This window comes from Caballeronia telluris (assembly GCF_001544495.1).
Taxonomy (GTDB): domain Bacteria; phylum Pseudomonadota; class Gammaproteobacteria; order Burkholderiales; family Burkholderiaceae; genus Caballeronia; species Caballeronia telluris.
Window position 1 is genome coordinate 53153 of sequence record NZ_FCNZ02000016.1, and the last position, 57671, is coordinate 110823.

48 protein-coding genes and 1 tRNA gene (2 of these 49 running past the window's edge) are annotated in these 57671 nt (G+C 64.7%); 37 read left to right on the plus strand and 12 right to left on the minus strand.

Annotated features, from left to right (window positions below; all coding sequences use genetic code 11):
• Both AWB66_RS20625 and AWB66_RS20630 read left to right on the plus strand, forming a co-directional pair.
• A protein-coding gene (locus AWB66_RS20625) for an aminotransferase-like domain-containing protein (RefSeq protein WP_087632117.1) crosses the window boundary here: on the plus strand, positions 1–774 show its 3' portion. 633 nt of this gene lie to the left of the window's left edge; 774 of the gene's 1407 nt are visible here — the last part of the coding sequence; its start codon lies off the left edge, out of view; the stop codon is at positions 772–774.
• A gap of 17 nt (positions 775–791) precedes the next feature.
• Entirely contained in the window at positions 792–1328 is a 537-nt protein-coding gene (locus AWB66_RS20630; protein ID WP_087632036.1) for a cysteine hydrolase family protein, read from the plus strand.
• A gap of 88 nt (positions 1329–1416) precedes the next feature.
• Here AWB66_RS20630 and AWB66_RS20635 read toward each other — a convergent pair whose 3' ends face one another.
• The 3 genes from AWB66_RS20635 to AWB66_RS20640 all read right to left on the minus strand — a co-directional run bounded on the left by AWB66_RS20635 (position 1417) and on the right by AWB66_RS20640 (position 2922).
• Positions 1417–1578 (minus strand): DUF1328 family protein, encoded by a 162-nt coding sequence (locus tag AWB66_RS20635; RefSeq protein WP_031363615.1) that lies wholly within the window; start codon positions 1576–1578, stop codon positions 1417–1419.
• A gap of 267 nt (positions 1579–1845) precedes the next feature.
• The gene (locus AWB66_RS33730; protein WP_159462923.1) at positions 1846–2013 is read right to left on the minus strand and encodes a hypothetical protein; all 168 of its coding nucleotides are present in this window, start codon (positions 2011–2013) and stop codon (positions 1846–1848) included.
• Positions 2014–2307: 294 nt separating this feature from the next.
• Positions 2308–2922, minus strand: coding sequence for a LysE family translocator (locus AWB66_RS20640; RefSeq protein ID WP_087632037.1), 615 nt, complete (start codon positions 2920–2922; stop codon positions 2308–2310).
• Between the two features lie 277 nt (positions 2923–3199).
• Here AWB66_RS20640 and AWB66_RS20645 point away from each other — a divergent pair, with 277 nt between their 5' ends.
• From AWB66_RS20645 to AWB66_RS20700, 12 genes are all read left to right on the plus strand, one after another.
• Entirely contained in the window at positions 3200–3580 is a 381-nt protein-coding gene (locus tag AWB66_RS20645; protein WP_087632038.1) for a response regulator transcription factor, read from the plus strand.
• Between the two features lie 174 nt (positions 3581–3754).
• A complete protein-coding gene (locus AWB66_RS20650) occupies positions 3755–4231 on the plus strand; it encodes a YMGG-like glycine zipper-containing protein (protein WP_087632039.1) in 477 nt (158 codons plus the stop codon).
• 59 nt (positions 4232–4290) lie between these two features.
• Positions 4291–4719, plus strand: coding sequence for a hypothetical protein (locus AWB66_RS20655; RefSeq protein WP_235021182.1), 429 nt, complete (start codon positions 4291–4293; stop codon positions 4717–4719).
• A gap of 73 nt (positions 4720–4792) precedes the next feature.
• On the plus strand, positions 4793–6010 hold the full coding sequence (locus AWB66_RS20660) for an efflux RND transporter periplasmic adaptor subunit (protein ID WP_087632119.1): 1218 nt from the start codon (positions 4793–4795) through the stop codon (positions 6008–6010).
• 38 nt (positions 6011–6048) lie between these two features.
• Entirely contained in the window at positions 6049–9228 is a 3180-nt protein-coding gene (locus AWB66_RS20665) for an efflux RND transporter permease subunit (RefSeq protein ID WP_087632040.1), read from the plus strand.
• 1 nt (position 9229) lies between these two features.
• Entirely contained in the window at positions 9230–10693 is a 1464-nt protein-coding gene (locus tag AWB66_RS20670; RefSeq protein WP_087632041.1) for an efflux transporter outer membrane subunit, read from the plus strand.
• Positions 10690–11934, plus strand: a complete 1245-nt coding sequence (locus AWB66_RS20675; protein WP_087632042.1) for a paraquat-inducible protein A — start codon at positions 10690–10692, stop codon at positions 11932–11934. The genes AWB66_RS20670 and AWB66_RS20675 overlap by 4 nt, the downstream gene beginning before the upstream one ends.
• On the plus strand, positions 11927–13546 hold the full coding sequence (locus tag AWB66_RS20680) for a PqiB family protein (RefSeq protein WP_087632043.1): 1620 nt from the start codon (positions 11927–11929) through the stop codon (positions 13544–13546). The genes AWB66_RS20675 and AWB66_RS20680 overlap by 8 nt, the downstream gene beginning before the upstream one ends.
• Positions 13546–14121, plus strand: a complete 576-nt coding sequence (locus AWB66_RS20685; RefSeq protein WP_087632044.1) for a PqiC family protein — start codon at positions 13546–13548, stop codon at positions 14119–14121. Before AWB66_RS20680 ends, AWB66_RS20685 begins: the two co-directional genes overlap by 1 nt.
• A gap of 89 nt (positions 14122–14210) precedes the next feature.
• Positions 14211–16577 carry a VTT domain-containing protein gene (locus AWB66_RS20690; protein WP_087632045.1) on the plus strand — a complete coding sequence of 789 codons (2367 nt, stop codon included), beginning with the start codon at positions 14211–14213 and terminating at the stop codon, positions 16575–16577.
• Positions 16574–17293, plus strand: a complete 720-nt coding sequence (locus AWB66_RS20695; RefSeq protein ID WP_087632046.1) for an endonuclease/exonuclease/phosphatase family protein — start codon at positions 16574–16576, stop codon at positions 17291–17293. Before AWB66_RS20690 ends, AWB66_RS20695 begins: the two co-directional genes overlap by 4 nt.
• Before the next feature lie 198 nt (positions 17294–17491).
• The gene (locus tag AWB66_RS20700) at positions 17492–17962 is read left to right on the plus strand and encodes an HU family DNA-binding protein (protein WP_087632047.1); all 471 of its coding nucleotides are present in this window, start codon (positions 17492–17494) and stop codon (positions 17960–17962) included.
• 70 nt (positions 17963–18032) lie between these two features.
• Here the strand turns inward: AWB66_RS20700 and AWB66_RS20705 are convergent, their stop codons facing one another.
• A complete protein-coding gene (locus AWB66_RS20705; RefSeq protein ID WP_087632048.1) occupies positions 18033–18929 on the minus strand; it encodes a LysR substrate-binding domain-containing protein in 897 nt (298 codons plus the stop codon).
• A 133-nt stretch (positions 18930–19062) separates the two neighbouring features.
• On the opposite strand from AWB66_RS20705, the gene AWB66_RS20710 reads away from it, so the two are divergent.
• The 7 genes from AWB66_RS20710 (at position 19063) to AWB66_RS20745 (ending at position 27607) form a co-directional block, all read left to right on the plus strand.
• Positions 19063–20244, plus strand: coding sequence for a M20 aminoacylase family protein (locus tag AWB66_RS20710; RefSeq protein ID WP_087632049.1), 1182 nt, complete (start codon positions 19063–19065; stop codon positions 20242–20244).
• Between the two features lie 47 nt (positions 20245–20291).
• Positions 20292–21623 (plus strand): MFS transporter, encoded by a 1332-nt coding sequence (locus AWB66_RS20715; RefSeq protein WP_087632050.1) that lies wholly within the window; start codon positions 20292–20294, stop codon positions 21621–21623.
• A gap of 109 nt (positions 21624–21732) precedes the next feature.
• Positions 21733–22476 carry an SDR family oxidoreductase gene (locus tag AWB66_RS20720; protein WP_087632051.1) on the plus strand — a complete coding sequence of 248 codons (744 nt, stop codon included), beginning with the start codon at positions 21733–21735 and terminating at the stop codon, positions 22474–22476.
• Between the two features lie 829 nt (positions 22477–23305).
• On the plus strand, positions 23306–24712 hold the full coding sequence (locus AWB66_RS20730; RefSeq protein ID WP_087632053.1) for a circularly permuted type 2 ATP-grasp protein: 1407 nt from the start codon (positions 23306–23308) through the stop codon (positions 24710–24712).
• 57 nt (positions 24713–24769) lie between these two features.
• Positions 24770–25723: an alpha-E domain-containing protein gene (locus tag AWB66_RS20735; RefSeq protein ID WP_087632120.1), complete on the plus strand. Its 954-nt coding sequence runs from the start codon at positions 24770–24772 to the stop codon at positions 25721–25723.
• Between the two features lie 52 nt (positions 25724–25775).
• The gene (locus AWB66_RS20740; RefSeq protein ID WP_087632054.1) at positions 25776–26573 is read left to right on the plus strand and encodes a transglutaminase family protein; all 798 of its coding nucleotides are present in this window, start codon (positions 25776–25778) and stop codon (positions 26571–26573) included.
• 176 nt (positions 26574–26749) lie between these two features.
• Entirely contained in the window at positions 26750–27607 is an 858-nt protein-coding gene (locus tag AWB66_RS20745; protein WP_087632055.1) for a proteasome-type protease, read from the plus strand.
• A gap of 123 nt (positions 27608–27730) precedes the next feature.
• On the opposite strand, the gene AWB66_RS20750 is transcribed toward AWB66_RS20745, so the two are convergent.
• Both AWB66_RS20750 and AWB66_RS20755 read right to left on the minus strand, forming a co-directional pair.
• Positions 27731–28909 (minus strand): porin, encoded by a 1179-nt coding sequence (locus AWB66_RS20750; RefSeq protein WP_087632056.1) that lies wholly within the window; start codon positions 28907–28909, stop codon positions 27731–27733.
• A gap of 302 nt (positions 28910–29211) precedes the next feature.
• A complete protein-coding gene (locus tag AWB66_RS20755) occupies positions 29212–30540 on the minus strand; it encodes a YihY/virulence factor BrkB family protein (RefSeq protein WP_087632057.1) in 1329 nt (442 codons plus the stop codon).
• Between AWB66_RS20755 and AWB66_RS33020 the strand changes: the two genes are divergently transcribed.
• From AWB66_RS33020 to AWB66_RS20795, 8 genes are all read left to right on the plus strand, one after another.
• Positions 30524–30727: a hypothetical protein gene (locus AWB66_RS33020; protein ID WP_125469761.1), complete on the plus strand. Its 204-nt coding sequence runs from the start codon at positions 30524–30526 to the stop codon at positions 30725–30727. The two genes, AWB66_RS20755 and AWB66_RS33020, sit on opposite strands and share 17 nt — an antisense overlap.
• Positions 30728–30827: 100 nt before the next feature.
• Positions 30828–33896, plus strand: a complete 3069-nt coding sequence (gene fdnG, locus AWB66_RS20765) for a formate dehydrogenase-N subunit alpha (protein ID WP_143328354.1) — start codon at positions 30828–30830, stop codon at positions 33894–33896.
• Between the two features lie 10 nt (positions 33897–33906).
• Complete coding sequence (gene fdxH / locus AWB66_RS20770) at positions 33907–34845, plus strand: formate dehydrogenase subunit beta (RefSeq protein WP_087632060.1); 939 nt, start codon at positions 33907–33909, stop codon at positions 34843–34845.
• Complete coding sequence (locus AWB66_RS20775) at positions 34832–35491, plus strand: formate dehydrogenase subunit gamma (protein ID WP_087632061.1); 660 nt, start codon at positions 34832–34834, stop codon at positions 35489–35491. Before fdxH ends, AWB66_RS20775 begins: the two co-directional genes overlap by 14 nt.
• A 205-nt stretch (positions 35492–35696) precedes the next feature.
• Complete coding sequence (gene fdhE, locus AWB66_RS20780; RefSeq protein ID WP_087632062.1) at positions 35697–36680, plus strand: formate dehydrogenase accessory protein FdhE; 984 nt, start codon at positions 35697–35699, stop codon at positions 36678–36680.
• A gap of 63 nt (positions 36681–36743) precedes the next feature.
• Positions 36744–38180 (plus strand): L-seryl-tRNA(Sec) selenium transferase, encoded by a 1437-nt coding sequence (selA, locus tag AWB66_RS20785; protein WP_087632063.1) that lies wholly within the window; start codon positions 36744–36746, stop codon positions 38178–38180.
• The gene (gene selB, locus AWB66_RS20790; RefSeq protein WP_087632064.1) at positions 38177–40087 is read left to right on the plus strand and encodes a selenocysteine-specific translation elongation factor; all 1911 of its coding nucleotides are present in this window, start codon (positions 38177–38179) and stop codon (positions 40085–40087) included. Before selA ends, selB begins: the two co-directional genes overlap by 4 nt.
• Positions 40088–40123: 36 nt before the next feature.
• A tRNA-Sec gene (locus AWB66_RS20795) sits at positions 40124–40219 on the plus strand.
• A gap of 36 nt (positions 40220–40255) precedes the next feature.
• On the opposite strand, the gene AWB66_RS20800 is transcribed toward AWB66_RS20795, so the two are convergent.
• Positions 40256–40726 carry a 3-hydroxyacyl-CoA dehydrogenase family protein gene (locus AWB66_RS20800; RefSeq protein ID WP_235021183.1) on the minus strand — a complete coding sequence of 157 codons (471 nt, stop codon included), beginning with the start codon at positions 40724–40726 and terminating at the stop codon, positions 40256–40258.
• Here AWB66_RS20800 and AWB66_RS20805 point away from each other — a divergent pair.
• The 5 genes from AWB66_RS20805 to AWB66_RS20825 all read left to right on the plus strand — a co-directional run bounded on the left by AWB66_RS20805 (position 40725) and on the right by AWB66_RS20825 (position 46356).
• Positions 40725–42638 carry an FAD-binding monooxygenase gene (locus AWB66_RS20805; RefSeq protein WP_087632065.1) on the plus strand — a complete coding sequence of 638 codons (1914 nt, stop codon included), beginning with the start codon at positions 40725–40727 and terminating at the stop codon, positions 42636–42638. The genes AWB66_RS20800 and AWB66_RS20805 overlap by 2 nt on opposite strands.
• 3 nt (positions 42639–42641) lie before the next feature.
• Positions 42642–43082, plus strand: coding sequence for a MarR family winged helix-turn-helix transcriptional regulator (locus AWB66_RS20810; RefSeq protein ID WP_087632066.1), 441 nt, complete (start codon positions 42642–42644; stop codon positions 43080–43082).
• Between the two features lie 47 nt (positions 43083–43129).
• Complete coding sequence (locus AWB66_RS20815) at positions 43130–43576, plus strand: VOC family protein (RefSeq protein ID WP_087632067.1); 447 nt, start codon at positions 43130–43132, stop codon at positions 43574–43576.
• A 205-nt stretch (positions 43577–43781) separates the two neighbouring features.
• The gene (locus AWB66_RS20820; RefSeq protein WP_087632121.1) at positions 43782–45467 is read left to right on the plus strand and encodes an arylsulfatase; all 1686 of its coding nucleotides are present in this window, start codon (positions 43782–43784) and stop codon (positions 45465–45467) included.
• 124 nt (positions 45468–45591) lie between these two features.
• Complete coding sequence (locus tag AWB66_RS20825) at positions 45592–46356, plus strand: bestrophin-like domain (protein ID WP_087632068.1); 765 nt, start codon at positions 45592–45594, stop codon at positions 46354–46356.
• Positions 46357–46408: 52 nt separating this feature from the next.
• On the opposite strand, the gene prpF is transcribed toward AWB66_RS20825, so the two are convergent.
• From prpF to prpB, 4 genes are all read right to left on the minus strand, one after another.
• Positions 46409–47590, minus strand: a complete 1182-nt coding sequence (gene prpF / locus AWB66_RS20830) for a 2-methylaconitate cis-trans isomerase PrpF (protein ID WP_087632122.1) — start codon at positions 47588–47590, stop codon at positions 46409–46411.
• A 62-nt stretch (positions 47591–47652) separates the two neighbouring features.
• Positions 47653–50250: a Fe/S-dependent 2-methylisocitrate dehydratase AcnD gene (gene acnD / locus AWB66_RS20835; RefSeq protein ID WP_087632069.1), complete on the minus strand. Its 2598-nt coding sequence runs from the start codon at positions 50248–50250 to the stop codon at positions 47653–47655.
• Positions 50251–50319: 69 nt separating this feature from the next.
• A complete protein-coding gene (prpC, locus tag AWB66_RS20840; RefSeq protein WP_087632123.1) occupies positions 50320–51486 on the minus strand; it encodes a bifunctional 2-methylcitrate synthase/citrate synthase in 1167 nt (388 codons plus the stop codon).
• Positions 51487–51511: 25 nt separating this feature from the next.
• Complete coding sequence (gene prpB / locus AWB66_RS20845) at positions 51512–52408, minus strand: methylisocitrate lyase (RefSeq protein WP_087632070.1); 897 nt, start codon at positions 52406–52408, stop codon at positions 51512–51514.
• Positions 52409–52603: 195 nt separating this feature from the next.
• On the opposite strand from prpB, the gene prpR reads away from it, so the two are divergent.
• Positions 52604–54559 (plus strand): propionate catabolism operon regulatory protein PrpR, encoded by a 1956-nt coding sequence (gene prpR, locus AWB66_RS20850; RefSeq protein ID WP_087632071.1) that lies wholly within the window; start codon positions 52604–52606, stop codon positions 54557–54559.
• A gap of 144 nt (positions 54560–54703) precedes the next feature.
• Positions 54704–56398 carry a methyl-accepting chemotaxis protein gene (locus AWB66_RS20855; RefSeq protein ID WP_087632072.1) on the plus strand — a complete coding sequence of 565 codons (1695 nt, stop codon included), beginning with the start codon at positions 54704–54706 and terminating at the stop codon, positions 56396–56398.
• 61 nt (positions 56399–56459) lie between these two features.
• Here the strand turns inward: AWB66_RS20855 and AWB66_RS20860 are convergent, their stop codons facing one another.
• Positions 56460–57209: a DUF899 domain-containing protein gene (locus AWB66_RS20860; protein WP_200819030.1), complete on the minus strand. Its 750-nt coding sequence runs from the start codon at positions 57207–57209 to the stop codon at positions 56460–56462.
• A 299-nt stretch (positions 57210–57508) separates the two neighbouring features.
• Between AWB66_RS20860 and AWB66_RS20865 the strand changes: the two genes are divergently transcribed.
• Positions 57509–57671, plus strand: the 5' portion of a protein-coding gene (locus AWB66_RS20865; RefSeq protein WP_125469762.1) for a hypothetical protein. 314 nt of this gene lie beyond the right edge of the window; 163 of the gene's 477 nt are visible here — the first part of the coding sequence; the start codon lies at positions 57509–57511; its stop codon lies off the right edge, out of view.

A 57671-nucleotide genomic window follows, 5' to 3' on the forward strand; every position in this document is an offset into this window, starting at 1 on the left:
TGCAATCTGCTGCAGATCCTGCAGCTTGCCGGGCTCACGGTGCTCGGCGTGCCGCGCACGGCGGCGGGCATCGACACCGACGTGTTCGAGCGGCTCGTCGTCGAGCATCGGCCGAAAGCCGTCTTCCTCAACACGACGCTGCAGAACCCGACGGGCGCGACGTTCGGCATGGCGTCGGCGTTCCGGCTGTTGCAGATCGCGGACCGGCACGGCTTGTGGGTCGTCGAGGACGACGTGAACCGCGAACTCGCGCCGCCCGGCGCGCCGTTGCTCGCGGCGATGGAAGGACTGAAGCGCGTGGTCTACGTCGGTGGCTTCGCGAAGACGATCACGCCGGCGCTGCGTTGCGGCTACGTCGTCGCCGAACGCGACGTGCTGCGCGAACTCGCGCGCACAAAGATGGCGGTGGGACTGACGTCGTCGGCGACGACCGAGCGCATCGTCGAGAAGGTGCTGACCGAGGGACGCTATGCGCGGCACGTCGAGTTCATCGGCGAGAAGCTGAAGGAAGCGCATGCGCTCGTCGAGGAGCGGATGGATTCGCTCGGGCTCGAACTGTTCCACCGGCCGCGCGCGGGACTGTTCGTGTGGGCGCGGCTCGCGATCGAACCTGAGCAGGCGGCTGAAATCGCGACGCGCGCGCTCGCCGACGGCATCTGGCTCGCGCCGGGTTCGTACTTTCGCCCCGGCGACGCCGCGAGCGCGTGGTTCAGGTTCAACGTGCCGTATTCGGGTGACGACGCGTTGTGGAAGTTCTTAACGAAGTGGATTTAACAAGGGAGTGCGATGGTATGAATGCAGCATTGTTGATCATTGATGTGCAACGCGGACTTTTCGACGCAACGCCGCGTCCGTTCGAAGCAGACGCGGTTGTCGAGCGGATCAATACGGTGACGCAGCGAGCGCGGGAAGCGCACGTGCCGGTCATTTTCGTCCAGCACGAGACGCCGGACAGCGCGCTCGCGTTCGGCGCGCCGGCGTGGCAACTGGATCCGCGGCTGGATGCCCGGGCGGACGATCATCGCGTTCGCAAGTCGACGCCAGATTCGTTCCTGCGCACGAATCTGGCCGACGTGCTCACGTCGCTCGATGTGCGCGCGCTGTTCATCTGTGGCTACGCATCCGAATTCTGCGTCGATACGACGACGCGGTCCGCGCTGGCAAAAGGTTTCGCGGTGACGCTCGTCGCCGACGCGCACACGACGGTCGACAAACCGCATGCAACCGGCGCGCAAATCCGCGCGCACGAAAACGCCACGGTCTGCAATCTGCGCAGCTTTGGCGTGCCGATACACGCGATCGACGCGGCGGAAATCGGTTTCCGATAATCGGGCGCACAAGAAAAAAGCGCGAGTTTGCTCGCGCTTTTTTCAACCCGATGGCAGCGCTTACCGCAAGCCGCCAACGCTCACATCGTCATCGCCTGAAGACGCCGAGCAGCAACGTCGCGAGGAAGATCACGATGAAGATGAAGAACAGGATCTTCGCGATTTCCGTCGCCCCCGACGCAATGCCGCCAAAGCCGAAGAATGCCGCGATGATCGCGATGATGAAGAAGATGACTGCGTATCGAAGCATGAAGCCCTCCACAGGATCGATTTGTCGGTGAGATTCGCGTGCGGGCTGACGGTGTCGCCGCATCGGTTTATCAGTTATGCCGCGCGCGAACCGGCGGCACGAAGCACTAAGCAACGTGTGTGCCTGGCTGGCTCCCTCACGAGCGTGCGCCGCTTATCCCGAAGCATGCCGAATAAAAACCCCGCAAAAAAGCCGCACGGCCTCGCGGCTCATGCGGCTATTCGCAGTGCGGAGCGGCGCGCCCCGGGGCGCGCATCCAGGCTCGGGCTAGCGGCCCGGCGTGCTATCGGAGTCGGATTCGTCGTCGAAATCGTCGTCGTCGACGTTATTCAGCGCATCCGGCAGGTTGTTCTCCAGTTCATCGCGTTCGATTTGATCGGCGAGATCCAGGGACTTCCGTGTTGCGGGACCGGACGGGCGATTGGCTCCAGACATGGCGTACTCCTTGAACAGATTTCAAAGCCGCGCCAGGACGGCGCGAATGAACGATGCAAGCAAGGGCTGTACACGCCGGCGGATGGGCCGCATCCAGCGGCATCGACGGATGATTGGAACGACAGAGAAAAATGCAGCCCCAATTTTGCAAACAGGACTGCATATTTTGCTTGGCCGACGCGCACGACCCAGTATGCACCGGTCCGACGCACCGATAAAGAGGCGTGTGACAGTTCGTCGTAGGGTTTGTTTTCGATGCGGCTTCCGAAGGCTTCGCCGTTGCGCAACGCGCCGTCAATCGAATGCGCGTTGCACGATCGGATAAAGCGAAAACACGAGAAGCGCCGCCATCGTGAGATTGAACATGCGCAGCCAGCGCGGCCGGCTGAGAAAACGGCGCATGGACATGCCGAACGCAGCCCACATCGTGATGCACGGCAAACCAACTACGATGAACACGAGCGCCATCAGCGCGGCGTTGAGCGAAAGGCTCGCGTGCAGGTGGATGGTCGTGGCGGCGGTGAGCACCATCATCCAGGCCTTCGGGTTGATCCACTGGAATGCGACAGCCTCGTAAAAGCGCATCGGACGGCGCTCGCCGTCGCGCATCTGCACCGACGTCGACGTGCCGATCTTCCACGCGAGATACAGCAGATACACGACGCTCAGGGTTTCGAGCACCGTGTAGAGCCACGCGAAGCGCGCAAAGGCCTCGGCGAGCCCGAGACCGACCGCGAGCATCAGGAACGCGACGCCCGCGCTGATTCCGAGCAGATGCGGCACCGTGCGCTTCAGGCCGAAGTTGACGCCCGAGGCGAGCAGCATCGTGTTGTTCGGGCCGGGCGTGATCGTCGTCACCAGTGCGAAGAGCACGGCGGCGGGGAGGGCGCTCAACAGTTCGGCGGGCATGGCGGTGGCACTCCTTGGCTCGGAATGGAGTCGAGAACCGAACTCCTCGGCCAAGTGTAGCGATTGTCATCTGTACAGTACCGGTACAAATGTTCGGGCGATTTCCGGTACGGCTTCCAATGCCGCGTCAGACATCCGCGCGCGGATCGCCGACAAGAGGTCCGCCGCTTCGCTTGGACCAAAGTCCAATATCTCGCGGCGGCGCGCTGTCATAGGCTTGCAACAAGCGTCGAAGCGCGTTTGCGTAATGTGTTCGCCTGTGCGGGGAATATTCGCCATGACCGAAGCCAAACCGTTCGTCGCAGTCGTGGACGATGACGAATCGGTGAGTCGCGCCATCAAGCGGTTGCTGCGCTCCATCGGGCTGGCGTCGGAAACGTACAAGTCCGGTGAGGATTTCCTCGATGCCCGCGACGCCGCGCCCCTGCGCCGCCCGGACTGCATCGTGCTCGACATCCAGATGCCGGGCATCGGCGGACTGGACGTGCAGCAGCGCCTCGCGGGCAGCGGCATCCCGGTGATCTTCATCACCGCGCACGACGAGCCCGGCATCCGCGAACAGGCGCTCGCAGCGGGCGCCGCCGCGTACATCACCAAGCCCTTCAACGACGCGACCCTCATCGACGCAGTGCGCGCGGCCATCGGCGCGACGCCCTGAGGCGAGCGCGCGCCGGCTCGTTCTATTGGACCAAAGGCCAATTGTTTTAGGCAAACGCAGCAACCACTATTCGGAGTGAATGCGGCGGCGTCCGGCGAGACCGTCGCTCTGCGCCGCAGCCCCGACACGGCACGCGGGCGCATCGCCCGCGATCCTTCTCATGAGGTTCGAGCCATGCAACGACAGTGGCGCGTTTGTACCGGGCTGGTCGTGTGGACGCTTGCTTTCGCGGCGGCCGCGCAGCAGCCGATCATCTATCCGGCGAAGGGTCAGAGCCCGCAGAAGCAGAACTCCGATACCGCCGAGTGCCAGCTCTGGGCGAAGCAGAACACGGGCGTCGATCCGGCCGCGCTCGCGCAGCAAAGCGCCAACCAGCCGCCGCCGCCCGGGCATCAGGGCCAACGCGTGCGGGGCGCGGCGGGCGGCGCCGCGGCGGGCGCGGCGGTCGGCGCGATCGCGGGCGATGCCGGCAAGGGCGCGGCGATCGGCGCGGTCACGGGGACGGTCGCCGGCGGTTCGCGCCAGCGGCGCGGCCAGCGCGAGGCCAGCGCGCAACAGCAATCGACGCAGCAGCAGACGTCGGAGCAGATGGCGACTTACAACCGCGCGGTCGCCGCGTGCATGTCGGGCCGCGGATACACGATCCAGTAAGAAGGCGGGGCCGCCGGACCCGATCCGGAAACCGGCACACACCAAGCGGAGACCGACCCATGCCGACCACATCCCGACGAATCGCACTGGCCGCCGCGTGGCTTGGCGGCAGCGTGTGCGTTACCGCCTGCGCCACGGCGTTCACGCCCGCCTCGGCCGCCGATTTCGACGGCTCGAAGCCGCTTCTGTGCGCGGTGATCGAAACGCATGCGTGCGATCCCGGCGAAATCTGCCTGCGCGGTCTTCCCGACGACCTCGGCCTGCCGCGCTTCATGCGCGTCGACTTCGAGCGCAAGACGATTGCCGGCGCGAAACGCACGACGCCGATCCGCGAGATGGAAAAGGGCACCGAGCAGATCCTGATGCAAGGCACGGAACTCGGTTACGCCTGGACGATGGTCGTCGACAAGACCGATGGCTCGATGACGCTCTCGCTCGTCAATCGCGACGACGCGTTCGTCGTATTCGGCAATTGCACGCCGCCCTGACGAGACACTGGTCAATCGTCCCGGCTCCCGCAGGGAGACCCTCATGGTGAGTTCACCGCCGCGGATCATCACGATGGCAACGATTAAATCGATCGCTACAGTCGCAGTGACGGGGGCCGCGCTCGTCGCAGTGTGCCTCGTCAGCGGGTGCAAAAAGGCGCCCGCGACGCCCGAGCGCGCGCCGTCCGACGTGACCGTGCTCACGGTCAGCGCCAACGATACGCCCGTCACCTTCGAGTTCGTCGCGCAGACGCAGAGTTCGCGCGAAGTCGAAATCCGCGCGCGCGTGGAAGGCTTTCTCGACAAGCGGCTCTATGTCGAAGGCTCGCTCGTGCATGCCGGGCAGACGCTCTTCCAGATGGACCGGCGGCCGTTCGAAGCGGCGCTGCAGACCGCGAAGGGGCAGCTCGCGCAACAGCAGGCGCGCTTAACCGTGACGAAGGCGAACCTCGCGCGGGTGCGGCCGCTCGTCGAGCAGAACGCGGTCAGCAAGAAAGATCTCGACGACGCCGTTGGCAACGAGAAGGAAGCCGAAGCCGCCGTGATCGCCGCTCAAGGACAGGTGCAGACGGCGCAACTCAACCTGAGCTACACCACCATCACCACGCCGCTCACGGGGCTTTCCAGCTACGCGAGAAAGCAGGAGGGCAGTTACGTGACGCCGGGCGAATCGGGCTTGCTGACGTACGTCGCGCAACTCGATCCGATCTGGGTCAACTTCAGTCTCTCCGAAAACGAGGTGCTCCGGTATCGCGACCAGGAAGCGAAGGGGCAACTGAAGTTCCCCGCCAGTCGCGACTTCGAGGTGGAAGTGGTGCTTGCCGACGGCTCGGTCTTTCCGAAGCGCGGCCGCATCAATTTCCTCGATCCGTCGTACAGCAAGGAGACCGGCACGTTCCTCGTGCGCGCGGTGCTGCCGAACTCACAAGGCATCTTGCGCCCCGGCCAGTTCGTGCGCGCGCGGGTGTACGGCGCGACGCGACCCGGCGCGATTCTCGTGCCGCAGCGCGCTGTGCTGCAAGGCGCGCGCAGTCACTACGTCTGGCTCGTCGACAAGGACGGCAAGACGGCGAAGGAGCAAGTGGTCGAAGTCGGCGACTGGTACGGCGACAACTGGTTCGTGACCGCGGGCCTGCGCGCTGGCGACCGCGTGGTGGTCGACGGCGCGATTCGCGTGGCCCAGGGCCTGCCGATCAAGGTGACGGGCGATGCGACGCTCGCCCCGCCGGCAAGCGATGCGATCGCGCGACCGTCCGGCGCTAGCGCCGGCTCCGGCGCGGCGGCCAAGTAACCGCTCATGCAACCGCTCATGCAACCGCTCCCGCGCCCATGAACATCTCCCACTTCTGCATAGACCGCCCGATCTTCGCATCGGTGATCTCGATCGTGATCACGCTCGGGGGCGCGGTCGCGATGCTGGGCCTGCCGATCGCGCAGTACCCTGACGTCACGCCGCCGCAGATCACCGTGTCGGCCACCTATCCGGGCGCGAGCGGGGATGTCGTCGCGAACAACGTCGCCGCGCCGATCGAGCAGCAGGTGAACGGCGCGGACAACATGATCTACATGAACTCGTCGAGTTCGTCGACGGGCAACATGACGCTCAACGTGTTCTTCGAGATCGGCACGAACCCGGCGCTCGCGCAGGTCGACGTGCAGAACCGCGTGAACCTTGCCTTGCCGCAACTGCCTTCGTCGGTGCAGTCGCAGGGCATTCAGGTGCAGAAGAAGTCGTCGGCCTTCATGATGGTCATCGCGATCTATTCGCCCGACAACCGCTACGACGCCACCTACATCGCGAACTACACGAACCTGTACGTGCTCGATGCGTTGAAGCGCATTCCGGGCGCGAACCAGTCGAGCATCTTCGGCACGCCCGACTATGCGATGCGCATCTGGATCAAGCCCGACCGCATGGCGCAACTGGGCATCACCGCGACCGACGTGCAGAAGGCCGTCGCGAACCAGAACCAGCAGTTCGCCGTCGGCCGCATCGGACAGTCGCCGACGGGCACCGCCGTCGAGCAGTCGTTCGCGGTCACGACCACCGGGCGGCTGACCGATCCCGCCGAGTTTGAGAACATTATCATCCGCGCGCAAAGCGGCGGCGCGGCGATCGTGCGTCTGAAAGACATCGGGCGCGCGGAACTGGGGCAAAAGGACTACTCGATCAGGAGCCGCTATCAGGGCAAGCCGGCGACCGTGCTCGCGGTGTACCAGCAGCCGGGCGCGAATGCGCTCGACGTCTCGAAGCAGGTCCGCGCGACGCTCGCCGAGATGAAGAAGTCGTTTCCCGAAGGCATCGACTACAGCATCGCAATGGACACGACCGAGTTCACGCGCGCGTCGATCTCGGACGTGGTCCATACCTTCTTCGAGGCGCTGGTGCTGGTCGTGATCGTCGTGTATCTGTTCTTACAGAGTTTCCGCGCGACGTTGATCCCAGTGCTGGCGGTGCCGGTGTCGATTGTCGGCACGTTCATCGGCATGGCGGCGCTCGGTTTCTCGATCAACATGCTCACGCTATTCGGCATGGTGCTCGCGATCGGCATCGTCGTGGACGATGCGATCGTCGTGATCGAGAATGTCGAGCGCAACATGAACGTGCACAAGCTCAATCCGAAGGACGCGGCCAAGCGCGCGATGGACGAAGTCGCGGGGCCGGTCGTCGCGATCGTGCTCGTGCTGTGCGCGGTGTTCGTGCCGGTGGCGTTTCTCAGCGGCATCACCGGGCAGTTGTACAAGCAGTTCGCCATCACGATCGCGATCTCGGTGGTGATCTCGGGCCTCGTCGCGCTCACGCTCTCGCCCGCGCTCGCGGCGGTGCTGCTCAAGCCGGGGCATCACAAGAAGCCCCGATTCTTCCAGTGGTTCGACCGGTCGTTCGAAAAGATGACGCGCGGCTATGCGACCTGGGTCGCGGCGTTGATCCGGCGATCGCTGATCGCGCTGCTCTTCTTCGCCGGGATGATCGCCCTGACCGTCGTGATGATGCGTTCCATCCCGACGGGCTTTCTGCCGCCCGAGGACCAGGGCTATCTGCTTGGCGCGGTCATCATGCCCGATGCCGCGAGCCTCGATCGCACGGGCGACGTCTCGAAGCACGTGACCGACTACTTCATGAAGCAGGAGGCGGTGAGCAACATCACCGTGGTCGACGGCTTCAGCCTGCTCGACAGCCAGAACAAGAACAACGCGGGGACGTTCTTCGTCGGCTTCAAGAGTTTCGACGAGCGCTACAAGTCCGCGAACATCCGGACGCAGAACGCGCGCGCGGTGCTGGTCGACGCCTACAAGGCGCTGTCGTCGGTGCGCGAGGGCATCATCGTGCCGGTGAATCCGCCGGCGATTCCCGGGCTCGGCACGACGGGCGGAATGGAGGTGTGGATCCAGAGCAAGGGCGACGCGACCATTCCGCAGCTTGCCGGCGTGGTCAACGACTTCCTCGCGAAAGCGAAGCAGCGCCCCGAACTCGCCGGCGTCACATCGACCTTTAACGCGGCCGCGCAGCAGTTGCTCGTGGAAGTGGACCGCGACAAGGCGGAGACGCTCGGCGTGCCGATCGAGGAAGTCTATGGCGCGATGCAGACGATGTTCGGCTCGCTCTACGTCTCGCAGTTCAACAAGTCGAGCCGGCTGTGGCAGGTCATCGTGCAGGCCGAGCCTGCGTATCGCCTGAATCCCGACGACCTCAACCGCATCTTCGTGCGTAACCGCAATGCCGAAATGGTGCCGCTCAAGTCGGTCGTGACGACCAAGTACGTGACCGGCCCCGATCTCATCACGCGCTTCAACAACTTCCCGGCGGTGAAGATCACGGCGAATCCCGCACCCGGTTCCAGTACGGGCCAGGCGATCGCCACGCTGGAGGAAATCGGCGCGAGCGTGATTCCGCCGGATTTCGGCATCGCGTGGAGCGGCGAGGCGTTCGAGGAGCAGAAGGCGGGCAGCACGTCCGCGCTCGTGTTCGCATTCGGGCTCGTGATGGTGTTCCTGATTCTCGCGGCGCAGTACGAGAAGTGGTCGCTGCCGGTGGGTGTGCTGATGGCCGTGCCGTTCGCGATCTTCGGCGCGCTGCTCGCGATCCTGATGCGCGGGCTCGACAACAACGTGTACTTCCAGATCGGCCTGACGATGCTCGTCGCGCTGGCCGCGAAGAACGCGATCCTGATCTTCGAGTTCGCGGTGCTGAACCGCGAGAACGGCGCATCGATCTACGACTCCGCGATGACGGCCGCGACCGAACGCCTGCGCCCGATCATCATGACGTCGCTCGCGTTCATCCTCGGCTGCGTGCCGCTCGCGATCGCAACGGGCGCTTCGGCGAACAGCCGCCATTCGATCGGCACCGGCGTGATCGGCGGGATGCTGGCCGCGACGCTGATCGCCGCGTTCTATATCCCGATGTTCTACTACCTGATCGAAACGGCTTCGGCAAAGGTTGGGAATCCGAAGAAAAAGCCGGGCGATGTTCCCGCGACGCAGCCTGCCGCATCGGCGGACGACTGACATGCGCACGCTCGCCCGAACCGTCCTCGTCATCGCGCCGCTCGCGCTCGGCGGCTGCCTGCTCGGGCCGAACTACGAGAAGCCGGCCATCGAAACGCCGCCCTCGTACCGCTTCGCGAGCACCGAAGCGACGCAGATCGTCGATACGGTCTGGTGGGAGCAGTTCAACGATCCGGCGCTGAACGACCTGATTGCCGTCGCGCTCGCGGAGAATAAGGATGTGAAGATCGCGGCGGCGCGCGTCGAGCAATTCCTCGGGCAGTTCCAGACCACGCGTTCGCAGTTGTTCCCACAGGCGGCGGCGGGCTTCGACGCCGGGCGCCAGCGCCTGCCGCTCGGCACGGTTGTGCCGCAGGGCACCGGGCTCGTGGTAAACAGTTTCGAGGCGACGCTTTCTGCCTCGTGGGAAATAGACGTGTTCGGCAAGCTGCGCCGGCAGACCGAAGCCGCGCGCGCGAACCTGCTCGCGAGCGAGGAAGGGCGGCGCGCGACGATCCTCACGCTGGTGTCGTCGGTTGCATCGACGTATATCGGGCTCGTATCGCTCGACCGGCAGCTCGACATCGCGAAGGCCACCACCGCGAGCCGCGCCGATTCGGTGCATGTGTTCACGCTGCGCTTCAATTACGGCGAGGTCTCGCAGATGGAACTCGCGCAGAGCCAGTCGGAATACGAGGCATCGCTCGCGACGATTCCGCAGCTCGAACAGCAGATCGCGCAGCAGGAGAACGCGCTGTCGGTGCTGCTCGGCCGCAACCCGCAGCCGATCATGCGCGACCGCGAACTCGACGATCTCGCGATTCCCGTCGTGCCGGCGGGCCTGCCGTCCGAACTGCTGACGCGCCGCCCCGATCTGCGGCAGTCCGAGCAGAACCTGATCGCGGCCAACGCGCTGATCGGCGCGGCGCGCGCGCTCTACTTCCCGTCGATCTCGCTCACCGGTCTCTTCGGCACCGCGAGCGCACAGTTCTCGTCGCTCTTCACGGGACCCGCGCGCGTCTGGTCCTACGCGGGCGCCGTCACGTTGCCGATCTTCACGGCGGGCAACATCGCCGGTCAGGTGAAGCAGGCCGAGGCGCAGCAGCAGCAAGCCTTGCTCGAATATCAGAAGGCGATCCAGGTCGCGTTCCAGGAAGTCGACGACGCGCTCGTCACGCTGCAGAAATCGCGCGATGCGCTCGTCGTGCAGGGACGCCAGGTCGATGCGCTGCGCACCTATTCGCGGCTCGCGCGGCTGCGCTATGAAGGCGGCTATACGAGCTACATCGAAGTGCTCGATGCCGAGCGCAGTCTCTTCAACGCGCAACTGACCTACACGCAGACGCAAGGCACGGTCTTCACCTCGATGGTCAACCTGTACAAGGCGATGGGCGGCGGCTGGGTGAGCGACGCCGAGCGCATGAGCGCGACCGTGTACGGCGCAAACGGCGGGCCGGTCCCGACGACCCGGGAGCCGCCGCCGTGAATCCCGCACCGCTCATCGCGTGTCACGAATGCGACCTGCTGCAGCGCGAGACCGTGTTGCCGAATGCGGGCACCGCGCGTTGCACGCGCTGCGGCGCCGAACTCTACCGAAATCGTCCCGACAGCCTCAATCGCTCGCTCGCGCTGACGGTCGGCGCGCTCGTGCTGTTCGCGATCGCGAATGCGTATCCGATCGTCGGGCTCAAGGTGAGCGGCAATTTCGTGCAGACCTCGCTTGGCGGTGCGGTGGACGTGCTCTATCGCGACGGCATGTGGCCCATCGCCGGGCTCGTGCTGGTCACGACGATCCTGATGCCGCTCTTGCAGATGGCGAGCATGGCGTACCTGCTCGTGCCGCTGCGCTTTAACCGCGTGCCGTACCGCGCCGACCTCGTGTTTCGCCTGCTGCATCTGGCCGCGCCCTGGGGCATGACCGAAGTGCTGATCCTCGGCGTGCTGGTCGCGCTCGTGAAGCTCGCGCATATCGCAGGCGTGGTGCCGGGCGTCGCGCTCTGGGCATTCGGCGCGCTGATGATGGCGCTCGCGGCAAGCTCGGCGGCCTTCGATCCGCGTGCGTTCTGGGAGCGCGTGAACCGTGCCGAGCCGCACACGTTCGCGTCGGCGCCGACCGCCGCGCGCGCTCGGCTGTTCGCGTGCCACGATTGCGGGCTGCTGTCGAAGGCCGCGCCGCGCGCCCATGCGGGACGCTGCCCGCGTTGCGGCGCGGCGCTGCATTTTCGCAAGCCCGAGAGCATCGCGCGGACGTGGGCGTTCCTGATCGCCGCGATCACGCTCTACATCCCCGCGAATGCGCTGCCGATGATGGACACGAGTTCGCTCTTCGGCGCGCAGCGCGACACGATCATGAGCGGTGTCGTGTATCTGTGGACGTCGGGCGCGTGGCCGCTCGCGGTGATCGTGTTCATTGCGAGCGTCGCGGTGCCGATGCTCAAGATCATGGCGCTCGTGTTTCTCGTCGTGACCGCGCAGCGGCGCTCGCGCGGCATGCTCGGGCCGCGCACGAAGATCTACCGGATCGTCGAGTTCGTCGGGCGCTGGTCCATGCTCGACATCTACGTGGTCACGCTGCTCGTCGCGCTCGTGCAGTTCAACGCGCTCGCGACGATCAAGGCGGGCCCGGCCGCCATCGCGTTCGGCGCGGTGGTCGTGCTGACGATGTTCGCCGCGATGTCGTTCGATCCGCGCCTCATCTGGGACGCCAACGAGGCCGATCATGGCTAGGCCGCCAGGACCACCGGACGAACCGGGCTTTCCCGAAGCCGTCGCCGCGCCCAAGTCGCGCTGGCGGGTGCAGCTCGTCTGGCTCGTGCCGCTGATCGCGGTGCTGATCGGCGGCTGGCTCGCGGTGCAGGCGATCCTCGAAAAGGGCCCGACGATCAAGATCAGCTTCTCGACCGGCGAAGGCCTCGAAGCGGGCAAGACCAAGATCAAGTTCAAGAACGTCGACATCGGCGTGGTGCAGAGCGTCGTGCTTTCGCCGGATCACAAGCACGTGATCGCGACCGCGGAACTCGCGAAGCAGGCGACCGACATGCTCGTCGACGACACGCGCTTCTGGGTCGTGCGTCCGCGCATTTCGGGCGGGACGGTCTCGGGCATCGGCACGCTGCTCTCGGGCTCGTTCATCGGCATGGACATCGGCACGCAGAAGAAGCCGCGGCGCGATTTCGTCGGACTGGAGATACCGCCCGTCTTCGCGAGCGGCGTGCCCGGGCGCGAATTCGTGCTGAAAAGCGAGGACCTGGGTTCGCTCGACGTCGGCTCGCCTGTGTATTTCCGCAGGCTCCAGGTGGGGCAGGTGACCTCTTTCGACCTCAATGCGGACGGCTCGGGCGTGACGATGCGTGTGTTCATCAACGCGCCCTACGACAAGTACGTGAAGGGCGACACGCGCTTCTGGCAGGCGAGCGGGCTGGATGTCGTGCTCGATACGTCCGGCGTGAAGATCAACACCGAGTCGCTCGTGTCGATTCTGGTCGGCGGGCTGGCGTTCCAGAGTCCGCCCGATTCGCAGGACGTCGTCGAAGCATCCGCGCAGACGCCCTTCCAGCTCTTTGCCACGCGCACCGAGGCGATGCAGCGGCACGAGCGCATCGTCGACAACTACGTGTTCAACTTCAAGGAGTCGGTGCGCGGGCTGACGGTGGGCGCGCCGGTCGATTTCCGCGGCATCGTCGTGGGCGAGGTCGCGGCGATCAATACGCGCTACGACCCCGTGACGCGCGAATTCAGCATTCCGGTGCAGGTGCGCTTTTATCCCGAGCGCTTCACGTCGCGTTACGAGTCGGGCAGGCGCGCGGGACGGGTCGTGGAGAACCGGCGCGAAGTGGCGCAGTGGCTCGTCGAGCGCGGTTTGCGCGCGCAGTTGCGCACCGGCAGTCTGCTTACCGGGCAACTGTACGTCGCGCTCGATTTCTTCCCGACCGCGCCCAAGGCAGCGATGAACTGGGAGGCCAATCCGCCCGAGATGCCGACCGTGCCGGGCGGGCTGCAGTCCTTGCAGGAGTCCGTGTCGAGCCTCGTCGCGAAGCTCAACAAGATTCCGTTCGAAGGGATCGGCAACGATCTGCGCGCGACGTTGCAGGAGGCGAAGCGGCTCGTGACGACGCTCGATACTCAAGTGGCGCCGGAGGCGCGCGGCGCGCTCGTGCAGGCACGCGAGGCGCTCAACGCGACGAATCGCGTGATGCAGACGGACTCGCCGCTTCAACAGAACGCCGCCGACGCGATGCGCGAACTGGCCCGCACGGCCGCTGCGTTCCGCGCGCTCGCGGAGTATCTGGAGCGTCATCCCGAAGCGCTGATTCGCGGCAAGCCGGAGGATTCGAAGTGATGCGCGCCTTCATTCTGATGTGCTCGGCGGTGCTCTCGATGGCCGGCTGTGCGGGATCGCCGAAGTCGAAGTTTTATACGTTGAGTGCGGTCGGCCCGGTGCAGTCCGCGCCGGCTGCTTCGGCGGTGCCGATCGCGATCGAATCGGTGACGGTGCCGGAACTGGTGGACCGCCCTCAGATGGTCGTGCGCGTCGATGCAACGCGCGTCGAGATCGACGAATTCTCGCGTTGGGCGGAGCCGCTCAAGAGCCAGATTCCGGCCGTGATCGCCGAGGACCTGACGCGGCTCGTGCCGGGGGCGAGGGTGTCGGTGTATCCGCAGCGCGCGGACGATGGCGCGGTGTATCGCGTGTCGGTGGATGTACAGCGCTTCGAATCCGCGCCGGGGACGATGGCAGGCATCGCGGTGCTCTGGTCGGTGCGGCCGCCGAAGGGGACCGCCGTTTCCGGGCGTACCGTGGTTCACGAGCCGGTCGCAGGCGGCGGGTACGACGCGCTCGTCGATGCGCACAATCGCGCGATTGGCGCGGTCAGCGCCGACATCGCCCGGAGTATTCAACAGGCTCAACACTGACAGACTTGCGCGACAGCACCCCGAAGGCCGGGCATGCGCCTTGCAAAAGCATTTCGGAACCGAAATGCCACGCAAAAGGACGCACCAGAATGGAAACCGCCTCACGGGACGCGAACCCGCCGCCATCCACGACCGAGGCCCCGTTTTCCGTCCCCGGAGAGAACTGCGCCAGCGTGCGGCATGCTGAGCGCTTCAGCCTGCTCATCGACGGGTCTGACTATTTTCGCGTGCTGCGCGAGGCGATCGGCCGCGCGGAGCGGACCGTGTTCATCCTCGGCTGGGACATCGACAGCCGCATGAAACTCACGCCGGAAGGCGCGCCCGACGACCTGCCTGCCGCCCTCGGCGATTTCCTGCACGAGATCGCGGCGCGTCGCCGCCGTCTTCGCATCTACATTCTCGCGTGGGACTTCGCTATGCTCTACGCATTCGAGCGCGAATGGCTCCCGGTCTACAAGATGGGCTGGCGCACGCATCGGCGCATCGCGTTCCAGATGGACGGCAAGCATCCGCTCGGCGGCTCGCAGCATCAGAAGATCGTCGTCATCGACGACAAGCTCGCGTTCGTCGGCGGTCTCGATCTCACGCGCTCGCGATGGGACTCGCCCGAGCACGCGCCCGACGATCCGCTGCGCCGCGACGCGAACGACGCGCCCTACGCGCCCTTTCACGACGTCCACACGATGTTCGACGGCGACGCCGCCCGCGAAATCGGCCTGCTCGCCCGCGAGCGCTGGCAGCGCGCGTGCGGCCGGCGCTTCGCGATCCGGGCGCATCGGGCGACGCTTGCGAGCGATCCGTGGCCGCCGTCGCGCGCCGTCGATCTCGCCGACGTCGATCTCGCCATCGCGCTCACGGAGCCCGCCTACGCGGGCCGCCCGGCCGTGCGCCAGATCCGCGCGCAATACCTCGACGCGATCGACCGCGCGAAACGCAGCATCTATATCGAGAACCAGTACTTCACCTCGGGCACGATCGGCACGGCGCTCGCGCAGTCGCTGGCGAAACCGGACGGCCCGGATCTCGCGATCGTCGTGCCGCGCGACCAGAGCGGCTGGCTTCAGCAGGTCACGATGGGCGTGCTGCGCGCGCGGCTGCACCGGCTGCTCACGGCCGCCGACCAGCACGATCGCTATCGCATCATGGCGCCGAGCGTGCCCGGCCTCGGCGAGCATTTCGTGAACGTGCACAGCAAGCTGATGATCGTCGACGACGACTTGCTGCTCGTGGGTTCGGCCAATCTCAACAATCGCTCGATGGTGCTCGACACCGAATGCAACATCGCCATCGACGCGGCCGGCGACCCGCGCATCCAGTCGGCGATCGCGCGCATGCGCGACACGCTGCTCGCCGAGCATCTCGGCTGCACCGTGGACGACGTCGCCCGCGAACGCGCAACGCGCGACGGCATGAACGCGGCGATCGAAGCGCTGCAAAAGAACGCGGACGAGCATCGCACGCTCGCGCGGCTGATCCCGACTGTTTCGGCCGATCTTGATCAACTGATTCCGCCCGAAGCGCTGATCGATCCCGAGACGCCCGTCGCGCCGGACGAACTCGTCGGCCAGTTCGTGCCGGTCGACAAGGCGCGTCCGCTGATCGGCCGGTTCGCGCTGCTCGGCACGCTCGCGCTCCTGATGGTCGGGCTCGCGGGACTATGGCACTGGACGCCGCTCGCGGATTACGTGAACCTCAAGTCGCTCACGCGCGCGACGCGCCATATCGAATCGCTGCCGCTCGCGCCGCTCTGGATCGTGCTCTGCTATGTGAGCGCGGCGGTCGTCGCGGTGCCGGTGACGCTGCTCATCGCCGCGACCGGGCTCGTGTTTGGCGCGCTGTGGGGCGCGGTGTATGCGCTCGTCGGCACGATGGCGGCGGCCGCCGTCACGTATCTGCTCGGTAGCTGGCTCGGCCGCGACATGGTGCGGCGCGTGGCCGGCACGCGCGTGAACAAGCTCTCCGAGCGGGTGGCGAAACGCGGCATCGTCGCGGTCGTCGTGCTGCGCCTCCTGCCGGTCGCGCCGTTTTCGATCGTCAATCTGGTCGCGGGCGCCTCGCACATCCGCCTGCGCGATTTCCTGCTCGGCACGCTGCTCGGCATGGGTCCAGGCATCCTGCTGACGGTCGCGTTCGCGCATCAGCTCGTGGCGTCGCTGCGGCATCCGACGGCCGGTTCGTTCGCGATTCTGATCGGCATCGGCGTGACGCTCGTCGGTGTGTCGCTGCTGTTGCAGCGTTTTCTCGGCCGTGCGAAGCCAGGCGAAGACGCAGCCGAACGGGCGCGCGAGGAAGCCGCGGCGCACGACGAAACGAAGGAAAAGGCCAGCGACGAAGCCGCCCGCGCGCAGGATTTCCGCGAGACCACGACGCCACCGCGCGACGATTCCGCCGTCGCGGCGGGCGGCGGCGCGCATGACGCGCACCGGCGCAAGCGCGCGGACGAGGTGAGCCCATGACGCCGAACGCATCGGCGGTGGCGCATCGCGAATTGAAGATCGCTACGTACAACGTGCATGGCGCGGTCGGCATCGACGGCAGGTTCGCGCCGGAGCGGATCGGCGAAGTGCTGGGGGAGATCGACGCCGACATCTTCGCGTTGCAGGAAGTGCCGCTTGGCGGCAGCGGTGCGCCGAACGTGCTCGAAACATTGCAGCGCATGACCGGACTGACGGCGGTCGAGGGGCCGACGCTCGATACGCCCGCGCGCCGTTTCGGCAACGCGGTGCTGACGCGCTTTCCGGTGCGCGCGGTGCGCACGCTCGATCTTTCGTTCAGGAGCCGCGAGCCGCGCGGCGCGCTCGACGCCGACATCGACTGCGATGGCGAAGTGTGGCGCGTGGTCGCGACGCATCTCGGGCTTGCATCGAGCGAGCGGCGCGCGCAGGTCGAACAGGTGCTGCAGTGCTTCGACACGCCCGCGATGCCGGTGATCCTGCTCGGCGATCTCAACGAGTGGTTCGTGCATGGCCGCACGCTGCGGCGGCTTGTCACACATTTCTATCGCGTGGACGCGCCGCGCACGTTTCCGACGCGTTATCCGCTCTTCGCGCTCGACCGTATCTGGGTGCATCCGGGCGAGCGGCTGACCGGAGTCGAGGTGCATCGAACGGCGCTTTCGCGCATCGCATCGGATCACTATCCGCTCATCGCGCACTTCACTGCGACGGCATGAAGCGAAGCGCTTGCGAGCAAAAAGCGATGTCCCTGTGACGCTTCGTGACTCCCGCGCGACAGAAAACCCCTTGAATTGCGGTACAAAATCGCAAAAGACTCGCACGAACGCGCGCGGCGTATGTAGAATCCGGCGTTGATACGCGTGCATCGACGCGCACGTATTCTCATGACACTGACCACAACAGGTAGGAGAAACATGCCGACTTCCGCAAAAACCGCTGCCAAGAAAGCCGCACCGAAGGCCGCCACCAAGGCCGCTGCCGCACCGGCGAAGAAAGTAGCAGCCAAGAAGGTTGCCGCGAAGCCCGCAGTCGCGGCCAAGAAGGTTGCGGCGAAGGCATCGGGAACGCTTTCGCCGATCAAGGACACGTTCACGAAGGCATCGCTTGCAGCGCACCTCGCCGATCGCGCGACGGTCGACGTGAAGGCCGTGAAGGCCGTCCTCGCTGCGCTCGAAGACACGATCCTCGGCTCGGTCCACAAGAAGGGCGCGGGTGAATTCACGCTGTCGGGTCTGTTGAAGATCTCGGCGCAGATCGTGCCGGCGAAGAAGAAGCGCTTCGGCAAGGACCCGTTCACGGGTGAGGAACGCTGGTTCCCGGCGAAGCCGGCTAGCGTTCGCATCAAGGCCCGCCCGTTGAAGAAGCTGAAGGACGCAGCAGCCTGATTTTTCAGTCTTCGGTTCGCGGTTCTGGAAAAAGCCAGCTTCGGTTTCGAAGCTGGCTTTTTTTATTCGCTCACGTCCTTCTCCGCACGGCCCGCTGCAAGCAATCGAGCAGCAATGAAGCCGCAGGCGTCAGCGGACTATCGCGCCGCGTGACCACCCCGACAGAAATCGCAGGCAACCGGTCGACGATAGGCAAAACAGCGAGCCCATCGCCGACCCACGGATGGTCGAGCAACGGCGCGGGCATCGCCGCGAGCATGTCGGACCCGCGCAGCAACCCATGCGCGATGACGAAGCTCGGACACTCGACCACCCGTTGCGGCACGGCGTAACCCAAATCGCTGAACAGATCGAGCAGCGCGCGCGTCGAACTCTCCGGCGACGAATTCAACAGCCACTCGGCCTCCGACAACGCCGCAAGCGACGTGCAATCCCTCAACGGATGACCCTCGCGCGCGACCACCATCGAGTGACTCTCGTATAACTCGATGTGATCGAACTCCGGCCCGAGATGCTCGGGCACGATCACCGCGACGACGAAATCCAGCGTGCCGTCACGCAACCTCGGCAACGCGACGCCCGGAAATCCCTCGACGAAACTCACGCGCGCGTTCGGCATCTCGCGACGAAACGCGCGATACGCCTGCGGCAAGATCGCGAGCGCCGCCGCGGGCGTCACCGCCGCCGACACGCTGCCGGCCGCCGCGCCCTTCATCTGCGCGATGTCGTCTTCGGCGCGGCGCATCTCACTCACGACGAGTTGCGCGCGAATTCGCAACTGCTGTCCGAACGCGGTCAATTGCACGCCGCGCGCGGTGCGCAAGACGAGCGGCACGCCGAGATCCTGCTCGATTTCCTTCAGCGCCTTCGTCAACGCGGCCTGCGACAGATGCAGGCTACGCGCTGCGGCGCGGATGCTGCCCTGCTCGGCGACGGTCAGAAAAGCGCGCAACTGGTGATACTTCATAGGGATGAACCAAGGGGTTTGAACCGACAACCAAAGGTGGTCGTAAATTAAATTCACAGTCTTTTGGTTTTCTTTTCGACTTTATATGCTTGGATGCATCAAGTCATCACGCCATTAATGTCAGGAGCTTGCCATGCTGTCAGTCGAACCCGTCATCGCCGGCATCGCCGCCATCGCGCCCGAACTCATCGCGGTGCGCCGGCGCATCCACGCGCATCCCGAACTCGCGTTCAAGGAGACGGCCACGAGCGATCTCGTCGCCGGCCTGCTCGCCGAGTGGGGCTACGACGTGCATCGCGGACTGGGCGGCACGGGCGTCGTCGGCGTGATGCGCGAGGGCGAAGGCACGCGACGCATCGGCCTGCGTGCCGACATGGACGCGCTGCCGATCGAGGAAGCCACGGGTTTGCCCTACGCGAGCGCCGTGCCGAAGACGATGCACGCATGCGGCCACGACGGCCACACCGCGATGCTCCTGTGCGCCGCGCGTTATCTCGCGGAAAGCCGGCAGTTCTCCGGCACTCTGAACCTGATTTTCCAGCCCGCCGAGGAAGGCGAAGGCGGTGCGCGCGTGATGATCGAGGAAGGCCTCTTCGAGCAGTTTCCCTGCGACGCCATCTTCGGCCTGCACAACATGCCCGGCTTCGCGGCCGGCGACATGAGCTTCTGCCCCGGTCCCGGCATGGCATCGAGCGACCGCGTGACAATTACCGTGCGCGGCCACGGCGGCCACGGCGCGATGCCGCATCTCGCGCGCGATCCGATGCCCGCCGTCGCGTCGATCATGCTTGGCCTCAACAGCATCGTCGCGCGCGAAGTGAATGCGCAGCAGGCCGCGGTGGTGTCGGTCGGCAGCGTGCAGGCAGGCGATACCCACAACGTCATCCCGCAGTCCGCGCTGATGAAGCTCTCCGTGCGCGCGCTCGACGCGGAAGTTCGCAAGCTCCTGCAGGAGCGCATCACGGCGCTCGTCCACGCGCAGGCGGCGGCTTACGGCTGCGAAGCGCAGATCGACTACGAACTGGGCTATCCGGTGCTCGTGAACCACGCCGAACCGACCGCCTTCGCCGCCGACGTCGCGAAGAAGATGCTCGGCGCGCAGCGCGTCGACGACGCCGCCGCGCCGCTGATGGGCAGCGAGGACTTCGCCTTCATGCTCGAAGCCTGTCCGGGGAGCTATGCGTGGATCGGCAACGGCATCGGCAGCAAGGGCGGCTGCATGGTCCACAACCCCGGCTACGACTTCAACGACGACATCCTCGCGATCGGCGCAAGCTACTGGGTGCGCCTCGCCGAAGCGTATCTCGCCGACTGACCGCCGAACGTTCACCTCATCAGCCGCATCGCGCACCGAGAGACACCATGGAAACCCCGACGCTGACCCGCCTCAACGACGCAGCCGCTCCGCCGCCCGCGCCGATCATCCGCAAGCAGAGCCGCACGCGGCTCGTGACGGCGGCGGCCGTCGGCAACGCGCTCGAGTTCTACGACTTCACCGTCTACGGTTTTTTCGCGCTCCTGATCGGCAAGCTGTTCTTCCCGGTTCACGACCCGATCGGCCAGTTGCTGCTGGCTGTGGCGAGCTTCGGCGTCGGCTTCTTCACGCGTCCGGTCGGCGGTCTTTTGATCGGCATGTACGCCGACCGCGCCGGCCGGAAGAAGGCGATGGTGCTCACGCTCGGCCTGATGGCGCTCGGCACGGCGATGATCGCGATCGCGCCGACCTACGCGCAGGTCGGCATCGCGGCGCCGGTGATCCTGGTCGTGGCGCGGCTGATCCAGGGCTTCTCGGCGGGCGGCGAAGTCGGCGCATCGACCACTTTGCTGCTCGAACAGGCGCCCGCTAACCGGCGCGGTCTGTACGCGTCGTGGCAGTTCGCAAGCCAGGGACTCGCCGCGATGGCGGGCGCGCTGACGGGCGTCTGGCTGACCGCGGCGCTCTCGCCCGCGCAGCTCGAAAGCTGGGGCTGGCGCGTGCCGTTCGTGATCGGCACGCTGATCGTGCCGGTCGGCTGGTGGCTGCGCAAGACGCTCGACGAAGAACCGCCCGCAGCGCGCGCGGCAGAGAAGGGCAAGGCGCCGAAAGTGCCGCTGATCGACGTGCTGCGCGACCATCGGCGTGCCGTGCTCACGGGTCTCGGCCTCACGATCGGCGGGACGGCGGCGCACTTCATCATCGTGTTCTATCTGTCGATCTACGGCGTCAAGATGCTCGGCCTGCCCGCGTGGACGGCGATGCTTTCCGGCTGCGTCTCGGGTGCGATCCTGTTCGTGCTTGCGCCCATCGGCGGCTATCTGTCGGACCGCTTCGGCAGAAAGCGCATGGCGCAGGTGACACGTGTCCTCTTGATGCTCGCGATCTATCCGGCGTTCGTGGCGCTGAACCACTGGCCCACGGCGACGACCCTGCTCGTCACCGTGACGCTGCTGTCGTGCGTGCACGGCATCAACATCGGCGGCGTCGGCGCGATGCTCGGCGAGCTGTTCCCGCGTTCGGTCCGCGCGACGGGCGCTGCCGTCGTCTACAGCCTCGGCGTCGCGATCTTCGGCGGCTTCGCGCAGTTCTTCGTCACCTCGCTGATCGTCCTGACCGGCAGCACGCTCGCGCCCGCATGGTATGTGATCGCGTGCGGCGCACTGAGTCTGATCGGCGTGGCGTACATGCGGGAAAGCGCGGGCACGGCGCTCGACTGATTGTTAAAGCAAATGGAATGAAGTTGGCAACCGCCGGATGATTATCCTGGCGTCGACATGATTCATGATTCGCTTCATCTGCTCACATTCATCGAGAGGGAAGCGAATCATGAAGGCCAACAATCAAGTCAAAGTCGCCATCGTCACCGGCGCGGCGCGCGGCATCGGCGCGGAAGTTGCCCGGCGACTCGCGAGCGATGGCTTCGCCGTCGCGATCAACTACGCGTCGAGCTCGAAGGAAGCCGATGCGCTCGTCGCGGAACTCGCGGCCAAGGGCGCGAAGGCGATCGCGGTGAAGGCCGACGTCGCGAACCCGGACGACGTGCGCGCGATGTTCGAGACGACCGAAGCGCGGCTCGGCCACGTCGATGTGCTCGTGAACAACGCGGGCGTGCTGAAGACAGTGCCGCTCGCCGACACCGCCGACGCGCTCTACGACCAGACCTTCGACATCAACGTGCGCGGCACCTTCAACACATTGCGCGAAGCGGCGGCGCGGATGAACGAAGGTGGGCGCATCGTCAATTTCTCCAGCACGACGCTCGCGCTGAACATGCCGGGCTACGCGGTCTACAACGCGACGAAAGCCGCGGTCGAGGCCTTCACGCACGTGTTCGCGAAGGAATTGCGCGGCCGCAACATCACGGTGAACGCGGTGGCGCCGGGGCCGATCGCGACATCGCTCTTTCTCGACGGCAAGACCGACGAACAGATCCAGACCTTCGCGAGCATGCCGCCGCTGCAACGCCTGGGGCAGCCGGAGGATATTGCATCGGTCGTGGCGTTTCTTGCCGGACCGGATGCGGGCTGGATCAATGGGCAGATCCTGCGCGCGAATGGCGGGATCGCCTGACGGCCGAGGGCGCTCGGTTTGCGCGCGGCATGCACTCATTCGATGCGTTTTCGGCTCTGCACCCGTGTAGCATCGCTTTCGGCTTTGCCCTTCAAAAAATGGCACACCTCGTGCTTTTTAACAGCGATACTTAGATATATTCGCCGTCGGGTTGACGCTTTTTCTGCGCTTTGATGGAACTCGCTTTCGCGTCGGTGTATTAGCACTGCCCCTGTCCGGGGCGGGACTTACTTTCTTTGGCTAGCGCAAAGAAAGTAAGCAAAGAAAGCAGCTTTTCGGGCAGCAGTCGCAGAGCGTCAACGCGTTTGAAGTACTGAGTGGACAGTGTCGCCCTCGAAGATCTTAAGCGGCTTGGCGCGATTGACCACTGTGTCATCGCACAGCAAACGAATTGGACAGCAGTCATTCATCCGTTTCCGCTTCGCTAACGAGAGGTACATCAGTCGCGCGGTTGAGGTTCGCGGTTGTGCCCATCGTCCGAGCGAAGCGTGGACGGAGCTGAACGGAGCGCATACCACTTTGTTGAAGTTCGAGAGGCGTCAGTCGTACTGCGCGCCTAGCCGGGTGGATGTTTGAGGGCGACACTTAGGCGGTATGACCACTCAGTACTTCAAGAGCGGTGCCGCCTCAAGACTGCTGCCTGAAAAGCTGCTTTCTTTGCTTACTTTCTTTGCAGCAGCAAAGAAAGTAAGTCCCGCCCCGGACAGGGGCAGAGCCAATAGACCGACGCGAAAACAAGTTCCATGAAACGCAGAAAAGCATCGAACGGTGTAAGCACAACCTAAAACCAACCCCCGAACGGCCGCGCCAAAAAACCAAGGACGCCACGATGCAGATCTACGATGAAATGCGTCACGACGAAGCCGTGCGGGCACACTACGCGCGTTTTTCGCGCTGGCTCTCGTCGCAGACGCCCGAGACCATCGCGAGAAAGCGCAAGGAAGCGGACCTGTTGTTTCGCCGCGTCGGCATCACGTTCGCCGTGAACGGCGACCTCTCGGGCACCGAGCGCCTGATCCCGTTCGACATGATCCCGCGCATCATCCCCGGCGACGAATGGCGCACGCTCGAAGCGGGCCTCAGGCAGCGCGTGCGGGCGCTCAATCTCTTCATCCACGACATCTATCACGACCGAGACATCGTGCGCGCCGGCCGCGTGCCCGCCGAGCAGGTCTACACGAACGCGCAGTACCGCGCGGAGATGCAGGGCGTCGACGTGCCGCTCGATGTCTACGCGCACATCGCGGGCGTCGACGTCGTGCGCGCGGGCGACGAGGGCGAGTTCTTCGTGCTGGAGGACAACCTGCGGGTGCCGTCGGGCGTGTCGTACATGCTCGAAAACCGCAAGATGATGATGCGGCTCTTCCCCGAGCTGTTCGTGCAGAACCGCGTCGCGCCCGTCGCGCACTATCCGGACCTGCTGCTCGAAACCCTGCGCTCGATCGCGCCAGCGGGCGTCGACGATCCGGTCGTCGTCGTGCTCACGCCCGGCATGTACAACTCGGCGTATTTCGAGCACTCGTTCCTCGCGCAGCAGATGGGCGTCGAACTGGTGGAGGGCAAGGACCTCTTCGTCGACGAGAACTACGTCTTCATGCGCACGACGCAGGGCCCGCGCCGCGTGGACGTGATCTATCGCCGCCTCGACGACGACTTCCTCGACCCGCTCGCGTTCCGCGCGGATTCGGCACTCGGCATTCCGGGGCTGCTCACGTCGTACCGGGCGGGACGCGTGGCGCTCGCGAACGCGATGGGCACGGGTATCGCCGACGACAAGTCGATCTATCCGCTCGTACCCGACATGATCGAGTTCTATCTCGGCGAGAAACCGATCCTGAACAACGTGCCGACCTACCAGTGCCGCAAGGCCGACGATCTCGCCTACACGCTCGCGCATCTGCCGGAACTCGTCGTGAAGGAGGTGCACGGCGCGGGCGGCTATGGGATGCTCGTCGGGCCGGCCGCGACCAAAGCCGAGATCGAATCGTTTCGCGAGCGGCTCGTCGCGCGCCCGAGCGGCTATATCGCGCAGCCGACGCTCGCGCTCTCCGCGTGCCCGACCTTCGTGGAATCGGGCGTGGCGCCGCGCCATATCGACTTGCGGCCGTTCGTGCTCTCCGGGCGCGAGGTCAACATGTGCGCGGGCGGGCTGACGCGGGTCGCGCTGAAGGCGGGCTCGCTCGTCGTGAATTCGTCGCAGGGCGGCGGCACCAAAGACACCTGGATGGTGGACTGAGCCATCCGCAGGACATCGCGTGTTTTGAAGCGGGACGACAAGGAACGGAACACCATCATGCTAAGCCGCACCGCCGATCACCTTTTCTGGATGGCACGCTACATGGAGCGCGCGGAGAACACGGCGCGCATGCTCGACATCAACTCGCAAGGCCTCCTGCTGCCGCAGACGCCCGAGCAGGAAGCGCGCGCGCAGCGCTCGGTGCTGCGCATCTCCGAGCTGGAAGAGATGTTCGCCGAGCGTCATCCGGGGTCGGAGTCGCGCGGCGACATGCTCGACTTCATGGTCGCCGACCCGGGCAATCCGTCGAGCATCATCGCGTGCCTGCATGCGACGCGCGAGAATGCGCGCGCCGTGCGCGGCACGCTCACGACCGAAGGCTGGGAGACAATCAACTTCACCTGGCTCGAATTCAACGAGCGGCTTGCCACGGGCGAACTGTCGCACAGTCCCGATTCGCTCTTCGAATGGGTGAAGTACCGCTCGAACCTGTGCCGGGGCGTGATGGCCGGCACCGCGCTGCGCGACGACGCGTACTACTTCATGCAGATCGGCATGTTTCTGGAGCGCGCGGACAACACGGCGCGCATTCTCGACGTGCGTTTCGCCGACGCCGAGCCGAACTCGCGCGAGGCCGCCCGCCAGCTCGAAGACTTCTATTACTGGACGTCGATCCTGAGTTCGGTGTCGGCGCTGGAGATCTACCGCAAGGTGTATCGCGATGTCGTGACGCCGTCGCGGGTCGTCGAATTGCTGATCCTCAATCCGCACATGCCGCGCTCGCTGCTCGCGTCGCTCGACGGCGTCTGCGATACGCTCGTCAAGCTGCGCACGACCAACTCGAACGAGTGCGAACGCTTCGCGGGCAAGCTGCGCGCGGACGTGCTTTATGCGGACATCCGCCAGATTCTCGAAACGGGCGTGCACGCGTGGCTCACGCAATTCCTGAAGCGCGTCGACGAACTGGGCTTGCGCGTGATGCGCTCGTTTCTCATGCTTCCGCTCGGCTAAAGCAGGCCCCATACGCCGGGCCGACGCGGCACGCACCATCGAAGGACCGACCATGCTTCTCACCATCCGCCACGACACCAACTACCGCTACGCCGCGCCCGTGCAGTACTCGATCCAGCAGTTGCGGCTCACGCCCGCGAACGGCGCGGCGCAACTCGTGCGGCATTGGGTCGTCGATGCGCCCGGGCAACTCGACGTCACGCGCGACGCCTACGGCAACACGCTGCACACGCTCGTGCTGACGAAGCCGCACAGCGAGATCCATCTTTCGGTGGCGGGCGAAGTCGAAACGACGCCGCTCGACGACGGCCGCCTCTGGGACGACGCCGGTCCGATCCCGCTCGAGCACTACACTTGCCCGACCCTGCTGACCGAACCCGACGCGGCCATCCACGATCTCGCGCACCAGTTGCCGTCGATCGATACGCCCGCAGCGCTGATCGCGCTCGCGGAACGTATCGCGGGCGGCGTTGCGTACCAGCAGGGCGTGACGGAAGTGACGAGCCCGGCCGCCGAGGCGCTCCGGCTCGGCAAGGGTGTCTGTCAGGATCACGCGCATCTGATGCTCGCCTGCTGCCGCGCGCGCGGCGTGCCGGCGCGCTACGTAAGCGGCTATGTGGAACCCGGCGAGGTGGACCGCGCCGCGAGTCACGCGTGGGTCGACGTGTGGCTCGGCGACGGCTGGGTGTCGGTCGATGTCACGCATGCGCGCTTCGCGAGCGCTCGCTACTGCCGGCTCGCCGTCGGGCGCGACTACGAGGCCGCGGCGCCCGTGCGCGGCTCGCGGGTCGGCGGCAAGGCGGAGCGTTTGAGCGTGCACGTGTCCGTCGACTCACAGGCCGACCAATGAGCGCACGCAATCCTCAAGCCGCCGCGCGAATCTGCCGTAAAGTAAGGTGAAGTTGAACGAAGCACGACAGGGAAGGGCACGCGGTAAATGAAACACCGAGTATCGCCGCCGGCAGATGCCGCATCGCAACGGCGTCAGTACAATGACGCTTTCGCATTTCATCGGAACAGAAAGTCATGACTTATTGCGTGGGTATGTGCGTCGACGAGGGACTCGTCTTCTTGTCGGACACGCGCACCAACGCCGGCGTGGACCATGTGAGCGCCGCGCGCAAGATGGCCGTGTTCGAGCAGCCGGGCGAACGCGTCCTGGTGCTGCTCGCGGCCGGCAATCTGGCGCTGACGCAGGCCGTCACGCATCTGCTCGCCGCGCCCGCCGACCCCGAAAAGCCGACGCTCTATAACGCGACGAACATGGCGGAAGCGGCGCGCATCGTCGGCGATGCGGTGCGCGAAGTGCACAAGCGCGACGCGCTCTCGCTCGCGGAATTCAGCGTCGACTTCAATTGCAGCTTCATTCTCGGCGGCCAGATCGGCACGCAAAGCCCGCGGCTTTTCATGGTCTACGCGGCGGGCAACTTCGTGGAATCGACGCGCGTGAGCCCGTACTTCCAGATCGGCGAGTCGAAGTACGGCAAGCCGATCATCGACCGCGTCATCACGCCCGCCACGCCGCTCGACGAAGTGGCGAAGTGCGCGCTGATTTCGATGGATTCGACGCTGCGCTCGAACCTCTCGGTAGGACTGCCGCTCGATCTGTTGGTCTACGAGAAGGATTCGCTGTCCGTCACGCGCTTCGCATCGCTCGACAACGACAGCGACTATTTCCAGATGATCCATCGCACATGGGGCGAGCGGCTGCGGCAGATTTTCGGCGAGATTCCGAATCCGACGTGGACCGATTCCGCCGACGTGCCGCGTCGCGAGCGCGAGCAGAACGCGAGCGTGCCGCGTCTCGTGATCGGCGATCTGCCCTGTCCCGAATCCCCCGCGCAGACGCTCGCGCAGACCGATCCGGGCGCGACGCAGCAGTAACCGCTGCCGGGTTCGCCGGGCGCGCACGGAAACGGCGCGCATAAAAAAAACCAGCCGAGGCTGGTTTTTTTGTACCGCAGTCGTCGAAGACACGCCGCGCGAGCGGCGCATCCCGAGCCGTCTTTAGAACTTGTGACGGATACCGACGATCACGAGTTCCTGGTGGCTGCTGCCGCTTTCGTAGCCGTACGAGCCGATCGAAGCTTGCGCGTCCGACGTCGAGCCGTCCGCGTTGCGCTGCGTGCCGCTCGCGTGCTGGTAAGCGCCGACTGCGTACAGGTCGGTGCGCTTCGACAGCGAGTAGTCGGCGCCGAGCGATGCCTGATGGTACGTCGCCGACGTGTCGCCGCTAGCCTTCATGTACGTGTAACCCAGACCCAGCAACAGCGCCGGGGTAGCCTGGAAGTTCACGAAGCCGGTGCCGACGTTGTACTTTTCCTTCGACGTGAAGATCGAGTTGCCGTCGTTCTTGTACTGCGCGTTGCTGTACGACGCACCGAAGGTCACCGGGCCGAATGCGTACTGACCGGCGGCGCGGGCGATAGCGACCGAGTGAGCCGTCTGGTAGCCGACGTTGACCGGGCTGTTGAACAGCGTGTCCGACGTCGTGCTGTTCCAGCCGCCGATCGAGCCGTCTGCGTTGGCCACGGGGCGGCCGGCGCTCGGGTTGTTCGCGTAGAAGTAACCAGCAGCAAGAGCCAGGGGGCCGTTGTTGTAGGTCGCTGCACCCGCCCACGTCTGGCCTTGGCCAGTTGCGCCTGCCAGGCCGCTGAACGCGTACAGGCCTTCGAACTGGAAGCCGGCGAAGTTCGGCGAAACGTACTTCACTGCGTTCGACACGCGCAGGCTGTTGTCGTAGTTGTCGACGTCGCCCGGCGTTGCGAACACGCTGCCGAAGTAGTTGTCGGCGGTGATGCCCTGAACCATGTCGACCAGCGGGTCATACTGACGGCCGACCGTCACGGTGCCCCACGCGTCGCCCGTCAAACCGACGAACGCCTGGCGGTTGAATTCGGTATTGGCCTTGGCGAGCTGGCCCGTGCCGACGTTGAAGCCGTTTTCCAACTGGAAGATCGCCTTCAGACCGCCGCCGAGGTCTTCCTGACCCTTCAGGCCCCAACGGTCGCCGGACAGGTTGCCGTTGATCATGCCGTACAGGTGGTCGCTGTTTGCGTTGGCGTTGCTGACATAGCCGAGACCTGCGTCGATCACGCCGTACAGCGTCACGCTAGATTGTGCTTGTGCCGCACCAGCTGCGCCGAGCAGTGCCAGCGAGAGGGACGTCAGTGCGAATCGTTTCATCGAATTCTCCACGCGAATGATTAAAATCGTTGTTGCCGGCGCAGAGAATAACGCAGTGTTTCAAAACTTAAGAAACGAAAAAAATAAGCTGTCTCGAAAAACAGACACTTCGCCAGAAGGCCGCCCGTAAAGGGTTTGCGAACTTTTCACTGGTGTTTTCGAGGCGACAAAACCGGCGCGGAAAAGTTCCGCTCAAGCGGTTTCGACGATCGTGCGCGTAAGCCGCTCACCGATTAGACACGCCGATTACCGTTACTTTTGGTAACAAACAAATCACAGCGAACGGCCGTTCGACGAGGGTTTCAGGCATTCGGTGGCGGAGGACCGGCGCGGCGCGAATCGCGGTTCGAAAGCAGCGCGACCGCCATGCCCGCGCTCGCCGCGAACAGCACCGCGCGCCACGGATGGCGGCGCACCATTTCGTTGGCCTGCGTCGCCTTGCGGCTTGCGCCGATCAGCGCATCGGCGGTTGCGCGCGTGGCCGTCGTCTCGGCGCGCGCCACCTTGCGCGAGATCGCGAGCGCGCGGCTTATCGCGGAGACTTTCGCGCGCGCCTGCTGCGTGAATTGCTGCGTGCGGCCGCTGCGCGTGCCGATCGAACGGCGTGCGCCCGCGGGCACCATCGCAGCGGACGCGCCGTCGGGGGCGGGCGCCCGGCTGCCGTCGGTCGCCGTGCCGGCGGCACGCGTCGACGAGGCGAGCAGCGAGCCGATTTTCGCGCGGCTGCCGGGCGGCGCGCGGTCGTTCTGGACGCCCCACGCGCCGCGCGGATCGTGCAAGCGGGCGCGCGCCGCCGAAAATTCCGCGCCGAGCAGCAGCACGGCGGCGGAAAAATAGAGCCACATCAGCAGTACCGCGAGCGAGCCGGCCGCTCCGAACGCACTCGCCGTGCCGGCGTGCGTCAGATAGAACGCGAACAGCTTCTTGCCGGCCGAGAACAATACCGCCGACATCACGCCGCCGACGAGCGCATCGCGCCACTCCACTCGCGCGTCGGGCAGCAGCTTCAGCAGCGCCCCGAACGCGACGGTCAGGATCATCAGGCCCGCGATGAGCTGCACGATATCGCCGATGATCACGAACGGCGAATCGCCCCAGAGCCACATGCCGACTGCCTGGATCGCGGTATCGAGCACGAGCGAGACGATCAGCAGGAACGCGACACCGAGCACGAGCCCGAACGAGATCAGCCGCACGCGCACGAGCGCGAAGACGCTCGATTTCGGATCGCCCGTGACGGGCCACACCAGATTGAGCGCGGTATTGAGCGAAGAAAAGGTCGCCGACGCGCCCACGGCCAGCAGCACGAAGGAGATGATCGCCGCGATACCGGTTCCGCCGCTGCGATGGGCGTTTTCGACGATGCTCTGCACGCCCGCCGCCGCCTGATCACCGATCAGGCCGTTCACCTGATGAAAGAGCTGGCCGCGCGCGGCGTCGGCGCCGAACACCCAGCCGGCGACCGCGATCACCATGACGAGCGTCGGCGCGAGCGAAAAGGCGGAGTAGAACGCGATGCTCGCCGCCATGGCCGCGCAGCGGTCCTCGCCGAACTGCTTGAGCGCGCCGACGACCCAGGAGGCGTCCTTCTTGACGACCGCTTGCAGCTTTTGCGTGGACAAACTGCTCATCGCCGACCTCTATGACTCGTTGATTGGATGTTCCGCGGATTGCGCGCTCGCTTCGGTCGAGCACGATCCGTTCCAGAACGGATGGTTCGGTATGCCCGCGCGTTTCAATCGCGGATTGCATGCCAATCCGCGGCGAACGCGGTTGTGCATGGAACAAATTCCACGAATTCCTGGCGGCGACACGTAGAATCCGGCCCCGCGCCCGCCCGCGTGCCTGGCGTGTCGGGCGAAAGGCGAATGTTATCTCTATAATTCACGAACCCCCCACAAGAAAGCCTGAGGCGACCATGTTGCAAATGTCCAGGCGACAGTTCCTGAAGGTCTCCGCGAGCACGCTCGCCGGATCGAGTCTGGCCCTGATGGGCTTCTCGCCGGCGCCCGCGCTCGCCGAGGTCCGCCAATACAAACTGTCGCGTACCACAGAAACACGCAATACCTGTCCGTACTGCTCCGTCGGCTGCGGCATCCTGATGTACGGCCTCGGCGACAACGCCAAGAACGCGAAGTCGAGCATCATCCACATCGAAGGCGATCCCGATCATCCGGTCAATCGCGGCACGCTGTGTCCGAAAGGCGCCTCGCTCATCGACTTCATTCACAGCCCGAGCCGTCTGAAATATCCCGAGTATCGCGCGGCCGGGTCGGACGAATGGAAGCGCATCTCGTGGGAAGACGCGCTCGATCGCATCGCGGCCCTGATGAAGGAAGACCGCGACGCGAACTTCGTCGAGACCACGCCGGACGGCAAGAAGGTGAATCGCTGGCTGACGACCGGCATGCTCGCCGCATCGGCGGGCAGCAACGAAGTCGGATACCTGACGCACAAGACCATCCGCAGTCTCGGGATGCTCGCGTTCGACAATCAGGCTCGTGTCTGACATGGCCCGACGGTGGCAGGTCTTGCCCCGACGTTTGGCCGTGGAGCGATGACGAACCATTGGGTCGACATCAAGAACGCGGACGTAATACTTGTGATGGGCGGCAATGCCGCCGAAGCGCATCCGTGCGGCTTCAAATGGGTAACCGAGGCAAAGGCGCACCGCAAGGCGCGTCTCGTCGTGGTGGACCCGCGCTTTACGCGCACGGCATCGGTCGCGGATTTCTACGCGCCGATCCGTACCGGCACGGACATCGTGTTCCTTGGCGGCGTGATCAACTATCTGCTCACGAACGACAAGATCCAGCACGAGTACGTGAAGAACTACACGGATTTTCCGTTCATCGTGCGCGAAGACTTCGCGTTCAACGACGGACTGTTCTCCGGCTATAACGCGGAAAAACGCAACTACGACAAATCGAGCTGGGACTACGAGCGCGGCGACGACGGCTTCGCCAAGGTCGATCCGACGCTGCAACATCCGCGCTGCGTCTACAACCTGATGAAGCAGCACTACGCGCGCTACACGCCCGAACAGGTCGAGAAGACGTGCGGCACGCCGAAGGAGAAGTTCCTGAAGGTCTGCGAGATGCTGGCATCGACGGCCGTGCCGGGGCGCGCGGGCACGATCCTGTATGCGCTCGGCTGGACGCATCACTCGGTCGGCGCGCAGATGATACGCACCGGCGCGATGGTGCAGTTGCTGCTCGGCAATATCGGCATCGCGGGCGGCGGCATGAACGCGCTGCGCGGGCACTCGAACATCCAGGGTCTGACCGATCTCGGCCTGATGTCGAATCTTCTGCCGGGCTACATGACGCTGCCAATGGAAGCCGAGCAGGACTACGAGGGCTATATCGGCAAGCGCGCGACGCAGCCGCTGCGGCCGAACCAGTTGAGCTACTGGAAGAACTATCGCGCGTTCTTCGTGAGCTTCATGAAGTCGTGGTGGGGCGACAACGCGACCGCAGAGAACAACTTCGGCTACGACTATCTGCCGAAGCTCGACAAGTCTTACGACATGCTCCAGGTGTTCGAGCTGATGGCGCAGGGCAAGATGAACGGCTACATCGCGCAGGGTTTCAACCCGCTCGCGGCCGCGCCGAACAAGGCGAAGATCGGGCTTGGGCTCTCGAAGCTGAAGTGGCTCGTCATCATGGACCCGCTCGCGACCGAAACCTCGGAGTTCTGGAAGAACCACGGCGAGTTCAACGACGTCGATGCGTCGAAGATCCAGACCGAAGTGTTCCGTCTGCCGACGTCGTGCTTCGCGGAAGAACGCGGCTCGCTCGTGAGTTCGAGCCGCGTGCTGCAATGGCACTGGCAGGGCGCCGAGCCGCCGGGTGAAGCGAAGAGCGATCTGGAGATCATGTCGGGGCTGTGGCTGCGCATTCGGAAGGCTTATCAGGAAAAGGGCGGCAAGTATCCCGATCCGATCCTGAAGATGACCTGGCCGTACGCCGATCCCAAGAGTCCGACGCCCGAAGAAATCGCGATGGAGTTCAACGGACGCGCGCTCGCCGACGTCACGGACGCGGTCGACAAGACCAAGGTTCTCGCGAAGAAAGGCGAGCAACTGGCGAGCTTCGCCCAGTTGCGCGACGACGGATCGACGGCTTCCGGCTGCTGGATTTTCTGCGGATCGTGGACGCAGGCGGGCAACCAGATGGGCCGGCGCGACAACTCGGACCCGACCGGCATCGGCCAGACGCTGAACTGGGCATGGGCGTGGCCGGCGAACCGGCGCATTCTCTACAACCGCGCATCGTGCGACGTGGCGGGCAAGCCGTTCGACCCGACCCGCAAGCTGATCGCGTGGAACGGGAAGGCGTGGACCGGCCCGGACATCCCCGACTTCAAGGCGGACGAGCCGCCCGAAAACGGCATGAATCCGTTCATCATGAATCCGGAAGGCGTGGCGCGTTTCTTCGCCCGCGACGGGATGAACGAAGGTCCGTTCCCGGCGCACTACGAGCCGTTCGAGAATCCGCTCGGCTATAACCCGCTCTATCCGGACAACAAGCAGGCCGTCAGCAATCCGGCGGCGCGCGTGTTCCCGGACGACCGCGCCGCGTTCGGCACGGTAAAGGACTTCCCGCACACGGCGACCACCTATCGTCTGACCGAGCATTTCCATTACTGGACCAAGCACGCGCGCCTGAACGCGATCGTGCAGCCGCAGCAGTTCGTGGAGATCGGCGAGGATCTGGCGAAGGAGGTCGGCGTCGTCGCGGGCGATCGCGTGAAGGTATCGAGCAACCGCGGGCACATCGTCGCGGTGGCGGTGGTCACCAAGCGGATCAAGCCGCTGATGATCGAGGGGAAGAAGGTGCAGACCGTTGGTCTCCCGTTGCACTGGGGCTTCAAGGGCCTCACGCAGCCGGGCTATCTCGTCAATACGCTGACGCCTTCCGTGGGCGACGGGAATTCGCAGACACCCGAATTCAAGTCGTTCCTGGTCAAGGTCGAAAAGGCATAGGGGAAAAGAGATGGCTCTGCAATCACTGGATATCAAACGCGTCTCTGCGACCACGACGCCGCCGCCCGAGATTCGCGAACCCGCGACGGGCACGGTCGCGAAGCTGATCGACGTATCGAAGTGCATCGGCTGCAAGGCTTGCCAGACGGCGTGCATGGAGTGGAACGACCTGCGCGATGAAGTCGGCGATTCGATCGGCGTGTACGACAACCCGCGCGACCTGACCGAGCACTCGTGGACCGTCATGCGGTTCTCCGAGTACGAGAATCCGGCGGGCGACCTCGAGTGGCTGATCCGCAAGGACGGCTGCATGCATTGCGAGGACCCGGGGTGTCTCAAGGCGTGCCCGTCGCCGGGTGCGATCGTGCAGTACACGAACGGCATCGTCGATTTTCATGAAGAGAACTGCATCGGCTGCGGCTACTGCGTGACGGGCTGTCCGTTCAACGTGCCGCGCATCTCGAAGCAGGATCATCGCGCGTACAAGTGCACGCTCTGTTCCGATCGCGTCGCGGTCGGTCAGGAACCGGCCTGCGTGAAGACCTGCCCGACCGGCGCGATCATGTTCGGCACCAAGGAGGACATGCAGCATCAGGCGGCCGAACGCGTCGTCGACCTGAAGGAGCGCGGCTTCGCGAACGCCGGTCTGTACGATCCGGCGGGCGTGGGCGGCACGCACGTCATGTACGTGCTGCACCATGCGGACAAGCCGACGCTGTATCACGGCCTGCCCGAGAATCCGCACATCAGTCCGATGGTCTCGCTGTGGAAGGGGCTCGCCAAGCCGCTCGCGCTCGCCGGCATGGCGGTCGCGGCGGTGGCGGGGTTCTTCCATTACACGCGGGTCGGTCCGAACGAGGTGAGCGCGGAGGAAGAACTCGAAGCGCAGCGGGAAGGCGAGGACGCGGTGCAGCGTCGCAAAGAGGAGCGCTCAGATGAAGCACGATGACCCGAAGCACGAGTTGAGGGACGTAGAAGGCAATCGTCTGATCGTCCGCTATACGCCCAACGAGCGCAGCAACCACTGGATTACGGCGATCACGTTCGTGCTGCTCGCGCTGTCGGGGCTCGCGATGTTCCATCCGGCGATGTCGTGGCTGTACTTCGTGCTTGGCGGCGGACAATGGACGCGTATCCTGCATCCGTTCATCGGCGTGGTGATGTTCCTGTCGTTTCTGATTCTGATGCTGCGGTTCTGGCATCACAATTACCTCGACAAGAACGACGTGCAGTGGCTCAAACAGCCGCGCGACGTGCTCGGCAACCACGAGGAGAACCTGCCGGAAATCGGCCGCTACAACGCCGGGCAGAAGCTGCTGTTCTTCGTGATGGTCGCTTGCCTGTTCCTGCTGCTGGCAAGCGGGATCGTCATCTGGCGACGCTACTTCTCGTTCTACTTTCCGATCGGCATCATCCGGCTCGCGTCGGTGGTGCATGCGGTGGCGGCGTTCGTGCTGATCGTCGGCATCATCGTGCATATCTATGCGGCGATCTGGGTGAAGGGATCGGTCGGCGCGATGACGCGCGGAACAGTGACGTATGGATGGGCGAGGAAGCATCATCCGCGATGGTTCAAGGAGATCATCGGGAAGTAGTTCTTTAAGCGCTCGGTTCTTTCGGGCGATCGAGGCCACCGCGTCTTGTGCAGAGGCGGTGGCCTTTTCATTTGACGGTGCATCCGGAGCCGGGTTGTTCGCTGTGTGCGCCGACGCCGCATCATCGAAACTGCTATTCTTCAACCAGTTTTTCGGGCCGGGCATTTGCGCTTCGCGCCGGCCGTTTACGTCTCACGAGGTCCTTGTGGTCCAACGCATTCTCGAACCCGAGCAGATTACATCGCTCGATCCCTCTGCGATTCCGCGCATCCGCATGCCCGAGCGCGCAGCGGTTTTTCCGGCGCGCGCGGCGCGCCTGCGCCAACTCGCCGATGCCAGCAATCCGATCGCGGGCTATCTGCGCCTGATGGCCGCGCTCGCCGATGCACAACAGGAAACGCTCGCTTCGTTCGAAGCCACGCCGCCGAGCGCCGAGCTGCTCGCCAGCGCCCAGCAACATTCGATGCCGCTGATTCCCGCGCTCTCGGGCGTGCGCGATCCGGCGTGGCGCGAGGTCTTGCTGCGGCTCGTCGACAGGATCGAGGCCGCGGGCCCGGTCACGCCGCCGCTCGCGGAACTGTTCGTGAAGCTGCGCGCGCTCGATGCACGCACGCTCGACACCCAGGCCGACGCCCTCTTCGCCCAGCGCTTCGCGGAAGTCGATCCGGCCAGCGCGCCGTTCATCACGGCCGCGCTGCAGGTGGTATGGACCGACCTCGCGAGCCGGATCGACGCGTCGCAGGTGCCTTATCTCGACACGCCGGGCCTGTGCCCGGTCTGCGGCTCGCATCCAGTGGCGAGCGTCGTGCGGGTGGGCGGCGTCCACGATGGCTATCGCTATCTGCAATGCGGCCTGTGCGCGACCGAGTGGCACATGGTCCGCTCGAAATGCTCGAATTGCGATTCGACCAAGGGCATCGCGTATCACGCCATCGGTGCCGCCGATGCCGACAAGGAAGCCAGCGATGCGCAGGCGAAGGACGCGCCGCTCAAGGCCGAATCGTGCGACGAGTGCGGCACGTATCGCAAGATCGGGTATCAGAGCAAGGCGTACGATTTCGAACCCTTCGCGGACGACCTCGCGAGTCTCACGCTCGATCTGCTGATGGGCGAGGAAGGTTATCGGCGCGCGTCGCCGAATCCGTGGTTGTGGCCGGAGCAGGGCGGCGAAGACCGGGGTCAGGAATAACAATACGGGCATGCACCAAGCGTGCATGCACCAAGCGGGCAAGCACAAAGCGGGGAAGGCCGAGTGAGCGATGTAACGAGTGTCGAATTGAAATCGCTGATGGCGCGGGTGCCGTCGGTCGAGCGCGTGATGGCGTCGGCGGGCATGGCGCCGCTCGTCGGCGAATACGGGCGCACGCAGGCGCTCGCCGCACTGCGCCGCATTCTCGATGACTGGCGCTGCGACGCGCAGGCGGGCCGCGCTTGCGTCGATGCGCTGGGCGAAGCGCGCCTCGTGCAGGCGGTCGGCGCCGCGCTCGCGGAACGCGCGCGAGGCAAGGTCCGCAGCGTCTTCAATCTCACCGGCACGGTCCTGCATACGAATCTCGGCCGCGCGCTTTTGCCGGACGAAGCGGTGCAGGCGGTCGTCGAAGTGCTGACGCGCCCCGCGAACCTCGAATTCGATCTCGCGTCCGGCAACCGCGGCGACCGCGACGACCTGATCGACGAACTCATTTGCGAACTGACCGGCGCCGAGGCCGCGACGGTTGTCAACAACAACGCGGCGGCCGTGCTGCTCGTGCTGTCGGCGCTGGCGTCGAAGAAGGAAGTGATCGTCTCGCGCGGCGAACTGGTGGAGATCGGCGGCGCGTTCCGCATTCCCGACATCATGAGCCGCGCCGGCGCCAAGCTGCGCGAAGTGGGCACGACCAACCGCACGCATCTGAAGGATTACGACGAAGTCATCGGCGCGCGCACGGCGCTTTTGATGAAGGTTCATTGCAGCAACTACGCGATCAGCGGCTTCACGAAGGAAGTCGCGTTGCAGGAACTCGCATCGCTCGCGAAGGCGCGTCAGGTGCCGGTCGCGGTCGATCTCGGCAGCGGCACGCTCGTCGATCTGACCCAGTGGGGATTGCCGCGCGAGACCACCGTGCGCGAGACCATCGAGGCCGGCGCGGACCTCGTCACGTTCAGCGGCGACAAGCTGCTCGGCGGCCCGCAGGCGGGGCTGATCGTCGGGCGCCGCGACCTTGTCGCGAAGATCAAGAAGCATCCGTTGAAGCGCGCGCTGCGCGTCGGCAAGCTCACGCTCGCCGCGCTCGAACCCGTGCTGCGCCTTTATCGCGCGCCCGAGTTCCTGTGCGAGCGGCTCACCACGCTGCGCCTCTTCACCCGTCCCGCCGACGACATGCGCAACACCGCCGAGCGCATCGCGCCCGCGTTGCTGAGGTTCGTCGGCGAGGCGTTCTCGATCGCGGTCGAGCCGATGTTCAGCCAGATCGGCAGCGGCGCGCTGCCCGTCGACGTGCTGCCGAGCTATGGCCTGACGATCCGTCTCGCGAGCGGCAAGCGCGCGGGACGCCAGCTCAACGCGCTCGAAAAGAAGCTGCGCGAGTTGCCGCGCCCGGTGATCGGCCGCATCGCCGACGACGCATTGCGGCTCGACATGCGCTGTCTCGAATCGCGCGACGAAACGGCGTTCATCGCGCAATTGCAGGCGCTGGACACGCGCGCATGATCGTCGGAACGGCGGGGCATATCGACCACGGCAAGACCACGCTCGTGCGCGCGCTCTCGGGCGTCGATACGGACCGGCTGAAGGAAGAGAAGGCGCGCGGCATCTCGATCGAGCTCGGCTATGCCTACGTGCCGCTCGCGAACGGCGAGGTGCTCGGACTGATCGACGTGCCCGGCCACGAGAAGCTCGTGCATACGATGGCGGCGGGCGCGTGCGGCATCGACTTCGCGCTCCTCGTAATCGCCGCCGACGACGGCGTGATGCCGCAGACGCGCGAGCATCTCGCGATCCTCGAACTGCTCGGCGTCAGGCAAGGCGCGGTCGCGGTGACGAAGACGGATCGCGTCGATGCAGCGCGCCTTGGGCACGTGCACGACGAGATCGAAACATGGCTTGCGTCGAGCACGCTGGCCGGTGCGCCGCGCTTCGATACGAACGCCACGCAGGCAGACGACCCGGGCGTCGCCGCGCTCGACGCGCACTTGCGCGAAGCGGCGGCGCGCTGGCGCATGCGCCGCGACGACGGCCTCTTCCGGCTCGCGGTCGATCGCGTGTTCACGTTGAGCGGACAGGGCACGATCGTGACGGGCACGGTGTTCTCGGGCCGCGTCGATGCCGGCGACACGATGCTGCTCGCGCCGCGCGGCGAACCGGTGCGCGTGCGCAGCATCCACGCACAGAATCGCGCGGCACAGACCGGTCGAGCGGGTGAACGCTGCGCGCTGAATCTCGCCGGGATCGAAAAGGACGCGATCGCGCGTGGCGACTGGATCGTCGATGCGCGGCTTCGCGAGACGTCGCTGCGTATCGACACCGAACTCACGCTCCTGCCCGACGCGGGCATGAGCCTCACACACTGGGCGCCGCTGCACGTGCATCTCGGCACGACGCATCAGGTCGCGCACGTCGCGCTGCTGGACGGCGACGTGCTTCCGGCCGGCGACACCGCGCGCGTGCAGCTCGTTTTCGACAAGCCCGTTTGCGCGCTGCCGGGCGACCGCTTCATCGTGCGCAATGCGCAGGCGAATCGGACGGTGGGCGGCGGACGGGTGCTCGATCCATTCGGTCCCGCGCGCAAGCGCCGCACGCCGGAGCGCCGCGCATGGCTCGATGCGCTCTCGGCGATGCTCGAAACGCGACGTATCGACGGCTTGCTCGTCGAGGCGCCCTATGGCTTGAAGCGCTCGCTCGTCGAGCATCTTTGCGGCATGCCGGCCGAATCGCTCGAACTGCCGCATGGCACGCGCGCGGTGCCGTTATCCGGCGACGTGCTGTTCGTCGCGGCGACGCACTGGGATGGGCTGCAGCGGCGGCTCGTCGAGGCGCTGGCGGCATATCACGAACGCTCGCCGGATGAGCAGGGACCGGATATGGCGCGCTTGCGTCGGATTGCGGCACCGCTCGCGCCGGATGCGTTGTGGCGGGCGCTCGTCGATCGGTCGGTCGAGGAGAAGCGCATTGCGAGGAGCGGGCCGTGGCTGCATCTTCCCGCGCACTCCGTCACGCTCGATGACGCCGAGCGCGCGCTGGCCGACGTGCTGCTCTCGACAATTGCGCGGGGCCGGTTCGATCCGCCCTGGGTGCGCGATCTCGCCCGTGCGCATGACGCTAACGAGGAGCGCGTGCGGCAAGTGCTGCGCAAGCTCGCGCGGCAAGGCGAGGTGTTCCAGGTCGTGCGCGATCTCTTCTATCATCGCGACGCGGTTCGCGAGCTTGCGCGGCTCGTCGCATCGGAGGCGGCGAAGCACGATGGCCGGCTCGGCGCGGCGCCGTTTCGCGATGCGAGCGCGCTTGGCCGCAAGCGCGCGATTCAGGTTTTGGAGTTCTTCGACCGCGTTGGGTATACTCGCTTCCACCGCGACCTCCACGTGTTGCGCGTCGATAGTCGCTGGCACGAGTTGATCTGATTGTTGGCTCGTGCCACGCGCATTTTTTTCTCCGCAGGAAGGCATCCGTATCCGGTGGTGCGGCTGGGCTTCAAACCCAGTAGGGGGCGTCAGCCGCTCCCTGGTCGGTTCGACTCCGGCTGCCTTCCGCCAGTCCTTGGCTCGTGATCCGCGTGCGTCTCGCAGGCTCTAAGGAATTTTAGAAAGCTTCCGCTTCGCTTCGAGCAATTCGATCAGCAATTGGTCGCGCTGCCGAATCATTTCCAGAAAGTCGTGCGCCTGCAGCTTCGTTTCGACGCCTCTTGCCATCGATTCGATGTAGTCCTCCGTCTCGGGATATGTGCCCAAATCTCTCGCCCACTCGCGTTGAGCGGCGCCCAGATGCCGCAGCACATGCGTGATGCCACCCGAGCCGCCGGAAGCGTGAAGGTTGAGAAACGGACCGAGCCGTGCCCAGCGCACACCGGGGCCGTACGCGATCGCCGTGTCGACATCCTCCACCGTGGCGACCCCGCGCTGTACCAGACTGAGCTTGGGGACTCGCAAAGCGCTTCGTGATCTAAGGGTAAACGGCAGAATCGCCAGAATTTCTTGGATATGGTTGGTGTACGGAGTATATTGATTATTAAGGTAGTCAAGACAAACGGAGGAAGACAACATGCAATTTCATCTCAACGGTTTTCGCACGGACGACCCGATGATCGAGTCGGCCGCCGATGGCGCGCCTCGGGTCGACATGCCCGAGGCAGTCGACGTGCTCATCGTCGGAAGCGGGCCGGCAGGACTGGTGCTGGCGGCACAGTTATCGCAGTTTCCGTCGATCACGACACGCATCGTCGAACGTCGCTCGGGGCCGTTGCTCATGGGACAGGCGGACGGTGTCGCCTGCCGGACGGTCGAGATGTTCAATGCTTTCGGGCTCAGCGAGCGTTTGCTGAGAGAAGCGTATTGGGTCAATGAGACGGTATTCTGGAGACCGGACGCCGATGACCGTAACGCCATCACGCGTACTGGGCGTGTTCAGGACACCGAATCAGGAATGTCGGAGTTTCCGCATGTCATCGTGAATCAGGCGCGCTTGCAGTCGTATCTGCTCGATCTGATGCGCCGGTCCGCGCAACGGCTAGAACCGGATTACGATCTCGAGGTGGTCGACGTCAAGCGCGACGACACCGACGAATATCCGGTGCACGTCACATTGCGTCGAACGGATGAAGCGCGGCTTGGTGAAGAGGTCACCGTGCGCGCGCGTTATGCCGTGGGTTGCGACGGCGCCCGAAGCCGCGTGCGTGCGGCGATCGGACAGACGCTGATCGGCGACGCAGCCAACCACGCGTGGGGCGTCATGGATGCGCTCGCCGTTACCGATTTCCCGGACATTCGCCTCAAGGCGGCGATCCAGTCGGCAAGCAAAGGCAATCTGCTCATCATTCCGCGAGAAGGCGGCTATCTCGTGCGCTTTTACGTCGACCTGGGCGAAGTGACGCCGGAGAATCGTGACGCCATCAAGCAGACTACGGTCGAACGCATCATCCAGACCGCGCAACGCATTCTTCATCCCTATTCGCTGGACGTAAAAGAGGTTGCGTGGTTCTCGGTGTATGAAGTCGGACAACGCTTGACCGAGCGTTTCGACGATGCCATCGCGGCCGATGGAGCGACGCGCGAGCCACGTGTGTTCATCGCGGGCGATGCCTGTCATACGCACAGCGCGAAAGCGGGTCAAGGCATGAACGTGTCGATGCAGGACGGATTCAATCTCGGCTGGAAGCTTGGCGCAGTCCTGCAAGGCCGCAGCGACGCAAGTCTGTTGCGCACGTATTCGGATGAACGGCAGCCTGTCGCGCAAGAACTCATCGACTTCGACAAGGAATGGTCCGCGATGATGGCCGCTCCGCCGAAGGACCGCGATCATCCCGAGGCGGGCGGTGTCGATCCTGCGGAACTTCAGGCGTATTTCGTGCGCGCGGGTCGCTATACGGCGGGCGTGGCGACGCGTTATCGGCCAGGTGCGCTGACGGGCGAGGCGACGCACCAGCCGCTCGCGAACGGCTTCACGATCGGCACGCGCTTTCATTCGTCGCCCGTCGTTCGCTTAGCCGATGCAAAGCCCATGCATCTCGGTCACGTGGCGAGCGCTGACGGCCGGTGGCGCCTGTACGCTTTCTCGGATGCGAGCGGACACTCGCTCGAAGCGCTTTGCGAGCATCTCGCGACGTCTCCCGAGTCTGTCGTTCGTCTCGCCACACCAAACGATGCCGATGCCGATAGCGTTTTCGATCTGCGTGCGGTGTTGCAAACGCCCCATCGAGAGGTCCGGCTCGAAAATCTGCATGCGTCGTTGTTGCCGCGCAAAGGCCGATACGGCCTGATCGACTACGAGAAGGCATTTACGAGTGACGCATCGACTAATATCTTCGACGAGCGTGGCATTGACCGCGAGCGGGGTGCGCTCGTCGTGGTCCGTCCGGACCAATACGTCGCGCATGTGCTTCCGCTCGACGCCTTTGCCAAATTGAACGCGTTCTTGCGGCCCATTTTTCGAACCGATCCCATTTTGCAAAGCCGTTAGAAAGTGCCAGCCAAAATCGATCACCCAGCCGCGCTGTCCAAATTCACCGGCAGCCTTGTCCGCCGCGCTCAACAGCGGCATTCGGCTGTATGGCAAAGCGAGGTGTCCGCCGAGATCACGAGCGTCCAGTACGCGGCGCTCGAAATCCTGCAGAGGACGCCGGGAGTCAACCAGCGCCAACTCGGCGATGAGCTCGACGTGGACCGGTCGACGATTGCCGATCTCGTCGCACGCATGGTCCGCAATGAGTTGATCGAACGCTCCGACGATCCCGTCGATAAGCGTAGCTACGTGCTGTTTCTGACGTCAGCCGGCAAGAAGCAGCTTTCGACGTTGCGGCCGCGCGTCGAGGAAGTGGAGCGCATTCTGACTGCGAAGCTGACGCCGGCCGAAGTTCGAGAGTTGCGACGCATGCTCTTGGCGTTGTTGCCGTTAGACGAATAGCGCACGGTGCTACGATCGGCGCTTTGGCTCGGCGACAAGGAGACGTCATGACGGTGAAGCGTATGGACAACGTCGGCATCGTGGTTGAAGACATTGATGCGGCCATTGCGTTTTTTGCCGAACTTGGCCTTGAGCTCGAAGGGCGCGCGCCAATCGAAGGTGACTGGGCAGATGGCGTCACCGGATTGCGCGGCATGCGCGTCGAAATTGCGATGATGCGTACGCCGGACGGTCACAGCCGGCTCGAGATATCCCGATTCCTTGCGCCATCGGTGGCTGCCGATCACCGTCGCGCCCCGGTGAACGCCCTCGGCTACCTGCGCGTGATGTTCACCGTGGAGGACATCGACGATACGCTCACCCGTCTCGCTAAACACGGCGCGGAACTCGTCGGCAAAGTGGCGCAGTACGAAAACGCGTATCGGCTCTGCTACATCCGAGGCCCCGAAGGAATTCTCATCGGGCTTGCTCAAGAACTTGAGCGTGGCACTTAACTCCTCCATCAAGCGTGGACCCCGAATTGGCTAGAAGCACGCTGCGTCGCCGGCCGCGAGGCGGTGGCCTACGACCCGCCAAAAAATCGCTTGTCCATTCGCCGCTAAAACGTTATTGGTTGCGAAATCAGATTGGTGGCGCCGATTGAAGCGATGAACGAGACGTTCGTCACCGTCAGGCATGGTCGAAACTGAGGGGAAGTCCATGACACTTGGAATGCGCTTTTTTAGCCTGCCCAGCCGACGTGCATGCGCTTTGCTCACGCTCGTGACGGCGAGCCTGCTTGGCATCGCCAATCCCGGGCAGGCGCAGACGGATTCGCAGCAGCCGACGCGCCCCAATATAGTGCTGATCGTCGGCGACGACGTCGGCTGGGGCGACCTCGGCGCCTACGGCGGCGGCGAGGGACGCGGCATCCCGACGCCGAACCTCGACAGGCTGGCCGACGAGGGCATGACGTTCTACGATTTCTACGGCCAGCCGAGTTGCACGCCCGGCCGCGCCGCCCTTCAGACGGGCCGCAACCCCAATCGCAGCGGCATGACCACCGTCGCGTTCCAGGGACAGGGCGGCGGGCTGCCCAAAGCCGAATGGACGCTGGCGTCGGTATTGAAACAGGCGAAATACAACACGTACTTCACGGGTAAATGGCATCTTGGCGAAGCGGACTATGCGCTCCCCAATGCACAAGGTTACGACGACATGAAATACGTCGGCCTGTATCACCTCAACGCGTACACGTATTCCGATCCGAAGTGGTTTCCCGACATGGACCAGCAGACCCGGGACATGTTCATCAAGGTGACGACGGGCATGCTTTCGGGCAAGGCCGGCGAGAAAGCGCACGAGGATTTCAAGCTTAACGGGCAATATCAGAACGAGCCCGACAAACGGATTGTCGGCATCCCGTTCGTGGATCGCTATATCGAGAAAGCCGCGCTAGACGATATCGACGACGCCGCGCAGAAAGGACAGCCGTTCTTCATCAACGTGAACTTCATGAAGGTTCACCAGCCGAATATGCCCGATCCGGACTACATCGGCAAATCGCTGTCGAAGTCGAAATACGCGGACTCGCTCGTCGAACTCGACGCCCGCGTCGGCCGCATCATGGACAAGCTGCGCGAAAAAGGCCTCGACAAGAACACGCTCGTCTTCTTCACGACCGACAACGGCGCGTGGCAAGACGTCTATCCCGATGCGGGCTACACGCCGTTCCGAGGCACCAAGGGGACCGACCGGGAAGGCGGTGCGCGCGTACCGGCCATCGCGTGGTGGCCCGGCAAGATCAAGCCGCACTCGCGCAACTTCGACATCCTGGGCGGCCTCGATTGCATGGCGACCTTCGCGGCGCTGGCGGGCGTCGACTTGCCGAAGAACGATCGCGAAGGCAAGCCGATCATCTTCGACAGCTACGACATGTCGCCCGTGCTGTTCGGCACCGGCAAGAGCAAGCGCAATTCGTGGTTCTATTTCACGGAAAACGAACTGACGCCGGGTGCCGTGCGCGTCGGCCAGTTCAAGGCGGTGTTCAATCTCCGCGGCGACTCGGGCGTGAAGACAGGCGGTCTCGCGGTCGACACGAATCTCGGCTGGAAAGGACCCGAGAGTTACGTGGCGACGGTTCCGCAGGTGTTCGATCTTTACCAGGACCCGCAGGAGCGTTACGACATTTTCATGAACAACTACACGGAGCACACCTGGACACTGCCCACGTTCAACTTAGCGATGACGGAGCTAATGAAGTCTTACGTGAAGTATCCGCCTCGCAAGTTGCAGAGCGAAGGGTACTCGGGGCCGATCACGCTCACGCAATATGAACGGTTCAAGTATGTCCGCGACGAGCTGGAGAAGAATGGCTATAACATACCATTGCCGAGTGGAAACTGACGGCCGGCGCTCACCTTGAGAGGCTCGGCATGCGCGACATCGCCGGCAGATGAATCGCGTTTGCTCCGCCGCGTGATCGTTGAGGTTTCCGTACGTATTGAAAGTCTCTCGATGGAGGCGTCGCATGGCTGCATTCGTCGACCACCCGGCCGTCCTGTTCGTCGTGCTTCTTCTGGGTTTTATCGCGGCGGTAGCGCTCGGCGCGCTCGTGTTGAGGCGTGTTGTCCCGCTCTCCGACGAAGCGAGGGACGAGTTCAACGTAGTGCAGACCTCGACCCTGACATTACTGGCGTTGCTGATCGGCTTTAGCCTTTCGATGGCCGTGAGCCGCTACGACCAGCGCAAGACACTCGAAGAAAGCGAAGCAAATGCGATAGGCACCGAGTACGCCAGAGCGGACCTGACAAATGCTGCGATCCGGGCACAGCTGAAAAGTGAGCTTCTCCGCTATGCAAGACTGCGACTGACCCATTTTCAGACGCGAGATTCACAGGAACTTGCACGCATCGATCGCGATACGAGCAAGTTGCAGTCCGACCTATGGCTCCTTGCAATCGAGGTAGCCAAAAACCAACCCACGCCTATCGGTGCGACCGTCGTCACCGGCATGAACGACGTACTCAATTCGCAGGATTATTCGGAGGCGGCGCGGATCAATCACATTCCTGTCGGCGCGTGGTTCCTCATGTTCACCATTGCGTTCATTGCCTGTGTCGTGCAAGGCTATGGCGGCCGGGGAAAACTTCGAACAGGATTGCTGTTCACCATTCTTCCGCTCACCATCTCACTGTCGCTTGCGCTTATATCGGACGTCGACAGCCCTCGCGGCGGCCTCATCCATGTGCAGCCCCAGAACCTCAATCGACTTCTTCAATCGCTTGCGATGTGATGTGATGTGATGCGATGGACATGCGTTCGCCGTTCGCGAACGCCGTCCACGCTCAAGCCGGCACGCGCACCCATCCCTCCATCAACACCCGCGCGCTGCGGCTCATGATGGCCTTGGTGACCGACCAATCGCCGTCGACGAGCGCGGCCTGCGCGCCCACGCGCAGCGTGCCCGACGGGTGTCCGAAGCGCACGGCGTCGCGCGCATCACCACCCGCCGCGAGACTCACGAGCGTTCCCGGAATCGCAGCCGCGGTGCCGATCGCGACCGCCGCCGTGCCCATCATCGCGTGATGCAGCTTGCCCATCGACAACGCACGTACCAGCAGATCCACGTCTTCGGCGCCGATCTGCTTGCCGCTCGACGCCACATAGCCCGCCGGTTTCGCCACGAAGGCGACCTTCGGCGTGTGCTGCCGGCTGGCGATCTCGTCGATGTGTCCGATCAGGCCCATGCGGACCGCGCCGTGTGCGCGGATCGTCTCGAACATCGCGAGCGCTTTCGGATCGCCGTTGATGGCGTCCTGCAACTCGGTGCCCGTGTAGCCGATGGCTTCCGCGTTCAGGAAGATCGTCGGGATGCCGGCGTTGATCATCGTGGCCTTCAGCGTGCCGATGCCCGGAACGTCGAGATCGTCGACGAGATTGCCCGTCGGGAACATCGCGCCTCCCGCGCCGTCTTCTTCGGCCGCCGGGTTCATGAATTCGAGTTGCACTTCGGCCGCGGGGAACGTCACGCCGTCCAGTTCGAAGTCGCCGGTTTCCTGCACGGCGCCTTTTGTGACCGGCACGTGCGCGATGATCGTCTTGCCGATATTGGCCTGCCAGATGCGCACGATGGCGACGCCGTTATCCGGCACGCGCTCGGGATCGATCAGGCCGCTCGTGATCGCGAACGGTCCCACGGCGGCGGAGAGATTGCCGCAGTTGCCGCTCCAGTCGACGAACGCGCGGTCGATGGCGACCTGACCGAACAGATAGTCGACGTCGTGATCCGGCTTGCTGCTCTTCGCGACGATCACCGTCTTGCTCGTGCTCGACGTCGCGCCGCCCATGCCGTCGATCTGCTTGCCATAGGGGTCCGGGCTGCCGATGACGCGCAGCAGCAACGCATCGCGCGCGGCGCCGGGAACCTGCGCGGCCTCGGGCAGGTCCTGCAGGCGGAAGAACACGCCTTTGCTGGTGCCGCCGCGCATGTAGGTGGCGGGAATCCTGATCTGTGGAGCGTGGGTCATGGTCATGTCGTGTGCGTTGTTCGAGAGGAGGGCGCGCGGTGTGCCCTCCGTTTCAAGGTGCTTCAGGCGGCCGCCTGCGACGATTCGAGGAAGTCCTGCGCGAATCGCTGCAACACGCCTCCCGCCTCGTAGATCGACAGTTCTTCCGCGGTGTCGAGACGGCACGTGACGGGTACTTCCACGCGTTCGCCGTTTCGGCGATGGATCACGAGCGTGAGGTCCGCGCGCGGCTTGCGCTCGCCGGTCACATCGAAGGTTTCCGTGCCGTCGATACCGAGCGTCAGGCGGTTCACGCCCGGCTTGAACTCCAGCGGCAGCACGCCCATGCCGACGAGATTGGTGCGGTGAATTCGCTCGAACCCTTCGGCGACGATCGCCTCGGCGCCCGCGAGACGCACGCCCTTGGCCGCCCAGTCGCGCGACGAACCCTGACCGTAGTCCGCGCCCGCGATGACGATCAGCGGCTGCTTGCGCTCCATGTACGTTTCGATGGCTTCCCACATGCGCGTAACCTTGCCCTCGGGCTCGATGCGCGCAAGCGATCCCGCCTTGACCTTGCCGTTCTCGCGCACCATTTCGTTCAGCAGCGTCGGATTGGCGAAGGTGGCGCGCTGGGCGGTCAGATGGTCGCCCCGGTGAGTCGCGTACGAGTTGAAGTCTTCTTCCGGCAGGCCCATCTTCGTCAGGTACTCGCCGGCGGCGCTGTCGGCGAGAATCGCGTTCGACGGCGACAGGTGGTCGGTCGTGATGTTGTCGCCCAACACGGCGAGCGGGCGCATGCCCTTGAGCGTGCGCTCGCCGGCGAGCGCGCCTTCCCAGTACGGCGGACGGCGGATGTAGGTGCTCTGCGCTCGCCAGTCGTACAGCGGCTTCGCTTTCTCGCCCGTGTCGACCGACACCGCGAACATCGGCTCGTAGACCTTGCGGAACTGCTCGGGCTTCACGGCTGCGGCGACCGTCGCGTCGATTTCTTCGTCGGACGGCCAGATGTCCTTGAGCATCACCGGGTTGCCTTGCGCATCGGTGCCGAGGACATCCTTTTCGATGTCGAAGCGGATCGTGCCTGCGATCGCATAAGCGACCACGAGCGGCGGCGATGCGAGGAACGCCTGCTTCGCATACGGATGGATGCGGCCGTCGAAATTGCGGTTACCGGACAGCACGGCGGTGGCGTACAGATCGCGCTCGACGATCTCCTTCTGGATCGCGGGATCGAGCGCACCCGACATGCCGTTGCACGACGTGCACGCATACGCGACGACGCCGAAGCCCAGTTGTTCCAGTTCCGGCAGCAGCCCGGCTTCCTCCAGATACAGCGTCACGGCCTTCGAACCGGGCGCGAGCGAGGTCTTCGCCCACGGCTTGCGGAAGAGACCGAGCCGGTTCGCGTTGCGGGCCAGCAGTCCGGCGGCGATCATGTTGCGCGGGTTGTTGGTGTTCGTGCAGCTCGTGATCGCGGCGATGATGACGGCGCCGTCGGGCATCAGCCCCGGCTCGTTTTCGACCTTGCCGCTGATGCCGCGCGCGGCCAGTTCAGACACGGGCAACCGGCGATGCGGATTGGACGGACCCGCGAGCGTGCGAACCACGGTCGAGAGGTCGAACGTCAGTACGCGCTCGTATTCGGCGTTCACGAGGCTGTCGCCCCAAAGGCCGGTTTGCTTCGCGTACGTTTCCACGAGCTTCACCAGTTCGTCGTCGCGGCCCGTGAGCTTGAGATACGTGATGGTCTGCTCGTCGATGTAGAACATCGCGGCGGTCGCGCCGAACTCGGGCGCCATGTTGGCGATGGTCGCGCGGTCGCCGAGCGTGAGGTTCGCGGTGCCCGCGCCGAAGAACTCCAGATACGCGCCGACCACTTTTTCCTTGCGCAGGAATTCGGTGAGCGACAGCACGACGTCGGTCGCGGTGATGCCCGGGCCCGGCTTGCCGCTCAGTTCCACGCCGACGATATCCGGCAAGCGCATGTAGGAAGCACGTCCGAGCATCACGCTCTCGGCTTCCAGCCCGCCCACGCCGATCGCGATCACGCCGAGCGCATCGACCATCGGCGTGTGCGAGTCGGTGCCGACGAGCGTGTCCGGAAAGGCCACGCCGTCCGTCACCTGCACGACCGGGCTCATGCGTTCGAGATTGATCTGATGCAGGATGCCGTTGCCCGGCGGAATCACGTCGACGTTCCGGAACGCCTTCTTCGTCCAGTCGATGAAGTGAAAGCGGTCTTCATTACGACGGTCCTCGATGGCGCGGTTCTTCTCGAACGCGTCCGGATCGAAGCCGCCGCACTCGACGGCGAGCGAGTGATCGACCACGAGCTGCGTCGGCACGACTGGGTTGACGAGCGCGGGGTCGCCGCCTTGCGAAGCGATGGCATCGCGTAGCCCGGCGAGATCGACGAGCGCGGTCTGCCCGAGAATGTCGTGGCACACGACGCGCGCCGGAAACCACGGGAAGTCGAGATCGCGCTTGCGCTCGATGAGCTGCCTGAGCGACGCGGCAAGCGTGGCCGGCGGGCAGCGTCGCACGAGATTCTCGGCGAGCACGCGCGACGTGTACGGCAGCGTGTCGTACGCGCCGGGCTGGAGGGAATCGACGGCGGCGCGCGCGTCGAAGAAGTCCAGCTTCGTGCCGGGCAGGGGTTTGCGGTTTGCAGTATTCATACCGTGGGGGAGTAATAGTAGTCATCGGGGATCGTTGCCGGCGTCCGGATCAATTATCCCCTTTCCCGGTCAGCGCTTGGCTAACGGCACGAAGGGCAGGTCTTCGGGACCGGTGTAGTTCGCGCTCGGGCGAATGATCTTGTTGTCGATGCGTTGCTCGATGATGTGCGCCGCCCAACCCGACGTGCGCGAGATCACGAAGAGCGGCGTGAACATCGCGGTCGGCACGCCCATCATGTGATACGACACCGCGCTGAACCAGTCGAGGTTCGGGAACATCTTCTTGGCTTCCCACATGACCGACTCCAGCCGCTCGGCGATCTCGAACATCTTCATGTTCGACGCTTCCTGCGACAGCTTCTTCGCAACATCCTTGATCACGACGTTGCGCGGGTCGGAGATCGTGTACACCGGATGACCGAAGCCGATCACGACTTCCTTGTTCTCGACGCGCCGCTTGATGTCCGCTTCGGCTTCGTCGGCGGTCTGATAGCGCGATTGAATGTCGAACGCGGCCTCGTTCGCGCCGCCGTGTTTCGGCCCGCGCAGCGCGCCGATCGCACCGGTGATGGCGGAATAGATGTCGGAACCCGTGCCCGCGATCACGCGGCCGGTGAACGTCGATGCGTTGAATTCGTGCTCGGCGTAAAGGTTGAGCGAAACGTGCATCGCGTCGACCCACGACTTCGACGGCGCCACGCCATGCAGCAGATGCAGGAAATGTCCGCCGATGGAATCGTCGTCGGTTTCGACTTCGATGCGACGGCCGTTGTGCGAAAAGTGATACCAGTAGAGCAGCATCGAACCGAGCGAAGCCATCAGGCGATCGGCGATATCCTTTGCGCCCGCGATGTTGTGATCGTCCTTCTCGGGCAATACGGTGCCGAGCACCGACACGCCGGTGCGCATCACGTCCATCGGATGCGCGGAGGCCGGGATCGCTTCGAGCGCGAGCCTGAGATTGGCCGGCAGGCCGCGCAACGACTTGAGCTTGGTCTTGTAGGCGGTGAGTTCGGCCTGCGTCGGCAGCTTTTCGTGCACGAGCAGATACGCGATTTCCTCGAACTCGCACGCGCGCGCGAGTTCGAGAATGTCATAGCCGCGATAGTGCAGGTCGTTGCCGGTGCGGCCGACCGTGCACAGCGCGGTGTTGCCCGCGGTCACGCCCGAGAGGGCAACCGATTTCTTCGGTTTGAACGTGCCGGCGGCGGTCGTCTTGTTGTCTGCTTCGCTCATGGTGTAGGTCATCTCCGTGCAAAAGTTATTTCTTGGTGGCAAACAGCGCGTCGAGCTTGTCTTCGTACGCGTGATAGCCGAGGTACTTGTACAGGTCGGCGCGGGTCTGCATCGTCGGGACGGCGGCCTTTTGCGTGCCGTCGCGCATCGTCGTTTCGTAGAAGTTCAGCGCCGCCGCGTTCATCGCGCGATACGCGCCGCAGCAGTAGAGCGCGATGTCGACATTGGCTTCGCGCAACTCGCTCGTCGTGAAGAACGGCGTCGAGCCGAATTCGGTCAGGTTCGCGAGGATCGGCACCTTGACCGCGGCCTTGAAGCGGCGATAGTCGTCGAGCGACTGCATCGCTTCGGGGAAGATCATGTCCGCGCCGGCTTCGACGTAGGCGACCGCGCGCTCGATCGCGGAATCGAGGCCTTCGGACGCCGTCGCATCGGTACGCGCCATGATGACGAACTGGTCGTCCGTGCGCGCATCGACGGCGGCCTTCACGCGATCGACCATCTCATCCATCGGCACGACTTCCTTGCCCGGCCGGTGACCGCAACGCTTCTGGCCGACCTGGTCTTCGAGATGCACGGCGGCCACGCCTGCCTTGATGAACGAACGCACCGTGCGCGCGATGTTGAATGCGCCGCCCCAGCCCGTGTCGATATCGACGAGCAGCGGCAGATCGGTCGCATCGGTGATGCGGCGCGCGTCGGTCAGTACGTCGTCCATCGTGCTGATGCCCAGATCGGGAATGCCGAGCGAGTTCGCCGCGACGCCGCCGCCCGACAGATAGATCGCCTTGAAGCCGACTGCTTCGGCCATTTTCGCGGCATACGCCGTGATCGCGCCGACGACTTGCAGCGGCTGTCCTTCCGACACGGCAGTGCGAAAGCGCGCGCCTGCGCTGGTGATGTTCTTGCGGGCTGAGTCCAATTGGTGTCTCCGGTAAAGATGGCTCTTCCATGCAAGAGGCGGGCCAGGGCGCTTATAAGCCTTAAATCATTGATTTATAACGAAATTAAATATCTCAATTTCCACCGAATCGTTTCCTTAATGAAATCGCGAATTCAGATTGGAAACGGGAGCGCATAATGACGCTCTGAAATTTCCCGAGCAACCCCGGCAATCATGACCCCCGATTTTTCCGCTGGCAGCGAGCGTCCCCGCCTCTGGGCGATGGGCATCAGCCGGCTGCGCGACCTGTTTTTCGACATTGCCAACGAGTACGGCGACCGCGCGGATTTGCGCGTGGTGCCGCGCGGCTTCGAGGACGCCGTCAGGGAAATCGCCGCCGCCGGCGATGCGCGACCGGACGTCATCGTCGCGGGCGGCTCGAACGGGGCTTATCTGAAACCGCGGGTCGCCATTCCCGTCGTGCTGATCAACCCGACCGGTTTCGACGTGATGCATGCGCTCGCTCGCGCGCGCCGGGAAGCGGCGTCGGTGGCGCTCGTCACGCACGGTGAAACGCCGGACGAGCTGCGGCGCTTCGCCGCCGCTTACGGCATCGACGTCGAGTTCGCTTCGTACCAGTCCGCCGAGGACGCGGAACTCTGCGTGCTCGATCTGCGCGACCGGGGCATCGGCGCGGTCGTCGGTCCCGGACTCGTCACCGATCTCGCTGCGCGCGCCGGAATGGAGGCGGTGTTTCTCTACTCGCGCGCCTCGGTGCGTGCCGCATTCGATACCGCGCTCGATGTCGCGCAGGCCACGCGCGGCGAGGCGCTGCGTCGTCAGCGGCTCGACAACCTGTTGCAGCACATGCGCGACGGCGTCGTCGCGCTCGATTCGCAGGGCAAGGTGGAGGCGATCAACCGGCGCCTGGCTGCGGTCCTCGGCATCGATGCAATGGACGCCGTGGGCCGCACGTTGCTGGATCTCGCGCCCGACATCGCGGCCGCCGTCCCCGATGCCGACGGCGACGCGCTCGGCTCCGTACGCGGGGTGAGCTACGTCGTGCATCGCGGGCCGCTCGCGACGAACGGAGCGGCCGCCGGAACGGTCCTGACGTTCCAGGAATCGCGCGCGGTCGAGCGCCTCGACCGCACGCTGCGCTCGACGCGGCGCACCCAGCAGTTCACCGCGCGTTACCGGCTCGACGACATGATCGGCGAAAGCGCTTCGATGCAGCGCGTCCGCTCGCTCGTGCAGCGCTATGCGAAATCGACCGCTACGCTGCTGATCCGCGGCGAAAGCGGCACCGGCAAGGAGATGGTCGCGCAAAGCCTGCATCAACTGAGCGCGCGGCGCGACTTCGCATTCGTGGCGATCAATTGCGGCGCCTTCCCGGAAGCGCTGCTGGAAAGCGAACTGTTCGGCTACGAGGAGGGCGCTTTCACCGGCGCGCGCAAGGGCGGCAAGGCGGGGCTGATCGAAGCGGCGCATCGCGGCACGCTCTTTCTCGATGAGATCGGCGAGATGCCGCTGCCATTGCAGAGCCGCCTGCTGCGCGTGCTGCAGGAGCGCGAGGTCGTGCGGCTCGGCTCGACCGAACCGACGCGCGTCGATATCCGCGTCATCGCCGCGACCCATCGCGCGCTGACCGAGGGTATCGAGGCCGGCACGTTTCGCGCGGATCTTTACTATCGGCTGAACATCCTGAACATCGCGCTGCCGCCGTTGCGCGAGCGGCAGGCGGATCTGATGCCGCTCGCCGTCGAACTGCTGCTGCAGATCGCGAAGCGAGAACCGCGGCTTCGGGTCCGCGTCAAGACTGCCGAGGCGGCCGAGCGCGCGCTTGGCGGCGTCGCCGGCGAGTTGTCCGGGTATGGCTGGCCGGGCAACGTGCGGGAATTGCAAAACGTGATCGAACGGATCGCCGTCGAACTGGCCGATGAGGAGAGCGCCGGCGTGAGCGCGCTCTCGGGCGACGAGTTGCGGCTGATCGCGCCGGAACTCTTCGAGACGCGTCAGGCGGACCGGGACGACGCGCTGACGCTGCGCGAGCGCAGCCGCCATATCGAGGCGGACGAGATTCGCGCGGCGCTGGCTTCGTGCGACGGCGACCGGGATGCGGTGTGCAAGGCGCTGGGGATCAGCAAGACGACGCTGTGGCGCAGGCTGAATGGTGGCGGGCGGAAGTGACGGTGGGGGTGGTATTTCGGCCTTCCGCTAAAGATATCCCTCGCCCCGTCGTAAATAAGCTGTCCGTCATCCGTCCGGGCCACGCAGCAGACGCGCATCGCCGCCGCTGTCGTGCAATATGCGGTGCGAAAGTGCAGGATCAACATGTTCTCGACGATAAAGGGCCGCCTGGCGCTGGCCATGGCGTTTCTTAGTGCGCTTCTGATCGCGATCGGCGCGCTCGGAATTTTCGGCATGAACCGGGCGAACACGACGTCGCGCGATCTGTTTACCAACGAGATGCCGAGCGCGGTGTCGGTGGGCAACGCCGAGATGTTCATGGCGCGCGAACGACTGAGTTTCGACCGCGCCGCGCTCAATGCCGGCACGCCGGCTGCCGAGGACGCGATCGGCCGCGGCGCGCTCATGCGCAAGACCTCCGACGAAGCGTGGACGAGCTACATGTCGCTGCCGCAAAAGGATCAGGAGAAGCCATTGGCCGAAACGTTCAACAAGGAACGTCTCGCGCTGCAAAAGCTGCTGGACTCGGGCTACGCCGACGTTCGATCGAACGATCACGACAGGGTCATCAAGTCCGCGGACGACATGCAGGTCGCGTTCAACGTGTTCGCGAAGGCCGGCGTCGAGTTGCGCAAGTTCCAGTTCGAAGCGGCCAAGGCGGCATACGAAGAAGGGCAGGCGAAGTTCGAACGTTCGCGCGCGATCAGCATCGCCGCGATCCTGCTCGGTGTCGCCGCCGCGGGTTATTCGTGGTTCTCGTTGCGACGGAAGATTGCAAGACCGCTCGACGCAGCCCTCGCGCAGTTCGACGCCATCGCGGCCGGCGACCTGCGTCGCGAAGTCGCGGCCAAGTCGAACGACGAAATGGGTCAGTTGTTGCGCGGTCTCGCGAAGATGCAGGCTGCGCTGATCGAAACCGTCCGCACGGTGCGCTCGGGCAGCGAATCCATCGCCTCGGCGACGAAGCAGATCGCGGCGGGCAACATCGATTTGTCGTCGCGCACGGAAGAGCAGGCTTCGGCGTTGCAGGAAACGGCATCGAGCATGGAGCAGCTCACCGGCACGGTCAAACAGAACGCCGACAACGCCCGCCAGGCGAGCGCGCTTGCTGCGAACGCATCCGAGATCGCCAACAAGGGCAGCGCGGTCGTGGGCCAGGTGGTCGGCACGATGAGCGAGATCAACCAGAGCTCGGCGAAGATCGCGGACATCATCACGATCATCGAAGGCATTGCGTTCCAGACCAACATTCTTGCGTTGAACGCGGCCGTGGAAGCGGCGCGCGCCGGGGAAGAAGGGCGCGGCTTCGCGGTCGTGGCAGGCGAAGTGCGCACGCTCGCGCAACGCTCGTCGGCGGCGGCGAAGGAAATCAAGGAACTGATCGACACGTCGGTGTCGCGCGTGCAGTCGGGCACGACGCTCGTCGACGAAGCAGGCCGCACGATGAACGAGATCATCGGCGCGGTGCAGCGCGTGACGGACATCATGGGCGAAATCGCGGCGGCATCGGAAGAGCAGAGCAGCGGCATCGACCAGGTGGCGCGCGCCGTCACGCAGATGGACGAAGTGACGCAGCAGAACGCGGCGCTCGTCGAGGAAGCGGCTGCGGCGGCCCAATCGCTGGAAGATCAGGCGGGCAGTCTGCGAACGGCGGTTGCGACGTTTCAGTTGAACGACGACGAGCCGGCACTTCGCTCGACTCCCTTGGCAACGCCGAAGACGAAGGCACGCGGCCCGGTCGCGAAACGCATGGAACCGGCCGCGAAGAAGGCGCCTGTGCGCCAGCCGGCCGATGCACCGAAGCTGGCCGCGACGGGCGGCGATTGGGAGACCTTCTGAACAGGCCGTGCCGCAGCGGAGTCGCGACACGCCAGGCGCCGATGCACGGCACGATCCGGACTCAGGACTTGGTGCCCGACTGCTGCTCCCGGAACGCCTTCTCGCCAGCGTCCGATACCTCGACCCACTTCTTGTCGGGCGGCGCATCCGCGACATAGCTGTCGTGCCAGTTCCACCACTTGTAGGCCGGCGTCTGGGGATAGCCCTCGGGCGAATCTTCCCAGACTTCCTGTCGGCCGAGCGGCGTGATGTCGAGGTAGTTCCAGGTGCCACCCATCTGTTCGTCGCCGCGATTGTTCACGAAGTACGTGCGGAACACGCGGTCGCCGTCACGGTAGAACACGTTCGTGCCGTGCCACTCGTCCACGCCGAAGTCTTTGTCGAAGCCGTCCGTGACGGTGAACCACGGCATCTCCCAGCCCATGCGCGCCTTCAGCCGCGCGATGTCCGCCCGAGGCGCGCGCGAGACGAAGACGAGCGTCGTGTCGCGGGCATCGAGGTGGGCGACGTGAGCGACCTGGTCGGCCACCATCGAGCAGCCTCGGCACGCGTGATCCGGCCAGCCGAACACGCCCGGCTCGAAGAACGCGCGGTAGACGATCAACTGTCGACGGCCGTCGAACAGGTCTAGCAGGGTGAGCTTGCCCGCCGGTCCGTCGAAGGAATAGGTCGTGTCGACCGCCATCCACGGCATGCGCCGGCGCTCGGCGGCGAGCGCGTCGCGGGCGCGGAAGTGGGCCTTCTCCTTCACGAGCAACTGCTCGTGCGCCGCCTCCCACTCCTTCTGCGATACGACTGGTGGCGTCTTCATGGCGGGCTGTCCATCCGTTTGTCCCTTCATGGCTGATTCAGTCATGGCTTTCGCGTTTCTCCTGATTGGGGCGATTCGCTTGCCTCGTTGATGAAGCGCTGCTCATCGCTCGGGGTGGGCCTTGAGACAGTTTCGCACCGCACCTCGCTTGCCGGGAGTAACAAGTGTGGCGGGTTTCCAATGGAGTCGTTGACTACAGCCGCGTCGCTCGCTCGTGCGCGGCGTCGCTCCATGGCGGATGAATCCGTGATCTTGGCGCCTGCATACCCTAAAGCTTCAGCCGGATTGCCCGATAAGACATGAAACAACGATCGGAAATCGCTATGCGACGCGGAACAATCGGCATTCTGTGTGTCTCGGCGGCAATTGGCCTTGGGACAGCGGTCGCGCCGCCCATCATCAATGACCGCGACTGCCAGGCGCGGCTCACAACGTGGACGAGCGAGCACGACGCGGGTCGCG

Coding starts and splice junctions, on each gene's coding strand:
- AWB66_RS20630 (WP_087632036.1), top strand. CDS start 792: ATGAATGCAGCATTGTTGATCATTGATGTGCAACGCGGACTTTTCGAC.
- AWB66_RS20635 (WP_031363615.1), bottom strand. CDS start 1,578: ATGCTTCGATACGCAGTCATCTTCTTCATCATCGCGATCATCGCGGCA.
- AWB66_RS33730 (WP_159462923.1), bottom strand. CDS start 2,013: ATGTCTGGAGCCAATCGCCCGTCCGGTCCCGCAACACGGAAGTCCCTG.
- AWB66_RS20640 (WP_087632037.1), bottom strand. CDS start 2,922: ATGCCCGCCGAACTGTTGAGCGCCCTCCCCGCCGCCGTGCTCTTCGCA.
- AWB66_RS20645 (WP_087632038.1), top strand. CDS start 3,200: ATGACCGAAGCCAAACCGTTCGTCGCAGTCGTGGACGATGACGAATCG.
- AWB66_RS20650 (WP_087632039.1), top strand. CDS start 3,755: ATGCAACGACAGTGGCGCGTTTGTACCGGGCTGGTCGTGTGGACGCTT.
- AWB66_RS20655 (WP_235021182.1), top strand. CDS start 4,291: ATGCCGACCACATCCCGACGAATCGCACTGGCCGCCGCGTGGCTTGGC.
- AWB66_RS20660 (WP_087632119.1), top strand. CDS start 4,793: ATGGCAACGATTAAATCGATCGCTACAGTCGCAGTGACGGGGGCCGCG.
- AWB66_RS20665 (WP_087632040.1), top strand. CDS start 6,049: ATGAACATCTCCCACTTCTGCATAGACCGCCCGATCTTCGCATCGGTG.
- AWB66_RS20670 (WP_087632041.1), top strand. CDS start 9,230: ATGCGCACGCTCGCCCGAACCGTCCTCGTCATCGCGCCGCTCGCGCTC.
- AWB66_RS20680 (WP_087632043.1), top strand. CDS start 11,927: ATGGCTAGGCCGCCAGGACCACCGGACGAACCGGGCTTTCCCGAAGCC.
- AWB66_RS20685 (WP_087632044.1), top strand. CDS start 13,546: ATGCGCGCCTTCATTCTGATGTGCTCGGCGGTGCTCTCGATGGCCGGC.
- AWB66_RS20690 (WP_087632045.1), top strand. CDS start 14,211: ATGGAAACCGCCTCACGGGACGCGAACCCGCCGCCATCCACGACCGAG.
- AWB66_RS20695 (WP_087632046.1), top strand. CDS start 16,574: ATGACGCCGAACGCATCGGCGGTGGCGCATCGCGAATTGAAGATCGCT.
- AWB66_RS20700 (WP_087632047.1), top strand. CDS start 17,492: ATGCCGACTTCCGCAAAAACCGCTGCCAAGAAAGCCGCACCGAAGGCC.
- AWB66_RS20705 (WP_087632048.1), bottom strand. CDS start 18,929: ATGAAGTATCACCAGTTGCGCGCTTTTCTGACCGTCGCCGAGCAGGGC.
- AWB66_RS20710 (WP_087632049.1), top strand. CDS start 19,063: ATGCTGTCAGTCGAACCCGTCATCGCCGGCATCGCCGCCATCGCGCCC.
- AWB66_RS20715 (WP_087632050.1), top strand. CDS start 20,292: ATGGAAACCCCGACGCTGACCCGCCTCAACGACGCAGCCGCTCCGCCG.
- AWB66_RS20720 (WP_087632051.1), top strand. CDS start 21,733: ATGAAGGCCAACAATCAAGTCAAAGTCGCCATCGTCACCGGCGCGGCG.
- AWB66_RS20730 (WP_087632053.1), top strand. CDS start 23,306: ATGCAGATCTACGATGAAATGCGTCACGACGAAGCCGTGCGGGCACAC.
- AWB66_RS20735 (WP_087632120.1), top strand. CDS start 24,770: ATGCTAAGCCGCACCGCCGATCACCTTTTCTGGATGGCACGCTACATG.
- AWB66_RS20740 (WP_087632054.1), top strand. CDS start 25,776: ATGCTTCTCACCATCCGCCACGACACCAACTACCGCTACGCCGCGCCC.
- AWB66_RS20745 (WP_087632055.1), top strand. CDS start 26,750: ATGACTTATTGCGTGGGTATGTGCGTCGACGAGGGACTCGTCTTCTTG.
- AWB66_RS20750 (WP_087632056.1), bottom strand. CDS start 28,909: ATGAAACGATTCGCACTGACGTCCCTCTCGCTGGCACTGCTCGGCGCA.
- AWB66_RS20755 (WP_087632057.1), bottom strand. CDS start 30,540: ATGAGCAGTTTGTCCACGCAAAAGCTGCAAGCGGTCGTCAAGAAGGAC.
- fdxH (WP_087632060.1), top strand. CDS start 33,907: ATGGCTCTGCAATCACTGGATATCAAACGCGTCTCTGCGACCACGACG.
- AWB66_RS20775 (WP_087632061.1), top strand. CDS start 34,832: ATGAAGCACGATGACCCGAAGCACGAGTTGAGGGACGTAGAAGGCAAT.
- selB (WP_087632064.1), top strand. CDS start 38,177: ATGATCGTCGGAACGGCGGGGCATATCGACCACGGCAAGACCACGCTC.
- AWB66_RS20805 (WP_087632065.1), top strand. CDS start 40,725: ATGCAATTTCATCTCAACGGTTTTCGCACGGACGACCCGATGATCGAG.
- AWB66_RS20800 (WP_235021183.1), bottom strand. CDS start 40,726: ATGTTGTCTTCCTCCGTTTGTCTTGACTACCTTAATAATCAATATACT.
- AWB66_RS20815 (WP_087632067.1), top strand. CDS start 43,130: ATGACGGTGAAGCGTATGGACAACGTCGGCATCGTGGTTGAAGACATT.
- AWB66_RS20820 (WP_087632121.1), top strand. CDS start 43,782: ATGACACTTGGAATGCGCTTTTTTAGCCTGCCCAGCCGACGTGCATGC.
- AWB66_RS20825 (WP_087632068.1), top strand. CDS start 45,592: ATGGCTGCATTCGTCGACCACCCGGCCGTCCTGTTCGTCGTGCTTCTT.
- prpF (WP_087632122.1), bottom strand. CDS start 47,590: ATGACCCACGCTCCACAGATCAGGATTCCCGCCACCTACATGCGCGGC.
- acnD (WP_087632069.1), bottom strand. CDS start 50,250: ATGAATACTGCAAACCGCAAACCCCTGCCCGGCACGAAGCTGGACTTC.
- prpC (WP_087632123.1), bottom strand. CDS start 51,486: ATGAGCGAAGCAGACAACAAGACGACCGCCGCCGGCACGTTCAAACCG.
- prpR (WP_087632071.1), top strand. CDS start 52,604: ATGACCCCCGATTTTTCCGCTGGCAGCGAGCGTCCCCGCCTCTGGGCG.
- AWB66_RS20855 (WP_087632072.1), top strand. CDS start 54,704: ATGTTCTCGACGATAAAGGGCCGCCTGGCGCTGGCCATGGCGTTTCTT.
- AWB66_RS20860 (WP_200819030.1), bottom strand. CDS start 57,209: ATGAAGACGCCACCAGTCGTATCGCAGAAGGAGTGGGAGGCGGCGCAC.